Below are 57671 nucleotides of genomic sequence, written 5' to 3'. Positions count from 1 at the left end.
AGCGCATGCCGCACCAGCGCGATCCCCGCACCACCAGCGTCATCGCCGGTTCGCGGATCGACCTGCTGGAGGCACTCGACCAGCTGGAGAAGGACCGCCCCAACCTGGTGGCGCCCTTGGTCCTGCGCGACCTCTGCCAGATGGACTACAACGAGATCGCCTCCCAGCTGAATCTGGCCCTCGGCACCGTCAAATCCCGTATCCACCAGGGCCGCAAGCATGTCCGAAAGTCCCTGGCCGTAACGTAGTCCCTCACGGCGAACTACTCTGGACGGTATCCCCGTCGGCACCTCCTGGCACAGGAGTGTGCTGTCCATGATCCAGCTCTGAGAGGTTTCGCCCATGGGGCTTCGTGACCCCCTGTACTGGCTCTACGAGCGACGTCTGGAACGTCGGCTCCGGGGCCGGCAGATCCCCCGCCACGTCGGCGTCGCGATGGACGGCAACCGTCGGTGGGCGAAGAACAGCGGCCTGGCGGAGGCCGCGGAGGGCCACAGGGCCGGTGCCGACAAGATCTTCGAGCTGCTCCGGTGGTGCGACGAGGTCGGCGTGCAGGTGGTCACGCTGTGGATGCTGTCGACCGACAACATGTCCCGCGACGAGGCCGAACTCGACGCCCTCGTGCAGATCATCGAGGAGACCATCGCCCGGCTGCGCGAGGAGGGGTGGAACACCCGGCCCGTCGGAGCCCTCGACGTGCTGCCCGCGTCCACCGCGCGCGCCCTCAAGGAGGCCGAGGAGGCCACATCCGATAACCCGGGTCTGGTTGTCAACGTCGCCGTCGGGTATGGAGGTAGACGTGAGATCGCCGACGCGGTTCGGTCGCTCCTCCACGAGGAGGCGGCCAAGGGCACCGGTATCCAGGAACTCGCCGAGCGCCTGGACATCTCCGATATCGCCCGGCATCTCTACACGCGCGGCCAGCCCGACCCGGACCTGCTCATCCGCACGTCCGGGGAACAGCGTCTGTCCGGCTTCATGCTGTGGCAGAGCGTGCACTCGGAGTTCTACTTCTGTGAGGTCTTCTGGCCTGCCTTCCGCAGGGTGGACTTCTTGCGCGCATTGCGCTCCTACGGCGCGCGCAGTCGTCGCTACGGCTCCTGATTCCTCCTTCCCGTCACCGCACCACCCCTTAACGCGGTGTTCACCACGCCGCGGGAAAAGGCACTGGAAAACGGGGTCACGGGCGCGTAGCTTCGAAAGCAGCGGGTGGCGTTCGTCCACCCGTTCGGGAGGCCCCGGCTCATTGATCTTCTCCGTCACGACGGAACGTCAACGAGGAGGGCCGGACCCGGCCCTCTGGGGCCTGGTCCCGGTCCTCCATGATCCCGTGACAGTGGGGCGCCCTCGCGGCGCCCAAGGGGAGAACGAGTGGCTAGTTCCTCGACCGATCGCCCTGACACCCAGCCCCCCACCGCCCCCGCGGTGGAACCGGAGGCGGGACGGCGCGTCTACGTGCTCGACACCAGCGTCCTGCTCGCAGACCCGCTGGCCCTGACCCGGTTCGCCGAGCACGAGGTGGTCATCCCCGTGGTGGTGATCACCGAGCTGGAGAGCAAGCGACACCATCCGGAACTCGGGTACTTCGCTCGTAACGCGTTGCGTTTCCTCGACGACCTGCGGGTCGTCAACGGTCGGCTGGACGTCCCGCTTCCGGTGAACGACCTGGGCGGCACGTTGCGAGTGGAGCTCAACCACAGCGATCCGAAGATCCTGCCGGCGGGCTTCCGGCTCGGCGACAACGACACCCGGATCCTGACCGTCGCCCGCAACCTCCAAGAGGAGGGCGGCGATGTCGTGCTGGTGAGCAAGGATCTGCCGATGCGGATCAAGGCCTCCTCGATCGGCCTGGCGGCCGACGAGTACCGGGCCGAACTCGCCATCGAGCACGGGTGGACGGGCATGGCCGAACTGGACGTGGCCGCCCACCAGGTCGGTGAGCTGTTCGAGCACGGTGCCACCGACATCGAGCCGGCCCGCGAACTCCCCTGTCACACCGGTCTGGTCCTGGTCTCCGAGAAGGGCAAGGCGCTGGGCCGGGTCCGGCCGGACAAGTCGGTGCGCCTGGTGCGCGGCGACCGGGACGTGTTCGGACTGCACGGTCGCAGTGCCGAGCAGCGCATCGCCCTGGACCTGCTCACGGACCCCGAGGTGGGCATCGTCTCCCTCGGCGGCCGGGCGGGCACCGGTAAGTCGGCGCTGGCACTGTGCGCCGGCCTGGAGTCCGTCCTGGAACGCCGCCAGCACCGCAAGGTGATGGTGTTCCGCCCGCTGTACGCGGTCGGCGGTCAGGAACTCGGCTACCTGCCCGGTACCGAGAACGACAAGATGACCCCGTGGGGTCAGGCGGTGCACGACACCCTGTCCGCGGTCACCAGCGAGGACGTCATCGAGGAGATCGTCGACCGGGGGATGCTGGAGGTCCTGCCGCTCACCCACATCCGCGGCCGGTCACTGCACGACGCCTTCGTCATCGTGGACGAGGCCCAGTCCCTGGAGCGGAACGTCCTGCTCACCGTGCTGTCCCGGTTGGGAGAGAACTCGCGGGTGGTCCTCACCCACGACATCGCCCAGCGCGACAACCTGCGGGTCGGCCGCCACGACGGTGTCGTCGCGGTGATCGAGAAGCTCAAGGGACACCCGCTGTTCGCGCACATCACCCTGACCCGGTCGGAGCGTTCCCCGATCGCCGCCCTGGTCACGGAGATGCTGGAGAACTGACGACGGCGGGTCCCCGTCCCGGCCGTACGGCCGGGACGGGGACCCGACCTCGTGCGTCCCTCCTCAGCGCATGCCGCCGATGAAGTGCCCCAACCGGCGTACCCGCTCCAGGTTGGCCTCGTACCTGGCGCCGATCAGCAGCAGCAGCGCGCCGATCACGGCGAACGGTACCCAGTTGGGCAGCAGCCGGGTCAGGTCCCACAGCGGCGGACCGAACGCCCGCAGCGAGGCCGCCACCAGCGTCACGCCACCGATGACCAGGGCCGCCTGGCTCCGGTCGCGCAACCCCCAGAGGGCCGTGAACAGGGCGGCGACCAACAGCGCGGGCACCCGCCACGGCGTCTCCTCACCCGCGAGCACCATGCCCAGGCCGGGGAGGAGCAGCAGGCACAGACCACCGGAGAGCGACACCCAGCTCGACGGCGCCCGTTCCGCCTTGCGCCCCCACTCCCAACCGATGACCAGCGCCGCGAGGGCGGGGAGCACGGTGTAGGCCTCCGGGACCGTGACGTTCCACGCGGCCAGGGCCGTCCACAGGGCGCTCAGCATCGACAGGACGCCCACCGCCGCGGCCCAACGACGTCCCGGCCGGATCGCGGTGGCCAGGGCGATCACCCCGACGATCGCCAGCGCCAGGGCCACGATCCCCCCGTGCGCGCCGTACAGGACGGCGACGGTCACGGACACGACCGCCCACAGCGCCGCCGGGATCTCCGCGGCCTCCACCAGCGGGGCGCGCATGCGCGGCGCGACCGCCGCCACCCCCGCCACCACGGCGATCGGCACCAGCGCCGCGTACTCCACCGGTGCGCCCGACACCAGGGTGAGCGTGAACGCGAACCCGCCGGTGGCGGCCGTGGCCACCGCCGTCGCCGCGGTCGCCGGGACCGGGGTGCGGGCCAGGGCCGCCACGACCGAGCCCACCATCGCGACGACCAACAGAACGCCGACGGTCGCGTGCCGTTCGGCCAGGACCCAACCCAGTACCTGGGCCAGGGTGAGCAGACCGGTCAGTCCCGGCAGCCAGGCGAGGGACCGGTCGCGGATCCATGCCGACCACAGCACCAGGGCGGTGCCGACCAGGAGCGACACCACCGCGGCCATCAGGAACGAGGCGCCGGTGAGGATCGCCAGGGGCACCAGGGCGGGCGGTGCGACCAGCGCGGCCGTGTGCCCGGTCCACCGGCGGGCGGTCATCGCCGTCGCCGCCACGGCCAACAGCCCGGCCGCCAGGACGCCCACGACCGACGCGGGCCCGGAGGGTTCCGACAGCCCCAGGAACACGAACGCGGGATCGACCAGGGCCCGGGCCGGGGCCTCTGCCACCGCGTACCGCCAGGAGATCGGTACCAGGGCGACCGCCCCGGATCCGCCGGCCACCAGTGGCGCCAGGGCGACCCAGAGCAGCCCGAGCACGGTCCACACCCGAGCCCCGGTCCACGTTCGTTCGCCCAGCACCAGCGCCGCGGCTCCGAGCGGCAGCGGGATCGCCGCGAGCATCCACCACACCGGCGGATCGCCGCCCAGCACGGAGGTCGCCACCAGGGAGAGCGACCACGCGAACACGGCGAGCGCGCCGGCGGCCAGGGTGGCGGCGAGGGCCGCCCCGAGCCCCGACGTGCCGGACGCCGCGGTCATCGGGGTCCGCTCGCCGGGCCGCGTTCGCGTCAGGAGCGCGCAGGCGAGGGCGGTGCCGGCCACCAGGAACACGACGATCAGCATGGTGTGGCGTTCGGGCAGCGACCACGCCAGCGCCGCCGCCAGGGTGATCGCGCCGATCACACCCGTGACCCACGCCGAGCGGTCACGGATGAGGGTGGTGGCCAGGAGCAGGAGCGTGCCCACCGCCGTCGCCCAGACCATCGCCACGACGAACGGCGCCCCCAGGATGATCGGCAGCGGCACCAGCGCGGGCGGGGCCACGAGGGCCGCCGCCGACAGCGTCCGACGCCGGTCGATCAGCCCGACCAGGCCCACGCCCACCGCCCCGGCCGCGAGCACACCCGCCGCGAGGCCCAGGGCCGTCCCCGGGCCGGCCGCGACGTACACCCCCATCACCTCGCCCGCCGGGACGAGCATGGCCGCGGCCGGAGCACCCCACGCCGGTGCCGCTCCGGAGAGGCCCAGGGCGCTTCCGTCCGGACCGATCAGCAGCGGGGCCACCGGCATGAGCAGGAGGCCGAACACGGTGAAGGCGCCCCTGGCCTCGTTCCCGCCCCCGGGCATCGAGCGCGGGGCCGAACGGCCCAGGAGCAGCGCCGTCACACCGCTCACCAGGACGGCCGCGGCCAGCCACCACCGCCCCGCCTCGGGTGTCCCCTGAACGGACATCGCGATCCACGACGACCCCCAGGTGACCAGTCCCACCGCCCACAGGGCCAGCCCGGCCCCGTACAGGGCGCGACCCGGGGGGACCGGCGTCCGACCTCCCGGGTCCGGGGGGACGAACGCCCCGAAGCCGGGCAGCCGGTGGCGCAGGAGCAGCAGGGCGGCCGTCCCGATCAGGCCCACGCACACCAGGGACGCCAGGAAGGTCCAGAACATCGCACAGGCCCACAGGAGCGCCGTGATCAGCGTCGCGACCCCGACCGTCGCGGGGACCCACGCGTGGGGACGGAAGAGCACGGCCGCCGTTCCCAGGACCAGGGCGGCGCCCAGGAGCAGCGCCCACCCGACCACGACCGGATGCGGCAGGGACAGCAGGATCGGCGGGGCCAGCAGGGTGGGCGGCGCCATGAGGAACAGCAGCGGCGGCAGCAGGTCGCGGCGCAGCAGCGCGGTGACGCCCGCGGCCTGCGCCGCGGCGACGAGGATCGCCGCGATGAAGGGCAGGCTCGTGGGCCACACCGTGTTCGCCTCGGTCAGGCCCAGCAGGAGGTTCGCCGGCTCCATCGCCCCCTCCTGACGCCAGAGCGCCGAGAAGGGTGGACGGGGCAGCGCCGGCAGGTGCGCGGGTCCGGCGGCCAGGGGGGCCAACGCCAGGGTCGCGACCCCGAGGATCGGGTACACGCGGGCGGAACCGTCGCCGCGCATGGGCGAGGCCACCCGGGACAGTGCCAGCCAACCGACCCCCGACACCAGCAGGGCCGCGGCCACGCCCCACCAGGCCGGCGGGCTCGACGAGGCCGGTACGAAGAACACCGCCAGAGCGGCCACCCCGGAGGAGAACACCGTCAGCGTCACGGACAGCACGTAGAGGGTCCGACGTGGCACCTCCCCGCCCACGGTCCCGGTCAGGCGCACCAGCAGCAGGTCGGCCAGGGCGACCAGGGCGAGCGTCGCCGTGATCCAGGGATAGGGGTCCTCCAACGGCAGCGCGAACAGCACCAGCAACGGCACCGGCTGCGCGGACAGGACGGCGACGATCCGGGGCGCGCGCAACGGCACCGTCAGCGGGTAGAGCGCCATCAGGGCCGCGATGATCGCCAACGCCCCCGCCGCGTACCCGGCCCCGTTGGGGATCCGCTCGGGTATGAGCAGCCACAGCGCCAACGCGTCGATGTACATCAGCGCCGCCGCCAGCACGCCGAAGGTCTCGGCGGTGGCACGCAGGCCGCGCCGGTGCAGGGGCAGGGCCACGACGGCGAAGCCGAGCGTGGTCAGCCCGAGCACCAGGGCCCGGGCGCCGGTGCCCATGTCGCTCCAGGTCCAGATCGCGAAGACCAGCGCCGAGATCCCGATGAGCAGGCCGCCCAGACCCAGGATGACGTTCTGCGCCGAACGGCGGCGCATCTCGCCGTCGACCCGCGGACGCGGGGCCGGCGCGGGGCCCATCGGAGCGGCCGACACGGGAACGGGCGACGCGGCCGGGGGGACGGCGACCGCGGCGGAGGAGGGGACGCGCGGCTCCGCCTCTCGGATCGAGGCCTCGCGCAGCGCGCGCACCAGCCCGGCGCGTTCGCCGCGGAGCCGCCCCAGGAGGGAGTCGACGCGGATGATCTCGGTGTCCACCTCCCACAGTCGCTGGGCGATGGAACCGACGAGCACCAGCCCGCAACGCCCACAGGAGCGCGCCCCCGGAACCAGCGGGGCCCGGCAGTCCGGGCAGAGCGCGTGTGGACCGGGGGAGGGCGGTGGGGGTGCTGGAACGTTCATGTTCGCCATCCTGTCCTCGGGCCCGCCCGCGCACATCCGTACACGTACTCAGGCGCGGACGCGTCGCGTCCGATCCAGGGGTGGGAGGCCGACCACTCCTCGGGGTCGCTTGGGTCACCCTTTGACATTCCGTGTCCCCGCGCAGGTCGAGGCCCGGTGATACGGACACGTTAGGTGATGTGAGTCAAGACACAGTATCTATGGCGTTACGTGGTCGTAATGATGATGCAGGCTGAATCCGCTGCACAGAGCACCCCCACACGTGCGGACCCGCCGTGCGGACGGACGCGACCCGATCGAAGGTCCACCGTCCCCTCCGGCCTCACGGCCGGCGGCGGCCGACCCACAACACGCGCGAGGACCCCCGTCAACGGAAGGTCCCGTGCCACGCGTGTGTCCGTCTACGCGAAAGGGCGATCTTGCCACTCCCACGGATTCCACCGCGTCACGCGAGCCTCGTCGGCGCGGCCGTCGTCCTGGTCGCCGGCGGCGCCTTCGGCGTCGCGGCCTTCGCCGACACCGAGGCCCCCGACCCACGCGACGCGGCCTCGGCCGCGCAGCCCGCGCCATCCGCGACCGCGCAGCCCGGGGAGGAGAGCGACGACTTCTTCCGGACCCCGCCGGCGACCGGCCCCGAGGAGGACGAAGCCGCACTGGAACAGGCCCGCGAGGCCGCCGAGGAGGCGGGCCGCGACGCCGTGCGCACCGGCGGCGCCGAGGCCTCCGACATCCTCAAGGAACCCGAACCCGAACCCGAGCCCGAGTCGGAGGGCTCCGGGTCCTCCGGTGGATCCGCCCCGGTCCCCGCCGGGTCGGCCAAGGAGATCGCCCTGCAACTGGTCCTCGACCAGGGCTGGGCGGCGAGCGAGTTCTCCGACTGCCTCGAACCCCTGTGGGAGAAGGAGAGCAACTGGAACCACACCGCGCAGAACCCCGGCTCCGGGGCCTACGGCATCCCCCAGTCCCTGCCCGGGGACAAGATGGCCTCCCACGGAGACGACTGGCGCACCAATCCCGCGACGCAGATCTCCTGGGGCATCGACTACATCAAGGGCCGCTACGGCACCCCCTGCGGCGCCTGGTCCCACTCGCAGGCGAACAACTGGTATTAATAGGGCTTTCCCGCCCCATGACCCCCTCCTGGGAAAGGTAACCGTGTTACTCAACCGCATGTCGCTGCGCAGTACGGCGGCGGTCGGTGCGGCCACCCTCGTCGCAGGCGCGACGTTCGCCGTCTCCGCGTTCGCGGACGACGGCGTCGACCCGGAGATCGCGGCGAGCGCCGCCCTCCCGGTCGAGGGGGAGGCCCCCGCCGACGAAACTGTCGAGGACGACTTCTTCGCGTCCTCCGAGAAACCCACCGAGGAAGAACTCCAGGCCCTGCGCACACAGGCCGAGACCGAGCGCGACGCCGCCCTGGGCTCCCGGACGCAGACGTTCGCGACCGAGGGCAGCGATATCGAGGAAGAAGAGCCGGAGCCGCCGACACCGACCGTGCCCGCCGGGTCGGCCAAGGAGATCGCCCTGCAACTGGTCCTCGACCAGGGCTGGCCGGCCAGTGAGTTCTCCGACTGCCTCGAACCCCTGTGGGAGAAGGAGAGCAACTGGAACCACACCGCGCAGAACCCCAGCTCCGGGGCCTACGGCATCCCCCAGTCCCTGCCCGGGAACAAGATGGCCTCCCACGGCAGTGACTGGCAGACCAACCCCGCCACCCAGATCTCCTGGGGCATCGACTACATCAAGGGCCGCTACGGCACCCCCTGCGGCGCCTGGTCCCACTCCCAGTCCGTCGGCTGGTACTGACCCCGACGCGCACGACGGCCCCCGGCGAGAATCCGCCGGGGGCCGTCCCCGTTCCCGGGGACCCGTCACAGGTGCGGGTCGAAGGAGTCCATGACCTCGGCGGGCAGTTCCTCGTAGAACCCGGCGTCGCCGCGTGGCACGTTCACGGTGACCATGTAGAACACCCGCTGGCCCTCGTAGTCCGTGTTGATGGCGTAGGCCCAGAAACGGCGGTCGGTGCTGGTCCAGGTGTCGTTGGTGAAGTCGGCCCGCACCATGGCGACGTCCCAGTCGTCCCCGTACTCGTCCTCGTCGTACTCGTCCAGGCCGAGCTGGACGTAGCCGGTGGTCACGTCGCCCTCGACGTCGGTCCCGCCCTTGGTCTGGGCGAGGTAGTCGGCGCTGCTCCCCTCGAACTCCTCCTCCGTCCAGCCGGCCACCCACACCTGGTGGTCGTTGCCGGGGGCGATGAACGCGACCAGGCTCTCCTCGATCCGGCTGTCGTCGACCTGCCACCCCTCCGGGTAGTCCACGTCGAACCACTGGGACTCGTAGGTCTCCAGGTCGTCGTAGGGGGGCGGGCCGTCCTGGCCGTCGTCATCGTTCCCCTCGTCGGGGACGTCCGCGGGGGTGGGCGGGGTGTCCTGCTCGGAGGGGACGGTGGTGTCGGGCGCCCCGTCCGCCTCGGGCCCGGGGTCCTCGCCGCCCGAACGGGACATCAGCATGCCGCCGACCACGAGTACCGCGATGAGCAGCAGCGCCAAGGCACCGCAGCCGAGACCGGCCAGCGTTCGGCCGGGACCGGAGGAGGAGGGCGCGGGCGCGGAGGGGCGGTTCGGGGTGATCGTGCCGCCGTGCCCGCCGCTGTGCGCGGCGTAGACGGGGGGACGCCCCTGCGGACCGAACGGGGTGGCGGGGGTCGTCGGGCCAGGGGGAGGGAACGGCCGGGCGGGGGTGTGCGCACCGGTGTGCGGGCCTTGCGGGGGGTGCCCGACCGGGCCGGAGACGGGGCCGCTCGTCGGGCCGGGGCCGGCGAACCGTTCGCCGGTGATGGGGCCGGAGGGGCCGGCGGGTCCGAAGCCGACGTTCGCCGTCGCGTGCGGCGGCAGCGGACCGCTGTCGGAGGCCGGGCCGGGGCCGGGGACGAACGCCCGGTGAGGGCCGCTCGCGTCGCCCGCGGCGCCGCCACGCCCGTCGAGCAGGGCCAGCGCCCCCTCCACGTTCAGCCGCCGGTCGGGATCGCGCTCCAGCAGTCCGGAGATCACCGGGGTCAACCGGCCGGCCCGGCGCATCGGCGGCGGCGGCGCCGAGAGGACCGCCGCGATGGCCGCGGTGATGGAGTCGCGGCGGAAGGGGGAGAGCCCTTCCACGGCGGCGAACAGCGTCACGCCGATGCTCCACAGGTCGCCCCGGTGTTCGGCGGGTCCGCCCTCCAGCCGCTCCGGAGGCATGTACTCCGGTGAGCCGATCAGCGCACCGGTGCGGGTGATGCTCGGCCCACCCTCCATGGTGGCGATGCCGAAGTCGGTGAGGATGACCCGGCCGTCGGAGGACATCATGATGTTGCCGGGCTTGATGTCCCGGTGCAGGACCCCGGCCGCGTTGGCCGCCTGGACCGCCTTGAGCAGGGCCTTGGCGATCTCGGCCACGGTGTCGACGTCCAGGGTGCCGCGCTCGTCGAGGAGGTCCTGGAGCGAACCGCCCTCGACCAGCTCCATGACGACCCACGGGTCGTCCTCGAAGTCGAACACGTCGTGGATGGTGATCACGGAGGGGTGCGAGATCCGCGCGGCGGACCGTGCCTCACGGCGCACCCGGGCGTGGGCGTCGGACCGCTCGGAGTCGGTGAAGTGGTCGGGCAGGAGCACCTGTTTGATGGCGACCGCGCGATCCAGGGACGGGTCGAAGGCCTCCCACACCACACCCATGCCGCCCCGGCCGAGTTCTCGGCGCAGGACGTAACGGTTCGCGACGACGCGTTCATTGTCGCTGTTGCTCGACATGTACTGCCCTCTCGGACGCGGGCCCAGGATCGGGTGCTCTGTTCAAGAATGTCCGACGCCTTCCGGTAGGGGAAGGTTCCTGAACAGAGGGCATCGGAACCGAAGCGTCATCGAATACCCCCTCCTCCGCGGGGCGTACCGACACGCGACGGGGCGCCCCGCACGGCGGGGCGCCCCGTCGTCACCTTCGGTGATCGACCTACCGGGAGTTGGTCATCTTCAGGACGTCCAGGGCGGCGTCCAGCTGCTCCTCGGTGAGCTTGCCGTCCTCGACGTAGCCGCGCTCCAGGACCACCTGGCGGATGGTCTTCTTCTCCTTCAGCGACTGCTTGGCGACCTTGGCGGCCTCCTCGTAGCCGATGTAGCGGTTGAGCGGGGTGACGATCGAGGGAGAGGACTCGGCGTAGGTCCGGCACTGCTCCTCGTTGGCGGTGATGCCGGCGACGCAGCGGTCGGCGAACACGCGCGAGACGTTGGTGAGCAGACGGATCGACTCCAGCACGTTGCGGGCGATCAGCGGCAGCTGCACGTTGAGCTCGAAGTTACCGCTGGCACCGCCGAAGGCGACGGCGGCGTCGTTGCCGACGACCTGCGAGGAGACCTGGAGCACGGCCTCGCACAGCACCGGGTTGACCTTGCCCGGCATGATCGAGGAACCCGGCTGGAGGTCGGGCAGGTACAGCTCGCCCAGGCCGGTGGTCGGGCCCGAGCCCATCCAGCGGATGTCGTTGGCGATCTTGGCGAAGCCCACCGCGATGGTCCGCAGCTGGCCGGACAGTTCGACCAGACCGTCACGGGCGCCCTGCGCCTCGAAGTGGTCGCGGGCCTCCGTCAGCGGCAGACCGGTGTGGGCGGCGATCTCGGCGATCACCCGGGCGGAGAAGCCCTCCGGGGTGTTGATGCCGGTGCCCACCGCGGTGCCGCCCAGCGGCAGCTCGGCGACGCGCGGCAGGGACGCCTCCAGGCGCTCGACGCCGTAGCGCACCTGGGCGGCGTAACCGGCGAACTCCTGACCCAGGGTGACGGGGGTGGCGTCCATCAGGTGGGTACGGCCGCTCTTGACCACCGAGGCGAACTCGACGGACTTGCGGGTCAGCTCCTCCTCCAGGTGCCGCAGCGCCGGGACCAGGTCGTTGATCACGGCGGAGGTGGCGGCGATGTGGATGGAGGAGGGGAACACGTCGTTGGACGACTGCGAGGCGTTGACGTGGTCGTTGGGGTGGACGTCGAGGCCGGTGCGCTCCTTGGCGACCGTGGCGATGACCTCGTTGGTGTTCATGTTGCTGGAGGTGCCGGAACCGGTCTGGAAGACGTCGATCGGGAACTCGGTGTTCCACTTGCCGTCGGCGACCTCCAGAGCGGCCTCGCGGATCGCCTTGCCCAGGTCGTCGCCGATGACGCCCAGCTCGGCGTTGACCTTCGCGGCGGCGGCCTTGATCTGACCGAGGGCGGCGATGTGGGCGCCCTCCAGGCCCTGTCCCGAGATCGGGAAGTTCTCGACGGCGCGCTGGGTCTGGGCCCGCCACTTGGCGTCGACCGGGACCTTGACCTCACCCATCGAGTCGTGCTCGATACGGAACTCACTCATTGGCTACCACACTCTCCTGGGAAGACCTGTGAAACCCAGCCTGCCAGACGCACCGGAGCACACCGTCACCTCACCCCGCCAAGGCGATGTTGCGCGCGTCATGTTGACATCGAGGCAGGTCAGGAGTCGATGCCGGGACGCCTCTCCCGGCGTTTCAGCCTGGGGAACCGGGAACGCCTGGGCGCCCGGACGCGAACGGTGCCCAACAGCGAGAACCCGTCGATCTCCAGCACCGGAGGATTCGACAGATCCGACCTCCGCGCCGTGGTGCTGCGCCGCCCCAGCAGGGAACGGCCGTTGACGCGCACCTCGACCCCGTCGGGAACCTCGATCTCCACCCGGCCCACGACGGCGGTGACGACCATCCGGTGATGGCCGTGCAGCAACAGGGCCTCGCGCATGTCCACCCGGACCCGGCCGAACAGGGCCAGGACCAGGTCGCCGGGGTAGGCGACCCACCGGCCCCGGCGGACGGCGGTGCCGAACACCCCGAAGGCGGGTTGGTGGTCCAACCGGATGGGCTGCTCCTCGGCGGGCAGCAGATCCTCGGTGAGCGGCGGCAGATCGCCCAGGACCCTGGCCTCCTGGGCCCGGGAGGACCGTTCCTCGAACTCGTCGAGATCGATGCGGCCGTCGGTCGCGGCCTCGCGCAGCACCTTCAGTACCCGTTCGCGGTCGCTGTGGGAGGCGCGCAGGCGACCGGGGGACACTTCCTCACTCACACCACCACCCTAGATGTACCGACCATGGAGGTCGGTGACGCCCACCCGGACTCCTCCGTCGACCTTGCGATGAACGCCCCGGGACGCCGCTCACGACGGGCGGCACCCACGGGGGACGCCCTGGACGAGCGCCGACCCCCCCGTCCCGGCACGGGTTCGGCCGGTGTTCCCCGACCGGTCGCCCGCCGGGGAGTCCCCGGTTCATCGCGCACGCCTAGTTTCCGGACTGTGGTTTCCGGTACGGACGCGAAGGGCGGAGGCGACATGGGCGTGATCGGAACGTGGAGGAGACCGACGACCTGGGCGATGGCCCTGAGCACGGTGCTGACGGCGTTCGTCGCCCCGGCCCCCTCCCCGGCCGTCGCGGCCCCCACACCCGCCGGACCGGGCCTCGCGGAACTCCCGGTGTCCGTGCACGGCGGGGCCTGGCGCTCCGGACACGTCCAGGGCATCGCCTTGGACCGGGAACGCGGACACGTGTACTTCTCCTTCACCGACACCCTCGTCAAGACCGACCTGGCCGGCGAGGTCATCGGCACCGTCACCGGACTGACCGGGCACCTGGGCGACCTCGACGTCGACGCACGCGACGGCCGGATCTACGGCTCCCTGGAGTACAGGGCGGCCGAGGCGTTCTACATCGCGATCTTCGACCCCGACCGCATCACCCGCGTCGGCATGGACGCCGAGACCGACGGGGTGCTCACCACGGTCCACCTGGCGGAGGTCGTCGCCGACTACACCGCCGACATGGACGGGGACGGGGTCTTCGACGGCAACGTCGCCGCCACCGCCGATCACCGCTACGGGTGCAGCGGCATCGACGGGATCGCCTTCGGCCCCGAGTTCGGCCGCTCCGGCGGACGGACGATGCTGACCGTCGCCTATGGGATCTACGCCAACGCCGACCGCGAGGACAACGACCACCAGGTGCTGCTCCAGTACGACGTGTCCCGGTGGCGCCGACTGGGCCGGCCCCTCGACCAGGACGCGCCGCACACCAGCGGTCCGCGCCGTCCCGCGGGCAAGTACTTCGTCTACACCGGCAACACCACCCACGGGGTGCGGAACCTGGAGTACGACGCCGCCACCGGCGACTGGTTCATGGCGGTCTACACGGGTGTCAAACCGCACTTCCCCAACCACTCCCTGTACGTCGTCGACGGTTCCCGGCGTCCGGTGCTCGGCCCGATCCGGGGCCAGGCCGAAGAGGAGAGGGGCTGGCTGCTGTCGTTGCGCGAGGGCGGTGTACTCCACGACCCCACGGGTGTGGCGGGGTGGCCGGTGAGCGGTGGCCAGTACGGACTGGCCTCCCTCGGCGACGGCCGCTTCTACGTGGTCGAGCGCGGTCGCCGGCAGGAGAACGGCGTCCTCCTGGAGACCGGTGTGGCCCGCCTGCACCGGTGGACCGGAGCGGTCCCGGACCCGTTCGCGCCCGTCGAGGGCTGACCGGGGCCGGGACCGACGCCTCAGAGCCGGGCCAGGGCGCCGCGGGCCGCCGCGGCGAACCCCGACGGAGCCCCGGCCAGCGGCCGGACCGCCAGCCGGACCAGGGCGCGGGCGTTGTCATCCCCCGCGATCCGGTTGACGCTCAACTCACCGCAACGCGAACAGCGGTGGACCAGTCTCCACTCGCCGTCGGTCCGGCCCGCCAGGCTCAACGCGACCATCGGCCCGCGACAATCGGCGGCCCGGTCGCCCGGGATCCGCCGGTCCACGTGCAGGCTGGTCAGACAGTGCGGGCAGTGATTGCGGTGGGAGGTGCCGGGCGCGATCGCGGGCACCTCCAGCCGACAGCCCGCGCAACGGAACGACCCCGCCCCACCGACCTCGCCGTGGGCGTGCGGGACGGTCTTGGGCCGCTGGGGCCGTCGTTCGCGGCGATCCCGGTTACGACGTCCCATGTCACACCTCCCCGAGCAGGTCGAGCGGGAAGGGCGGGTCGGCCAGCGGCCGGACCGCGATGCGCATGAGCACCAAGGGGTTGTCGTCCGCGGCGACGGCGCTCTCGGCCAGTTCGTCGCAGCGGACGCACCGGTGGACGAGGACCCAGACGCCACCGCGCGGCACCGCGATGGAGAGGGGGACCATCCGCCCGTCGCACGCGGAGGCACCGTCACCGTCGTGGTCGACGACGTGGCGGGAGCTCAGGCAACCGGGGCAGTGATCGCGTTCGCGCCCGTCCGGATCGAGGGCGGAGACGGTGAGGCCGCAGCGCACACAGTCGAAGGTGAGGGCGCGCGGGGTGGGGCTCGGTTCGGTGGTGGACACCGGAGGGACTCCTCGCTGGAGGTGGAAAGGATCAGCGGGAGCAGGCCGAGCGCTTCTCGGTACGGGTCAGGGGCTCCGGAGGGAGCGGACGTCCCGGTGCGGGTGAGGCGCGCTCGGCGCGTTCGGGGTCATCGGCCACCTTCTCCTGCACCGGGGCGGGCCCTCGGTGTTCGTCGTTCACAGGTCGCCGTCGATGCTAGATCGCGGTCGGATCAGGGACAACGGATTTTCCGTCCGGCCGCCGGGCCCTCCCGGCGGCCGGACGGGGCGGGTCAGGCGCCCTGGCGGCGGCGGACCAGCCACAGGGTCCCCGCGCCGACCGCCATCAGGGTCAGCGCGGCGGCGAAGAGCCCGGTGAGGGCGCCGCCGGTCCGGGGCAGCTCCGGCCGGTCGGCGGCGTGGGCGTCGTGGGCGGCCGGCGGGTTCGCCTCGTCGGCCGCGGGGGCGGCCTCCGCGGTCTCCTCGGCGGCCTCCGCGGTCTCGGTCGGCTCCTCGGGGACGGTCGTCTCCTCCGCCGCGACGTCCTCGGTGTGGTCACCGTGGTCGATGGCGGCCAGATCGTCCTCGTCCACCTGGAAACCCTCGTCGTCGGAGACCGGCGTGGTGGCGACGCCGTCCCCGAAGGTCACGTCGGAACAGGTGTAGAAGGCCTCGGGGCTGTCGGTGCGCTGCCAGATCGAGTAGATCAGGTGCTCGCCGCTCTTCTCCGGGAGCGTCGTGGCGTAGGAGTAGATCCCGTTCTCGGCCACCGGCCGATCATGCACGGCGAACGGTTCGGGCTCCAGGTCGCCCCAGGCCAACGGCGTGTTCGGGTCCCAGCCGTCCCTGGTGACGTAGTACTCGATGTAGCCCTTGTGGGGCACGGCCGCGGTGTACTCGAACGTGAACTCCGAACCGCCGGCGGGCAGCGCGGTGGTCCGCCAGGAGCCGGGGTGGTCCAGGGCGGAGTACTTGTCGCGGCCGGCGCTGCACAGCTCGCCGTCGGGAATGATCTCCCGGTGGCGGCCGTCGGCGTTGGCCAGATTGACCTCGTGCCAGTCGTAGAGCGGCTGGGTGCCGTTCTCCTGGACGAGTCGCACGCACATGTCCGAGGACACCTGTTCGGGGCCCTCCTGATAACAGGCGGCGACGCGGCTGATCGGATTTCCGAGTGTGCCGTGGGCGTTCGCGGGGGCGGCGGCCAGGCCGGCGAACATGACGGGGGCGGCGGCCAGGGCCGCCGCGGATCGCAGGATGCGTCCGACGTTCATCAGGGGGTGTCTCCTCAAGTCGTGGACTTGCGGGGAGCCGTGCGGATCGCGAATCCGCGCGGCCGTCCGGGCTGGAGGACCACCTATCGGACAGGCCCGGTCGATAGGGGCCGGCCGGGCTTCCAGCCCGTCCGAAAGGTAGGGAAAGTGACTATACAGATATCGTCCGAAAAAAGAAGCCTTTCTTGGATAAAGGTCGCTGACCTGGATGTTTGACGGATCATCCGGGCAACAGTAAGGTTTGTTTTTGGTTCATGGTCGAATGGCTTTCGACCTGCTCTTTCACGGATCGAGGGGCGTGTCGTCGATCGACGCCCCTCGTGTCCCATTGTCGAAGGACCGGGCTTATCGTCGCCCGTGTTCGCTCCGTCCGACCTCCGGGTTTCCATGACCCCTTTTTCGGACACGGAGAACGTTCGCGCCGCGTAAAATCCGTGGATTTTCGTCGTACCCGGGCCCTACCGTGGCACTATGACCTCTTCCGACCCCGGTCTCCACGTCTCGGACCGCGCGCCGGCGACCCCGAGCGCGTCCCCGGACGTTCCCGCGTTGCACCTGCGCGGAGTCGTCAAACGCTTCGGATCGCTCACCGCCGTCGACGGCCTCGATCTGGAGGTCCCCCAGGGCGTCGTCCTGGGGCTCCTCGGCCCCAACGGCGCCGGCAAGTCGACGACGATGAAGATGCTCACCGCCCAGTCCCTCGCCGACGAGGGAGAGATCCGCATCCTCGGCCACGAGATCCCCGCCGAGTCCAAATGGGCCCGCGCCCGCATGGGCGTCGTGCCCCAGCACGACAACCTCGACGAGGAACTCACCGTCGAGCAGAACCTGCGGATGTTCTCGTTCCTGTACCGGGTGCCCCGCGCCCGCCGTCGAGAGGCCATCGCGCGGGCCATGCGCATCGCCCAGCTCGAAGATCGCGGCGACACGGTCGTCGAGGACCTGTCCGGCGGCATGCGCCGACGCCTCCTCATCGTCCGCGCCCTGTTGCACCGACCCGAACTGGTCCTCATGGACGAACCCACCGTCGGGCTGGACCCCCAGGTCCGCCAGGACCTGTGGGGCGTCATCGACGCGCTCCGCCAAGAGGGGGCGACGGTGCTCATGTCCACCCACTACATCGAGGAGGCCGAACGCCTCTCCGACGAGGTGGCCCTCATGGCGGCGGGCCGGATCATCGAACGCGGCACCCCCGCCGACCTGGTCGCCAAGTACGCCGGCACCACCGTCGAGGAGTACACCCCCGACGAGCACGGCATCGACGTCCTGGAGAACCTCATCCGCGACCACGGCTTCACCACCCGCCGTACCGGCACCGCGGTGTCGGTCCTGCGGGCCGAGGAACTGCCCCCGTCCCTCCGGGACCGGCTCACCGTGCCCCTGCGCCGGGCGAGCAACCTGGAGGACGTGTTCGTGACCCTGACAGGAGAGAGTGTCGATTGAGCATCGACCACACCGACGCGCGTCGGCTGCGAGACCGGGAGGACGCCCGGCCCGAGACCCACGCCCGACCCGGTCGGTTCGAGATGGACGCCGTCATGGGCATCGTCGCCCGCGAGTGGATCCTCTACGGCCGGTCGTGGCGGGCCACCACGTTCGCCGCCGTCGTCGAACCCACCCTGTACCTGCTCTGCTTCGGGTTCGGGATGGGCGCGCTCATCGGCACCCTGGCCGGCTTCAGCTACATCGACTTCCTCGGCACCGGCATCGTCGCGGTGTCGGTGATGTTCCAGTCGATGATGCCCGCCGTCATCAACACCTTCATCAAGCGCCGTTTCCTGCACACCTACGAGGGCATCCTCGCCACCCCCATCGACGTCCGCGAACTCGTCACCGGCGAGGCCCTGTGGCTGGCGATGCGCTCCGGCGTCTACGGGTGCGTACCGCTGCTGGTGGCCATGGGGTTCGGGCTGCGGCCCGGCCTCGGCGGCCTGCTGGTGCCGTTCATCGCGTTCCTCGCCGGGTTCGCCTTCGCGCTGTTCGGCATCTGGATCTCCGCGGTGATCACGTCGGTGCGGTCCATGGACTACGTGTTCAGCGGTCTGTTCACCCCGTTGTTCCTGGTGGCGGGCACGTTCTTCCCGCTCACCGAGCTGCCGGGCTGGGTCCAGGGCGTCGCCGTGATCAACCCGCTCTACCACGCGGTCGAACTCATCCGCGGGTCCGTCTTCGGCGGGCTCGACGCCGGGGCGCTGCTGCTGCACATCGGTGTCCTGGTGGCGTTCATCGTGCTCATGTGGTTCCTGGCCGGGTTCCAGATGCGCCGCCGTATGGTCGGCTGACGGGACACGTGTGAGAACGAGGGAGCGGCGGGGGTCCAGACCCCCCGCCGCTCCCTTTCGCCGTGTCGGACGTCAGCCCGCGCTGGGCGCCCAGCGCAGCTCGACGGTGCTGCGCGCACCCTCCTCGGTGACGCTCAGCGCCATGCCGAGCGCGCCCCACTCGTCGGGGTTCTCCACGTCGTTCGTGGTCAGCACCTGGCGCATGTCGAAGTACCCGGCCATCACCGCGCTGTCCATCTCCTGCATGGTCTGCTGGAAGACCGGGTCGTCGGCCAGGCGGCCGGTGCCGCTGCTGCCCTGCGACACGACCACGGTGTCGCCCTCGCCGGACACCCCCGGCGGGGTGGAGTACGGGTCGTCGTTCGCGAGGAACTCGGTGATGGCCGTCTCGTCACCGCCGACGGCGCGGTACTGGAACGAGATCTGCTCGCTCCCGTAGCCGCCGAAGAAGTCGTCCAGGCTGATCTGGGTGATGCCGAACGACGTCGACGAACCCAGCAGATCGCTGAAGCCCTCCGGCATGGAGATGCCCATGCCGTTCATGCCCCGCTCGAACTCCTGCTGCTCGCCGGAGCTGCTGAAGAACGGGATCTCCTCGCTGTCGTAGGCCTCGATCAGCGCCTGGTCCAGTCCGCTGGCGCCGACCGCGATCACCGTGTTGTCCGGCAGGTCGCCCAGGGCGTTCACGCTCTCGCCCGGCGCCTCCGACAGCCAGGACAGGTCGGCCTCGTTGACCTCGAAGGCGAAGGCGTCCATCCGCGCCTCCAGGTACTCGCCGTCGACCCGCACCGACGCGGTCGCCCGACCGGAGAAGTCGGCCGTCTCCGTCGAGAGCTCCGACTCGAACTCCCGGGCGAACGCCTCGATCTCCATGGCCGCGCCCAGGTCGGCCCAGGCCACGGCCAGACTGCCGGAGGCGACCCCGGAGACGTCCTCGGAGAAGACGTCGTTGTCGGCCAGCGAGCCGTGCTCGTCGATCTGCCGCTCCAGATCGGACAGGGCGGCGTCGGAGTGGGTGAAAACGAGGTAGTCGCCGTCCACCGAGTAGGCCAGGTCCTCCTCCTCCGCGGCGATCCCCGCGAAGTCCTCCTCGGCCTTGCGCGGGTCCTCGACGGCCAGCGCGACGGCCACCGCGACGCCGGCTCCCTCCTCCACCTCCGCGTCACCGGAGACGGGCCACACCGAGAAGCCCACGCGCTGGCCGATCCACTCCTCGACCCGGTCCTGGCTCGGGGAGCTCTCGGGGAACGCGTCGACGAACACCTCGGCGAAGAGCCCGGTCATGTCCCCGTCGGGGGTGTCCGTCTGCTCGGTGACCTCGGCCGGGAGCCGCTCGACGAACTCCAGCAGCTCGATCGCCTGGGATCCGTCGATGGCCAGGTCGACCTTGCCGAACGCCAGGGAACTGCCGGGGAGCACCTCCTCCGGCTGGGGGCCGCCGAAGCTCACCAGGGACACGGTGGCCCACACGGTGCCGGCCATCAGCACGACCGCGGTGCCCGCAGCCGCCGGGATGAGCCAGCGGTTGCGCCGGGCGCCACCGCCGCCGGGCGGTACCGGGCCGCCAGGATAGCCGGGGCCTCCCGGGCCGCCAGGATAGCCGGGGCCTCCCGGGCCACCGGGGTATCCGGGACCGGCGTAGTGCTGTCCGGGCATTCCGCCGGGGGGAACGGCGCCGGGGGGAACGACGCCCGGCGCCGGAGGGTGCCCCTGACCGGGCAGCCCTGGCTGGTGCGGCTGCCACTGGGGCTGCTGGTGGGGATCAGGGTAGGACATCGGACCTCCGACGGAATTCTCACAGGCGCGGTGTCCGCGCTACCGACGACATCTCTGATGCCGGTTCACCCGGATGTGGTTCTCTCGCGCGGACGTGAAGACAGGGGAGCGGGCGGTCGACGCGGGGTTCCGGGGCCCGCGGCCGACCACCCGTGTGAGGGAACGGAGGGTCAGAGCTGCGGGGCGGAGGTCAGGTCCACGCCGCTGTAGGCCGCCAGCTTGCCCAACCGGTGCTCGCTGAGCACCTGGCGGACGGTGCCGCTGCGGCCCCGCATCACCAGCGAGTCGGTGGTGACCCGAGAGGACTCGTAGCGCACGCCGCCGACCAGTTCGCCGTCGGTGATGCCGGTCGCCGCGAAGAACACGTCGTCGGAGGAGACCAGGTCGTCGGTGTGCAGCACCCGGCCCAGGTCGTGCCCGGCCTCGACGGCCCTGGCGCGCTCGGCGTCGTCCTTGGGCCACAACCGTCCCTGGATGACACCGCCCAGGCACTTCATCGCGCACGCGGTGATGATGCCCTCGGGGGTGCCGCCGATGCCCAGCAGCAGGTCGACGCCGGTGCCGGCGCGGGCCGCCATGATCGCGCCCGCCACGTCACCGTCGCTGATGAACTTGATGCGGGCGCCGGCGTCGCGCACCTCCTTGACGATCCGTTCGTGCCGCGGCCGGTTGAGGATGACGACCGTCACATCCTGCGGCGACTTCCCCTTGGCCCGGGCCACCGCCCGAATGTTGTCGGCGACGGGAGCGGCGATGTCCACCACGTCGGCCGCCTCGGGGCCGGCGGCCAGCTTCTCCATGTAGAACACGGCGGACGGGTCGAACATGGACCCGCGCGGGCTCAGCGCGATGACGGCGATCGCGTTGGGCATGCCCATCGCGGTCAGGGTGGTGCCGTCGATCGGGTCGACGGCCACGTCCCATTCCTGGCCGCCGCCGTCGCCGACGCTCTCACCGTTGTAGAGCATCGGGGCGTTGTCCTTCTCGCCCTCGCCGATGACCACGGTGCCGTTCATCGACACCGTGCTGATCATGTGACGCATCCCGCGCACGGCCGCACCGTCAGCGCCGTTCTTGTCGCCCTTGCCGACCCAACGGGCCGCCGCCAGCGCGGCGGTCTCGGTCACGCGGACCAGTTCGAGGGCGAGGTTGCGGTCGGGCGCGGTGGGACCGCCGGGCTGTGACATGGAGCGACACCTTCCGTCAGGGGAACAGGGTGGGATTCACGTCTTAGGGTAGTCACCCGACGTGATCCGCCCTCTCCATGGGTACGCTCCCGTGTCCGGTCGGACGCGTAAGGTCTACCCTGGCGTGATCGGGACGGGAGTGAGGGCGTGACAGTGGAAAAGACGGACAGGCCGACACGGGTCTCCCCACGAGGGGCGGCGACGCGCAGCGCCCTGCTCAAAGCCGCCGCCCAGGTCTTCCGCACCGTGGGGTTCGCCAAGGCCGGGGTCAGCGAGGTCGTCGCGGTGGCCGGCGCCAGCGTGGGCAGCCTCTACCACCACTTCACCGGCAAGGCCGACCTCTACCTCGCCCTGTACGAGGAGTTCCAGCAGCGCCAGCAGGAGCGCACCCACCAGGCGGTGATGGACGCCCGGGCCCGGGGTGAGAGCGATCCCACCCGGCTGATGAACCTCGCGGCCCGCGCCTATCTGCTCGGCTGCATCGAGGAGAGGGAGACCACACGGCTGTTCTTCAGCGGTGACGGCCCACCCGGCTTCGAGTACCAGTTGCGGGCCCGGCTCACCAAGTGGACCGACCGCAACGTCGCCCTGTACCGCAAGGCCGACGAACCGGTGGACGAGGCCCTGCTGATCGTGGTGGCCGGCGCGATGCTGCTGGCCGTCGCCGAGGTGGTCAACCGCGACGACGCCGACGCCCGCCGACTGGCCGACGACATCACCCGGCTGCTCGACCAGCTCCAGCCGCGCGGGCGCCGGGACGGGTAACCGCACCCCGGGTCGGTGTGCTCCACGACCTGCGGCAAGCTGGAGGCGTCATGAGTGAGCACAGCCGGTCCAGCGCGACCTTCAAGAACTACGCCATCTCCCTCGGCGTCATCATCGTCATCGTCCTGGCGTTGGCGTTCGTGGTCTCCACGCGCTCGGGCGAGAACATCCCCTCCGTGGACTACCGGCCCGAGGCCGACGTGGTGCGTGAGGCCGCCGACTACCCGGTGACGCTGCCCGCCGCGGACCTCGTCGAGCGGGGGTGGACGCCCACCAGTTCGACCCTGGACACCACCGGCCCGGTCGAGTGGAGCGTCGGTTTCGCGACCGCCGAGGACAGCCATGTGATGTTCACCCAGAGCGACGGCGACCCGGACGCGGTCGTCTCCGCCCGGGCCAGGGGCGCCGAGGAGACCGGCACGGTCTCGGTCGGCGGCCGTGAGTGGGAGCACCGCGAGTCCGAGGAGTGGTCGGCCCTGGTCCTGCGCGAGGACGGGTACACGCTGGTCGTGGCCGGCCCGGCCGACCTCGACGAACTGGCGGGGTTCGCCGGCGGCCTGGTGACGGACGACGACTCCGACGTGTCGTCGCCCGAGCCCACCGAGGAGGACTGACCCGGAACGCGCCACAGGAGGAGGGCCCCGGACGTTCGTCGCCCGGGGCCCTCCTCCCGTGTTCCGCGCTCGCGCGACTACTCGGCGCGCAGGTCGCGACGCAGCTCCTTGGGCAGGGAGAAGGTCAGCGTCTCGTCGGCGGTGGTCACCAGGGCCACGTCCTCGTAACCGTGCCCGGCCAGGCGCCGGAGCAGCTCCTGGACCAGGATGTCCGGTACGGAGGCGCCGCTGGTGACGCCCACGGTGGTGACGCCCTCCAGCCACGCGTCGTCCATGAGCGAGGCGTTGTCGATCAGGTGGGCGGCGTCGGCGCCGGCGGCCAGGGCGACCTCGACCAGCCGCACCGAGTTGGAGGAGTTGTCCGAGCCCACCACGATGACGAGTTCGCACTCGGGGGCCATCGTCTTGACGGCGACCTGGCGGTTGGTGGTGGCGTAGCAGATGTCGTCGCTGGGCGGGTCGAGCAGGTTCGGGAACTTGGTGCGCAGGGCGTCGACGGTCTCGTTGGTCTCGTCCACCGACAGGGTGGTCTGCGACAGCCAGGACACGTTGTCCGGGTCGCGGACCTCCAGCTTGTGGACCTCGTCCGGGCTCTCCACGATCTGGATGTGCTCGGGGGCCTCACCGCTGGTGCCCTCGACCTCCTCGTGGCCGATGTGGCCGATGAGAATGATGTCCCGGTCCTCGGAGGCGAAGCGCTTGGCCTCCTTGTGGACCTTGGTCACCAGGGGACAGGTGGCGTCGATGGTCTTGAGGCTGCGCTTGGAGGCCTCCTCGTGCACGGCCGGGGAGACGCCGTGGGCGGAGAAGACGACGATCGCGCCCTCGGGCACCTCCTCGGTCTCCTCGACGAAGACGGCGCCGCGCTCCTCCAGGCTTCGCACCACGTGGGTGTTGTGCACGATCTGCTTGCGGACGTAGACGGGGGCGCCGTACTGCTCCAGGGCCTTCTCGACGGTGATGACCGCGCGGTCCACACCGGCGCAGTAACCCCGGGGGTTGGCGAGAAGCACACGGCGTTGCTTGGTGTCGGTGGTCGTCGCTGTCATGTGTCACATCCTAGGTGGGCTCCGAAGGTGCGCTGTGCCGGAGTGGGAGAGCACACGTCCCGAAGGTCGGCGGGAGGCTTCGCGCCGCGGCGTGGGGCCCGTACCCGGGGCCAAGGTGACGGTATCGCAACGACGGGCCTCCGGTTCTGCTGCGAAGTGGCGAAATCGTTCACTTATCTCCTGCTCATGGTGTTCCTCCCTCCTCTATCCTGGTTCACCATCACCATGTGTTATAGGCGGTTCGCCCTCACTCGGCCCGGCTCGGACCGCGGAGCGTGACCCGCCCACGCCGAGAGCAATCAGGAGCCCCCGCCACATGTCGAACCCGACAATCGCCACGAAAGTCGTGACCCTGTTCAAGGGCCTCTTCGGGCGCAAGGAAACGGTCCCCACCCCCGCCGAGGAGAAGACCGCCCCCGCCGAGTCCGCTGCGACGGAGGCCACCGCGACCGTCGAGACCCCGGTCGCCGAGGCTCCGAAGACCGAGGAGCCGGCCGCGCAGGAGAAGGTCGCCGAGCCCGTCGAGGACAAGGCCGAGCCGGTCGAGGACAAGGCCGCAGAGAAGGCGGAGACCCCCGTCGTCGAGGTGCCCGTCGCTGAGGCCCCCGCGGCCGAGGAACCCGTCACCCCCGCCACCGCCGACCTCACCGAGCCCGGCGAGACCATCGCGGAGGAGATCGCGGCGGCCGAGGCCAAGACCGAGGTCGCCGACACCGAGGTGTTGGAGAAGGTCCGCAAGGAGAACGCCCCCGCCGTCGAGGACCTGGCCGTTCCCACCTACGACGCGCTGACCCTGCCCTCGGTCCGCGCCCGGCTGCGCAAGCTCACCATCGCCCAGGTCCGCGACCTGCGCGCCTACGAGGTCGCCCACCAGGGTCGCGCCGAGTTCATCAGGATGTACGACAACCGCATCGCCAAGCTGGAGACCGAGGCCTGAGGGTTCGCGATCCGCGAGGGGGACCGGCGACACGGACCGGACGGGCGTCGCCGAGCACGGCGGCGCCCGTCCGCGTACCGGGGAACCCGGTCGACGGTCGGGGCGTCTCACCCGTCGAGAGATCGACGCTCCCACCGAAAGGCCCCACCACCATGAGCGCTACCCCTGTCCGTCGCACCCCGGCCGTCTCGGCCGCCGCACTCCTGTCGGCCGCGGTCTTCGGGCTCACCGGTTGCTCCTTCAGCCTTCCCGGCGGCCAGGAGGTCGGTGTCGACCCCGACGGCGTGTCCGTCGGCGAGGGGGACAACGAGGTCTCCGTCGACGGGGAGGGCGGTGTGAACATCGGCCTCGGAGGCGACGACGTGCTCACCATCGCCTCGGGCCAGGGCGACGTCACCGAGGACTGCGAGGGCCGCGCGGTCAACGTCGTCGCCGAGCGGACCCGCGTCGTCCTCAACGGTTCCTGCACCACCGTCACCGTCACGGGCAGCGACCTCGACGTGCACATCGGCTCCGTGGAGTCCGTCCACATCGTCGGGACCGACAACACCGTCCACCACGCCTCCGGCGAGCCGACCGTGACCGACCTGGGCAGTGGCAACTCCGTCTCCCCCGGCGGTGACGCCGCCCCGTGACCCCGGTCCCGTGAACCTCCGCCGCGCTTCGGCCCGACCGTCACACCCCTGGCCTAGGCTCGGGTGTCATGGGCATGGAGAGTTCCCCCGAGGCGCCACAGCCGGTCCGCGTCGTCCTCAACGCCGTGGGCGGCTGGATCGGCCGGCTGGGCCGAATCTGGGTCGAAGGTCAGATCGCCGAGTTGAACCGGCGCGGTCGCATGGCCTATCTGACCCTGCGCGACCCGGTCGCCAACGTCTCGGTGCGGGTGGTCTGCCAGACCTCGGTCCTGGACGCGCAACAGCCTCCGCCGGAGGCGGGCGCGCGCGTGGTGGTGCACGCCAAGCCCGACTTCTACGAGGTGCGCGGCACCTTCTCGCTGCGTGCCCTGGAGATCCGCCACGTCGGCCTGGGTGAGCTGCTGGCCCGTCTGGAGCAGCTGCGCCGCACCCTTCAGGCGGAGGGCGTGTTCGCCCCCGAGCGCAAGCGGCCGCTGCCGTTCCTGCCCGGTACGGTCGGCCTCATCTGTGGACGCGACTCGGCGGCCGAGCGCGACGTGCTGGAGAACAGCCGTCGCCGTTGGCCCGCCGTGCGCTTCGAGGTGCGCCAGGTCGCCGTTCAGGGCGATCGCGCCGTGCGCGAGGTGATGGAGGCGCTCAAGGACCTCGACTCCCGTCCGGAGGTCGACGTCATCGTCATCGCCCGCGGCGGCGGCTCCCTGGAGGATCTGCTGCCGTTCTCCGACGAGGCCCTGGTCCGCGCCGTCGCCGCCGCCCGCACGCCGGTGGTCAGCGCCATCGGCCACGAACAGGACGCCCCGCTGCTGGACCACGTCGCCGACGTGCGCGCCTCCACGCCCACCGACGCGGCCAAGCGGACCGTTCCCGACGTGGGGGAGCAGCTGGAGATCATCCGCCAGCTCCGTGACCGGGGCCGTCGGGTACTGAGCGGCGCCGTGGAACGGGAGAACGCCTGGTTGGCCTCGATCCGCTCCCGCCCGGCCCTGGCCGACCCGGTCCGGGAGATCGACCGCCTCACCGAACAGATCCTGGATCTGCGCGAACGCTCTCGGCGCAACCTCGCGGTCTCCCTGGACCGGGCCGCCGAGAACCTGGTCCACACCCGGGCCCGCCTGCACGCGCTGTCCCCGGCGACCACCCTGGCCCGGGGGTACGCGATCGTGCAGCGCGCCGACGGTTCGGTGGTGCGCTCGGCGGTCGAACCCGACGTGGGGGAGTCCCTGCGGGTGCGTTTCGCCGAGGACGGACTCACCGTCACCGTGGACGCCGTCGACGAGGGCCCCGGCACCGAGGGCGCCGAGCCCGACAACACCGGAGGAGAACGATAGACATGGCAGACAAGGGTGCCGCGAAGGCCGAGAAGCCCACGAAGACCGAGAAGCCCGACGAGCCGGAACTCGGCTACGAGGAGAGCCGCGAAGAGCTCAACACCGTGGTGCGCCGGTTGGAGGCGGGCGGACTGAGCCTCAAGGACTCCCTGGCGCTGTGGGAACGGGGGGAGGAGTTGGCCCGTATCTGCGAGCGTTGGCTGGAGGGGGCTCGCGCCACCATGGCCGCCGCCATGGACGAGCGCGAGAAGGGCGACGCCCCGGGGAACGGGGACACGCCCTTCTAGGGTCTTCGCTGGGAGGCCGTCCGCCGCGAGCGGAGGGCGGCTGCGCCGTAGGCGTCCGCCGAGGACCGTCCCGGGGTGGTCGGGCGGTGGGGCGGGTACTCGCGGAACACGGGCCGGGGGCGTCAGTCTCTTCCGGCCCGGGGACCGGTCTCGCGCGGGCCGTGGGGAGAGGGCGACGCGGCCCGGGGCCGTCGGGGGACGGTCCCGGTCACCTGCGGCCGTTCACCTGGTCGCCCAGTTCCCGGACGTTGCCGGGCAGCCCCCGGAACACCCCGATGACCAGGACCAGCGCGGTGCCCAGGAACAACCAGGGGGCGACCTGTGCCAGACGTGAGGCCAGGGCGAGCAGGAGCACCCGGGCGAAACCCTCGTTGCCCAGGGCGAGCACGCTCTCGGCGGCGACCACCGCGGCGAAGAACGCGATGGGCGGGCTGACCGACAGGGACAGCAGGTCGCCCGTCCGGACCAGTGACACGGTCAGCAGACAGGCGAGCGTGAAGGCGACACCGGGAGCCGTGGGCAGTTCGGCCACGTGCGCGAGCACCGTTCCGGTGACGCTGAAGAGGGCGATGACCAGGACACCGCCCCGGCCGGTGAGCCGCGGGCCGTTCTGACGGGCGCGGGGTGCGGCGGGACGCGGACCGCTCTTCGAGAGGGTCCCCGTCGGCCGTGCGGGACCGGGCTTCCTGTTCTTCTGCGCGGTGCGGCCATGGCGGTCGGGCCGCACGAAGTACGGTGCCCGCCCGGGTTCCGGGCCTTCCGTCTTCCGCGTGGGCATGGCCGTTCGCCTCCCAAGTGTGTTACTCACAGTGTTTAGTGTGTCACTTCTCGTGAGTGTTCGGTCTCTTTTCCGGGGAACGTGTCGTCATTTCGTCCACTTGCCCCTTCCGTGCCGAACACGCCTTCCTCCCGTTGGACACCGGGATGGACCACCGTGGTTCCGGATGTTCGCGGAGGAAGTGTCCGCATTCGTCCCGAGAGTCGACGAGGGCGCCGGAGGGTCGACCTTTTCGGCCGGGGAAGAGCATTCCCCTGTTCCCGGGCTCGCATCTTTCTTTTTAGGTCGCTCCGTTGTGTCCGTTGTTTGTCAGCCGAATACTCGCATCCTCGGTGAGTTCCGGGGAGGTGACCGTCCGGGGCAACCCCTCCACCCCCGGGGGGCGCTCCAGCTCCTCGTCCACCAGACCCAGCTCCTCGAATTTGCGCGCCGTCACCAGCACCCGGTTCTCCAACGAGCCCACCGTCCGGTTGTAGGCCGAGACCGTCTTGGAGAGCGACCGCCCCAGATCCTCCACGTGCCCGCCCAGTGTGGCCAGCCGCGAGTGCAACTGCTTGCCCAGGTCGAACACCGCCCGCGCGTTCGCGCTCAACGCCTCCTGCTGCCAGGCGTACTGCGCGGTGCGCAACAGGGAGATCAGCGTCGTCGGCGTCGCGATGTGCACCCGACGTCCCATCGCGTACTCCAGCAGGGCGGGATCGTGCTCCAGCGCCGGCGCGAGGAACGCCTCGCCCGGGATGAAGAGCACCACGAACTCCGGTGAGGGGCTCAACCCCGACCAGTACGCCTTGCCGGCCAGCTGGTCCACGTGCGTTCGCAGGTGCCGGGAGTGCGCCCGCAGCCGCTCCCGCATCCCCTCCTCGTCGCCGGTCTCCACCGCGTCCAGATAGGCCGACAGCGGCACCTTGGAGTCCACGACGATGTTCTTGCCGCCGGCCAGGCGCACCACCATGTCGGGTCGGCGGGCCCCGTTGTCGACGGCCACCTGCTCCTCGAAGTCGCAGCGCGCGCTCATCCCCGCCAGTTCCGCGACCCGGCGCAACTGCACCTCGCCCCACCTGCCGCGCGCCTCCGGCCGACGCAGCGCCGTCACCAGGGCCCGGGTCTGATCGCGCAGCCGCTCGGACCCCTCGCGCACGTACTCGACCTGCTTGGCCAGCTCCGCGTGGGCGGCGGCCCGGCCGGCGTCGGCCTCGCGCAACTGGCGTTCGACCCGGTCGAGCATCTCGGTCAGCGGCTCGACCATGCGTTCCACGGCCCGGCGCCGCTCGTCCATATCGTGCCCGGCCTGGACGCCGACCGCTCGCAACCGTCCCTCGGCCAGATCCAGGAAGTTCCGGTTGGTCTGCTCCAGGGCCTGGGCGGACAACGCCCGGAACCGTTCGGCGAGCCGCTCCTCCATGAACTCGGCCCGTTCCCGCGCCGCCGCGGCCTCGGCCCGTGCCCGTTCGCCCTGTCCCCGGGCCAGGAGCCACCCGAGCGCGACGCCCACGGCGATGCCGATGAGGAGTATCGCCACCAGTGAGAGGAGATCCATGGCGCCCCATGGTGTCAGTCCGCGCGGTCCCCGGTCTCCCCGCCACGCAGGACATCGGTGAGCACTCCCATCAAGTCCGGCATGTCCACCGCCCCGGGGGCGTAGGACCACTGGAGCTGGAGACCGTCCATCGCGGCGATGAGCAGGGTCGCCGCCTGCTCGGGGGTGGCCCCGCCGGCCAGCCGGTCGCCGTGGGCGGCGCGCAGGGCGTCGGCGAGGCGGACGCGCAGCGCCGCGAAGCGTTCGGTGAAGTAGTCGCCCGCGGGGTGGTCCTCGGCCAGGCCCTCGGCGGACAGCAGGGTGTAGAGCCGTACCACGCCCGGTCGTCCGGTGTTGCGCTCGACCACGTCGCGCAGCCGGTCCAGGTCGCTCAGCTCGCCGAACTCGGCGTCGTCGATCTCGTCGCGCCGGCTCAGCACGGAGATCAGCAGCGACTCCTTGGTGGGGAAGTGGTGCAGGAGCCCCTGCTGGCTGAGGCCGACCCGCTCGGCGACGGCGGCCAGGGAACTGTTGTGGAACCCGTGTTCGGCGAACTCCTCCAGGGCGGCGTCGACGATCTGCTCGCGTCGCGCCGTGGCCGGCGGGCGCCCGCGGGCGCGCCGGGGGCCCGTGGCGGGGACGGTTCTCTCGTTGCTCATGTCGGGTCTCAGGCTAGCCGCCCCCGTCGATCTCGGGGTGGGGCTTCCCAACCTCAGGTTAAGCGTTTAACCTGAGGTTCATCATTTCCCGAGTGATCGGTAGGTAAATTCCGTGCGCGACCCCCGGAGGTTTCCCATGCGCGCATCCGACGACGCCCGCGAACGCCGTGTCGAAGAGGCCCTGGCCGCCCTCGACCTGGAGGGCGTGGTGTCCCTGCTCTCCGGCGATTCCCTGTGGGCGCTCCCCGCGAACCCCGCCATCGGTCTCGGCCGCCTGGTCATGTCCGACGGCCCCGTCGGGGTGCGGGGTGAACACTGGACCCCCGACGACCCCTCGATCCAACTGCCGAGCCCCACCGCCATCGCCGCCACCTGGGACCGTGGCCTCGTCCGCACCGCCGGGCACCTGCTCGCCCAGGAGGCCAGGCGCAAGGGCGTGCACGTCCTGCTCGCCCCCGCCGTCAACATGCACCGCTCCCCGCTGGGCGGACGCCACTTCGAGACCTACTCCGAGGATCCCCACCTCACCGCCGAGATCGGCGCCGCCTACGTCCTCGGCGTTCAGGAAGGGGGCGTGGCCACCACCGTCAAGCACTTCGTCGCCAACGACTCCGAGACCGACCGCTTCACCGTCGACGTGCGCGTCGACGAGCGCACCCTGCGCGAGATCTATCTGGCCCCGTTCGAGCGCATCGTCGCCAAGGCCCGGCCCTGGGGCGTGATGGCCTCCTACAACAAGGTCAACGGCACCACCATGACCGAGCACGCCGAACTCAACGCGGTGCTGCGCGAGGAATGGGGCTTCGACGGCTTCATCGTCTCGGACTGGACCGCCGCCCGCGACACCGTCGCCGACGCGCTCGCCGGCCTGGACGTGGCCATGCCCGGACCCAACACCGTCTACGGCCGACACCTCGTCGACGCCGTTCGCGACGGCCGTGTCCCGAAGGAGGTCGTGAACGGTCTCGCCCGCCGGGTGCTGCGTCTGGCGGCCCGGGTGGGCGTGCTCGACGGTGCCGATCCCGTCGTGGCCCCGGCGGACCGGCCCGCCGACCTCGACGGTCGCGCCGTCGCCCGTGAACTCGCCGCCCGCTCCTTCGTCCTGCTGCGCAACGAGAACGCCTCCCTGCCCCTCGCCCCCGCCCGGGTCCGCCGCGTCGCGCTCATCGGACTGCCCGCCGCGGAGGCCCGCACCAGTGGCGGTGGCAGCGCCGGCGTCTTCGCCGAACGCATCGTGTCCCCGCTCGAAGGACTGCGCGCCGCACTGCCCGACGACGTCGAACTCGTGCACGCCGTCGGCACCGACCCCCGCACGAGCCCGCCCCCCGTGCGGACACCGCTCACCGCCGTGTTCCGGGCCGCCGACGGGCGGGCCCTGACCACCGAATCCCTGCCCGACGGCACCGCCCGCTGGATCGGGGAACTCCCCTCGGGGGTCTCCAACACCGACCTCGACCGCGTCGAGGTCGGCGGAGAGTTCACCCCGAAGGAGAGCGGCGATCACCTGATCGGCATCTCCGGCGCGGGTCGCTACGTGCTCACCGTCGACGGCGCCACCGTGTTCGACGGGGAACTGCTCGCCGAGGGCGACGACCCGGCCGCCGCCATGTTCGCCCCGCCCACCACCACGGTGCCGGTCGCGTTGACCGCGGGGAGGCCGGTCCGGATCACCGTCACGAAGGCCCACGAGGACCTGGGGATGGGCGACTTCGCCTTCATCGGGTTCACCCTCACCCACAGCGCCCCGCTGGCCGACGAGGCCGATCTGCTGGCCGAGGCGGTCGCGACGGCCCGCGGCGCCGACATCGCGATCGTCGTGGTGGGGACCACAGAGGAGGTCGAGTCGGAGGGCTTCGACCGGGACTCCCTCGCCCTGCCGGGCCGCCAGGACGACCTCGTCGCCCGTGTCGCCGAGGTCAACGATCGCACCGTCGTCGTGGTCTCGGCCGGCGCGCCGGTGGAGATGCCCTGGCGGGAGGACGTGTCGGCGATCCTGCTCGCCTGGTTCGGCGGCCAGGAGGTCGGCGGCGCGCTCGCCGACGTGCTGCTCGGTGAGGCCGACCCGTCCGGACGGCTGCCCACCACGTGGCCGGCCGCTCTGGCCGACGCCCCGGTCTCCGCCGTGGTGCCCGAGGACGGGGTGCTGGAGTACGGAGAGGGCGCGTTCATCGGCTACCGGGGCTGGGAGCGCGACGGTGCCGCCCCCGCCTACTGGTTCGGTCACGGGTTGTCGTACACCGAATGGCGCTACGACACCTTGGAGGTCGCCCCGGTCGAGAACGCCGAGGCGGGGGAGGAACCCCTCGCGGCCCGGGTGCGCGTGCGCCTGACCAACGTCGGCGAGCGGGCCGGTCGCGAGGTCGTGCAGGTGTACCTGGCCCCGCACGAGCCGGGCGACCGCCCGGCCAAGGTCCTGGCCGGGTTCGCGCCCGTGGCGGCCGGCGCGGGGGAGACGGTCGAGGTCGAGGTCGCCGTTCCGCGCGACGCCATCCGCACCTGGGCCGAGGACGCCGGCGAGTGGGAGTACGTCGCCGGAGGATACGACCTGCTGGTGGGCCGCTCCTACGCCGACACGCGCCTCACCGCCCGCGTCGAGCTGAGGTAGCCCGTCGCCCAAGGGGAGGGGAGCGGTCGGAGCGCGGGCGTGCCGCCCGCGCTCCGCCCCCGGCGAGGGGACCCCGTGCCCCTCCCCTCGGGCCGCGCGGGGTCAGGTCTGACGGCGGACGGGCACCGGGGACCACGGTGAGAGGTGGACCTCGGTGCCCTCCGTGATCGACGCGACGACGCGGCGGGCGATCTCCTCCGGGCTCTCGCTCTCCACGCGCACGCTGGACAGTGTGGGCCGCAGCATGCGGCACAGCATCACGTCATCGGCGCCCATCAACCCCACCCGGCCCGGGACGTCCACCCCCGCGTCGAGCAGGGCGCCCAGCAGCAGCCCGGCGAACTCGTCGTTGTAGCCGAACACCCCCTCGGGCAGACCTTCCTCCCCCCACGCGGCGACGATCCCGGCGGCGGACCCGGGGGAGTACTCCATCTCGTGGACGCGCACCGACGCGCCGACCTCGGCCGCCGCCTCGCGCACCCCCTCCAACCGACCCTCGCCCATGACGCGCAGCGGCGGGTCGACCGGCACCACCACCGCCAGGTCGCGGTATCCGCGTTCGAGCAGGTCCCGGCCGGCCGCCAAGCCGATCGCCCGGTGGTCCATGATCAGGGTCGACAGCCCCGTGCCCTTCGCGGCGGCCGGGTCCGACCCCATGCCGAACACCCGGATCCCCGCCTTGAGCAGCAGCGCCACACCGGCCGGGGTGAGCCGGTCGTCGCCGGCGATGACGGCGGCCGGTCGCAGCGCGGCCCAGGACCGCGCCGCCTTCACCCCCCTGTGGCGTTCGGCCCCGTACTGCATGAGCGTGTAGCCCAGGTCGCGCAGGGCGCGGGTGAACCCGTACAGGAACCCCGTCGCCAGGGGCCCGTGCACCACGTCGAAGTGGACGTACAGCACGAGGTCCCGGCTCCCGGTGCGCAGCGACCGGGCGTTGGCGTGCGGGACGTACCCCAGTTCGTCGGCGATCGCGCGGACCCGCGCCCGGGTCTCCTCGGGGATGCGTGCGCCGGCCGGAGCGTCGTTGAGCACGTACGACACGGTCGCGGTGGACACGCCCGCCTGTCGGGCGATGTCGGTGATGGTCGCGGGCCGGGGGCGGATCGAAGTCATGCGGCTATCTTGCCCTGCCTGTTCGGGGCCGGGAGGGGGGAGCCCGGCCTGGATGTGCGCTCGTGTGAAGTTCTGATGACGAGGCCGTTGACAATGGTTAAACGTATAACCTAGCTTAATCGCATAACCAACGCCTGAACAGGTGTTTCTCACTCCGGCTCACGCCAAGGATGATGCGACATGTCCGAACACGTATCCCCCCTCTCGGACCAGGGACCGCCTTCCGCGACCACGCCCGCGACCGGCCGCCGGAGCATGCGGCGCCTGATCCCGATGCTCGGTGTCGGCAACCTCGCCGTCTACGCCTTCTACCTCGGCATCGGCGCGGTCCTGCTGCCCCTCCAGGTCCAGGGCCTCACCCCCGGGGACGAGGAGGCCGCGGTCGCCAACCTCGGCCTGGTCTCGGGCATCGCCGCCGTCTTCGGCACGGTGTTCAACCCCATCGGCGGCGCCCTCTCCGACCGCACCCGCTCCCGGTGGGGCCGGCGCAACCCGTGGATCCTCGGGGGCGCGCTGGCCGGATTCCTGTTGGTCCTCGTGCTCGGCTTCGCCGACTCCCTGCTCATGGTCGTCGTCGGCTGGTGCCTGGCCCAGGGCGCCATGAACCTCCACCAGGCGGCCGTCACCGCGATCATCCCCGACCGCGTCCCCTACGGGCGTCGGGGCACGGCCGCCGCGGCCATGGGCATCGCCATCGCCCTCGCCGGTGTGGTCGGCACCGGCGTGGCCACGCTGTTCACCGACTCCCTCCCGCTCGGCCACATCCTCCTCGGCGGTCTCGTCGTGGCGGTCGCCGTGCTGCTCACCACCGCGACCCACGACCCCCGCGGCGACGAACTCCCCCCACGGGCCGCCGCCGACCGGATCGGCCCCCTCGCCGCCCTGGGCCGTTTCCTGTCCGCCCTGTCCCACCGCGACTTCGCGCTGGTGTTCGTCGGCCGCGCTCTGCTCTTCCTCGGCTACTTCCTCATCTTCGGGTTCCAGCTCTACATCCTCGACTACTTCATCGAGCTGCCCGAGGGCCTGGCCCCCGCCGCCGCCGTGACGATCCTCAGCCTCATCACCGCCGTGGCCACCATCGTCACCACGGCGATCGGGGGACCGCTCTCGGACCGCTTCGACCGCCGCCGTCTCTTCGCCCTGGTCTGCGGTGTCGTCTCGGCCGGTGCGATGCTCATCCCCTTCTTCGTGCCGACCTGGACGGGGATGCTCGTCTTCGCCCTCGTCAACGGCAGCGCCTTCGGCTGCTTCATGGCCGTCGACACGGCGCTGGCCACCCTGGTCCTGCCCAGCGACGCCGACGCCGCCCGCGACATGGGCGTGCTCAATATCGCCGCCGCGGGACCGCAGGTCATCGCCCCGTTCGTCGCCTCGGCGATCATCCTCCACCTCGGCGGCTACGGCTCCCTGTTCCTGGTCGGCTCCACCGTCGGCCTGCTCGGGGCGCTCGCCATCGTCTTCGTCCGCGGTGTCCGCTGACCCCGCCCGTCACCCCGCACGACCACCGAAGGGACTCCCCATGGAACTGGCCACCCACGACAGCGGTACCGGCGACCGCACCGCCCTGCTGATCCACGGCGCCATGTCCGACCACGGCACCTGGCACGCCGTCGAGGCCCATCTGATCGGCCTGGGCTACCGGGTGATCGGTGTCGACATGCGCGGGCACGGGCGCAGCCCGCGCGGCGATTACAGCGTGGCGGCGCTGGGCGACGACCTGGTCGACTCGCTGCCCGTCGGCGCGGACCTGGCCATCGGTCACTCGATGGGCGGTCTGGCGCTGTCCCTGGCCGTGGAGCGCCTGGCCCCGGCCCACGCCGTCTACTCCGACCCCGCCTTCGGGTTCGCCCAGGTCACCCCCGGCGCGAGCGAGGCCATGCGGCGGATGGTGGCCGAGGCCACGGCCGAGAGCGTGCGCGCCATGAACCCGCGCTGGAGCGACGCCGACATCGCCGCCGAACTCGCCGGGTTCGCCGCCTTCGACCCGGCGTTCTTCGACGTCATCGCCGACGCCGCCGACCGTGACCCGATGCCCGCCGAGGCCGTGGTGCCCTCCCTGGTGCAGCTGGCCGACCCCAGCTTCACCGTCGACGCCGAAGGCGCCCGCCGGCTGGCCGAACGCGGCTTCGAGGTCCGCACCGTCATCGGTGCCGGGCACTGCGTCCACCGCGACGACCTGCCCGGTTTCCTGGCCTCCCTCGACGGCTGGCTCTGACCCGACCGGACCGCGCGGTGCCCTTCCCTCCACGGGCACCGCGTCCCACCCCACCCCACCCCGCCCCCCGACCGAAGGACCCGTCATGACACCCACACCGATGCGGCGCGCGCTCGCCTCGACCGCCCTCCTCCTGATCGCCGCCACGGCCTGCGCCGCCCCCGACGACCCGTCGGCCCCCGAAGGGCGCGTTCTCGCCGACTTCCCGCCCGCGTCGCTGGAGGGTGTGCGGGTCCTCATCGGCAACGACGACTCCATGCGCGGCGAAGAGCCCGACGGCGGCGACGGCCTGGGCCTGTACGCCCTGCGCGCGGCCCTGTGCGACGCCGGTGCCGACGTGGTCGCCTTCGCGCCCTGGGCGCAGCAGTCGAGCATGAGCGCCGCCCTGTCCCACGAGGGCGCCTTCGGACTGGGAGCCCCGCCGGCCCCACCCGAGGAGTACGCCGACGCCTGCTCCGACGCACCCTCCGGCGGCGCGGTCCACGGGGTGTGCGTCGAGGAGGGGCCCTGCCGCCCGGACTCGCCCAGCGCCACCCCGGTGGACGCCCTCGGCTTCGCCCTCGCCCACGGCCTGCCCGAGGTCGTCGGCTGGGACGGTCCGCCGGACCTGGTCGTCTCCGGCGTCAACTCCGGCCCCAACGTCGCCTCGCAGATCCCCCACTCGGGAACGATCGGCGTCGCCTCGGCCGCCGTCGCGGCCGGGGTGCCCGCGCTCGCCCTGAGCGCGAGCGTGAACGAGGACCTCGTGGTCACCCCCGAGACCCTCACCGCCACCGCCGCCTTCGGCACCGACCTCATCGCCCGGATGCACGGTGCCGGCCTGCTCGACGGCGGGTCCGACGGGTACGTGGTCAACGTCAACCACCCGGCCTCGCCCGACGGAGCACCGGGCACCGACGTCCGCTGGACCCGGGCGGGCGCCGGGACGGTCCTGGTCGTCGACTACGAGGGTGAGGACGCCTTCACCCCGGCCGTGCGACCGTGCGGACCCGAGGCGCCCGGCTGCCTCCCCGAGACCCGGGACGACGCCGACGCCATCGCCCTGTTGGCGGAGGGGGCCGTGTCGGTGAGCGCGCTCACCGTCGATCGCGCGTACGCCTCCGGTGAGGACCCGACGACGGTCGAAGGGCTGTCCGAGCTCGTCACCGCCCTCGGGAACGGCTGAGGGCCGGGGCTCCGGGCCGCCGTCGGAGAGTGGGACCGAGGAAGGAAAAGTGCGCGGGCGCGTCCGATTCCGGTCATTTCCCTTCTCGTCCTTCGGATCGTCCGAGAAGCTGAGGTGACCGACCCGGTCGACCGGCCTCTCCCGCCCCGGTCCCGGACGGCTCTCGCCCCTTCGCAAGGAGTCCCATGAACCTGGAGACCTACACCAACGGCAACGGAGAGAGAACGGCGATCCTCGTCCACGGGGCGGCGGCGGACCACGGAACCTGGCACGCCGTCGAATCCGCCCTCATCGAGCGCGGCCACCGCGTCGTGAGCGTCGACATGCGCGGGCACGGGCGCAGCCCGCGCGGCGATTACAGCGTGGCGGCGCTGGGCGACGACCTGGTCGACTCGCTGCCCGTCGGCGCGGACCTGGCCATCGGTCACTCGATGGGCGGTCTGGCGCTGTCCCTGGCCGTGGAGCGCCTGGCCCCGGCCCACGCCGTCTACGTCGACCCCGCCTTCCGGCTGCCGCCCATGCCCGCCGACGCCGGCGAGCGCATGCGCCGGGTGTTCGCCACCGCCGACGCCGCGCACGTGCGGGCGATGAACCCGCGCTGGAACGATCTCGACGTCGCCCGGGAACTGGCCGGCTTCGCCGCCTGCGACCCCGAGTTCTACACCTTCGTCGCCGACGAGGTCGCCGGTCGCGACCTCCTGCCGGACGAACCGCACGTGCCCTCCCTGGTCCTGCACGCCGAGAACACCATCACGATCGACGCCCGGACCGCCGACGAACTCGCCGACCGCGGATTCGACGTGCGCATGGTGCCGAACGCCGCCCACTGCATCCACCGCGACGACCTCCCCGGGCTCCTCGCCGAACTCGACTCCTGGGTCCGAGTGGCCGCGACCTGACCCGACCGGAGCGGGGCGCGGACCGGTCGCGCCCCGGCCCCTCCGGACGGCGAACTCCCCCCGGAGCGGTGACGGCACCCCGTGACCGGCGAACCCCCCGGCCGCTCCGCGCCATCGGCGGGGGCCGGTCAGGCGCAGACCTGCAACGCCTTGCGCCAGGCCTCCACCGACGTCCAGAAGGCCGACCCGGCGGGCTCCGGTGTGAAAAGCCAGGTCCTCTCCCACGCCGGGGACGCCCGACCCGCGATCTCCCGGCTCGGCGGGTACGGCGGCCGTCCGTTGACCGGGTACCACGTGTACTCCAACGGCTCCAGCAGGGCCATCAGGCGTTCCTCCAGGCCCCGCCCCGGGCGCACCTTCACCAACATCCACGGCCGGAACCGACGCAGCACCTCCAGGCCGCCCGCGATCACGTCCGGTTCGGTGCCCGCCGTGTCGATCTTCAGCACGCTGGGGGAGCAGCCCACCGACTCGTTCCACCGGGCCAGGGTCGCGGCCCGCACCGTGATCCCCGACAGGTCGTGGCGACCGGACCGCTCGATCGTGTTGCACATGTCGTTGTGCCGGGCCCGTCGCAGGTACGCGGTGCCGTTGTGGTTGCTCAACGCCACCTCCGCCACCGTGAACCCCAGTTCGGCACCCTCGGACACGGAACGGGCCGCCGCGGCGATCTCCGGGGTCGGCTCGAACGCGAACACGGGCCGTCCGGAACGCGCCGCGGCCAACATCGCGTACACCCCCACCCCCGCGCCCACGTCGAGCACCGCGCCCGGCCGTGTGTGCCCGAGCATCGCGAGGAAACAGGACAGGCTGTCGGGTTCGTGCCCGGCCAGGCCGTGGGCGGCCAGTCGACGGGGCACCGTCAGGTAACCGGGCAGGTGCAGGGTCACCGAGTCGGGGCCGAGTCGGCGGGCGTCGGTGTCCGGGCGGGGCAGGTCCAGGGTGAAAACGCGGCTCCACGGGGGCACCCTGGCGGGGTTCAGACCTCCCATGCTCCGCGGTAGCCGGACACGTATCCGCCGGGTGGCGAATCGCACCAGCGGGTAGCGGCGCACGAGTTCGCGAAGTTGATCGGTGACCATGCTCTCTCCCCAGGGAACAGGACCTCGGGACCGGGGCGCGCACCCGAGTCGACCCCGGGACGCGCCGGTTCCCGGCCCCGTGGCCGTGGCACGTCGGCCGGAGGGGACGGAGGGGAAAGGGGCCGACGGTTCGGACATCTCCCGCACCGGTCCCCGGCGGCATGAACCGAACCTACTGTGAGTAGTCACGCCTGCGCACTGTGTTTCGGTGAATGGCCCCGCTTTCCTCCCCGACGGACCGCCCGCCCCGTCGGGCCGCATAGACTCTCACCTTGTGAGTCTGTCTATCGGGATCGTGGGACTGCCCAACGTCGGCAAGTCCACCCTCTTCAACGCGCTGACCAAGAACGACGCTCTGGCCGCGAACTACCCGTTCGCGACCATCGAGCCCAACGTCGGAGTCGTCGGTGTGCCCGATGGCCGACTCGGCAGGCTCGCCGAGATCTTCGGCTCCGCCAAGATCCTCCCGGCGACCGTCGACTTCGTCGACATCGCCGGCATCGTGCGCGGTGCCTCCACCGGCGAGGGCCTGGGCAACAAGTTCCTCGCCAACATCCGCGAGAGCGACGCGATCTGCCAGGTCATCCGGGTCTTCGACGACCCCGACGTCACGCACGTCGACGGTGAGGTCGAACCCTCCCGCGACATCGAGACGATCAACACCGAGCTGATCCTCGCCGACCTCCAGACCCTGGAGAAGGCCTTGCCGCGCCTGGAGAAGGACGCCAAGCGCAACGCCAAGGACAAGGACTCCCAGGAACTGCTGGCCGCCGCCCGCGCCGCCCAGGACATCCTCGACGGCGGCACCTCGCTGTACGCGGCGAAGGACGTCGACCTGGCCCGCCTGCGCGAGCTGAGCCTGCTCACGGTCAAGCCGTTCATCTACGTGTTCAACCTCGACAGCGGCGAACTCGCCGACGAGGCCCTGCGCGCCAAGCTCCAGGAGCTGGTCTCCCCGGCCGAGGCGATCTTCCTGGACGCCAAGATCGAGGCCGAGCTGGCCGAGCTGGACGACGACGAGGCCCAGGAGCTGCTGGAGTCCATGGGACAGACCGAGTCGGGTCTGGCCCAGCTGGCCCGGGTCGGGTTCGACACCCTGGGATTGCAGACCTACCTCACCGCCGGGCCCAAGGAGGCCCGCGCCTGGACCATCAAGAAGGGCGCCACCGCCCCGGAGGCGGCGGGGGTCATCCACACCGACTTCCAGCGCGGCTTCATCAAGGCCGAGGTGGTCTCCTACGACGACCTGATCGCGGCCGGCGACATGCAGGCCGCCCGCGCCGCGGGCAAGGTCCGTATGGAGGGCAAGGACTACGTGATGGCCGACGGCGACGTGGTGGAGTTCCGCTTCAACGTGTAGGCGGGGAGCGCGACCGCCGGTCGGGCGATGACACCCGAGGCAGGGGCCGGATCTTCGGATCCGGCCCCTGCCCGTCGTTCCCTGCGACCGGATCGGTCTCGGCGACGGCCCGGCGTCGGAACGCTCGGCCCGAACGGCGGGACGCCCAGCGGGACAGGGGCCGACGGGACGTTCGGGGTGCCGGGCACGGCCCGGACCCACACGAGGACGAGGAGGCCGGACGCGTCCCGGAGAGGCGGGGCGGGCCGCCGCCCGGTTTTCGCGCCGGGGCGTTCCGGGGCCCTCGTGAGCCGTACGGGTCAGCCGGAGTGCATGGGCTCGTAGTGGCCCTCGTGCCCCGTCGGGCGGGGCAGGAAGTCGGGCACGGTGCGCCGGGCCGCGTTCCGCAGTCGCTCCCGGGCCTCCTCGGGGGTGAGCGCGGACAGGCCCAGGGCCGTGCGGACCCGCTCCCGGACGACATCGAGGTCGGGATGGTCCGCCCGGACCTCCTCCTCCAGTTCGTCGAGCGGGTGGCCGTCGAGGGCGTCCCGCCACGACGCCAGCGCCGTGAAGAGGGTCAGGGCCTCCGCCAGGTCGGCGGCGGCCAGCGTGGCCCGCCCCTCGGAGTCGGCGTACAGCACCGGCCGTCGCGTCCCGGCCGGACCGCACAGGAAATACGTGCCGCCCGAGGCGCACCCCGCGATCGGGACGGGGCGTTCGCCGTCGGGCAGCTCCAGTTCCTCGATCGGGTCCACCCGTTCGACGTCGAAGTCCCCGACCAGGTCCAGCGCCGCCCGCAGCGCCCCGTCCTCCCGGATCCGCGCCAACACGTCCTCATCGTCCATGCCCGCGAACCTAGCCCCGCCCTCGGACGTTCAGGCGGGCGTCCCCTCGGTGAGCGGGGGCTCCTCGGGGACGCGGGCCAGACCGCCCAGCACGATGAACGCCTGCTCCCGGCGCACGGTCTGACGCATTGACGTAATGTTCGCGTCAGCCTAGGGTGGGGAAATGCTCTTTCCCACACCCGCACTCGGTACCGAGGACCGGCGCGTCCTCGGCGAAGTCGAGGAGCTTCGCCGCGGGCTGCGTTTCCGGGTCCAAGAGTCCCCGACGAAATGGACCGAAGGGCTGCGCAAGTTCCTCACCGCGGACGCGGTGGCGGCTTCGAACTCGATCGAGGGCTTCAAGGTGTCCACGGTCGACGTCGAGGACCTCATCGAGGGTGAGCAGGATGTCGACGTCTCCGAGGAGAACCGTGAGGAGACGCTCGCCTATCAGCGGATGATGACGTACATCCAGACACTGCACGATGTCCAGGACTTCCATTACGGCAAGGGATTCCTCAACGCACTGCACTGGATGTTGCAAGGACACCGGCACACACCGAACAAGCCGGCCGGGCAGTGGCGGCGGGGAGCGGTGTACGTGACGGACGCCCGCGATCCCACCATCGCGGCGTACACGGCGCCGGAAGCGGCCGAGGTGCCCGATCTGATGGCCGAATTGGTCGAATGGCTGAACACGGACGACGGCACCCACCCGCTGGTAAGGGCCGCCATGGCCCACCTGCACCTGGTCTCCATCCATCCCTGGGCCGACGGGAACGGCCGTATGTCCCGCTCGCTCCAGACTCTTCTGATCGCCCGGGAGGGGGAGCTCGCCCCCGAGTTCTCCTCGATCGAGGCCTGGCTCGGCCGCCCGGGCAACACGTGGGAGTACTACCGAGAACTCCGACTCCGCGGCGCCACCTACCGTCCCGGCCAGGACGTCTCCGGCTGGGTGCGTTTCAATCTCACCGCATACCACCAGCAGGCACAGACCGTGAGCAATCGGCTGGGGCGTTCGAACCGCGTGTGGAGCCTGCTCGGCTCGTTCGCGGAGGCCCGAGGGCTGGACGAAAGACTGGTCTCCGCCCTGCACGACGTGGCGATGTCCGGGCGGGTACGTCGCACACGTTACGAACGGGCGGAGGGCATCAGCCTCCAGCGTGCCCAGCGCGACCTGCGGGACCTGGCCGCGAGCGACGTACTGACACCGGTCGGTCGCACCCGTGCGCGCTTCTACACCGCGGGCCCCGCGTTCCCACGGGAAGCCCTGGAATCGGCCCGGACCCCGTTGCCGCTCACCGACCCGTACGCGGACTGATCCGGGTTCGAGAGGAGGAGACGATCGTCCCCGCGGCGCGCTCACCGACCCCCGGTCGGGCGCGGGCGGCCTTCGGGGTCGAAGTACATCGGCGAAGGGTCGTACGCCGGTGCGGGTGTCCGTTCGGATCGGCCGCGTACACCCGGCCCCGCCCTCGGACGTTCAGGCGGGGGTCCCCTCGGTGAGCGGGGTCTCCTCGGGGACGCGGGCCAGGCAGCCCAGCACGATGAACGCCTGCGCCGCCGTGTAGGTCGCCATCACCCAGAACCCGCTCGCGGGCAGGTCGAAGTCCGGCGTGAACGCGCGCAGTGCGATCAGACCGTCCGACAGCAGGAACAGCGCCCCGCCGATCGCCGTCCACCGGTGCACCCCCACGGCCAGGACCGCCATCGCCCCCAGCGGCAGCCCGTAGACCAGCACCGGCACCAGCAGCGCCCCCGCACCCGGCGCGCACAGCACCACCAGCCCGGCCACCACCACCCCGTAGGGCACCAGCAGGGTCCGGTTCCGGTACAGCGGGCTCTTCGCCCGCCACGGCCAGAAAGCGACGATGTAGACCACCTGCGCCACCAGGAAGAAACCCACCATCACCAGGAACGCCGCGTCACCGGACGCCAGGGCCGGGGCGGTGTCGCCCAGCCAGGAGAAGAAGAGGGCGATCAGCACCAGCCCCGTGAAGCGCCCGCGCGGGCGCTTCACGGCGGCCAGGACGAACGCCGCCAAGGCGGGCATGAGCAGCGCCTGGGTGGGGCGGGACCAGGATTCGGGGCCGGTGAGCTGCACGATGAGGTGCGCCGCCGTGATCAGGACGAACAGGGTGAGCAACGCGCGAGGGAGGGGGCTGCGGGGGATCATCGCGCCATCATAGGCATCCTCGTCGCGCATCCCTGGGGGAGACCCCGGTCACAGTCCGGCCGCCGCGGCCTGTCGCTCAGGACACATGTTGCTCTCCGCCCGGTGACTAATCCATTTTCGGGCGGACCATAAAGCGGGGAAGGTGTACAACCAACAGATGGGTTCGTCTGCTTATTGCCGTATTGTTCCTCTTTTGAGAACTTCGACTGTTGCGCGCAATGCGCGGTTGGCGGGGAAATCGCGGGGCGCCCATGTCCGCGCCCAACCCGCACAATGCCTCACTATAGGGATGGGGTAGACAAGGGCATGGCGGGTACGCCGTCCGACCGGACGGCCTGGAACTGTGTGCAGGAGGTCGGGGATGGCGAACGCACCACGGCGCGGTGCCGCCGTGCGCGAGCGTGAGGACGACGTGGAGTACGACGCCCCCCGCCCCCGCCGGTCGCGCGCCGGGGCCGGCGGCCGTTGGTGGGTCGGTGTGGGCCGTGCCGTCCTGTGGGCGTTCCTCATCGTCGTCATCTTCAACGGCATCTGGTTCCCCCTGCGCGGTGGGCTCGCCCTCCCCGCTTCCGACCCCGAACCGGAGGTGACCGAGACCTCCGCCTTCCCCGAGACCTCGGCCGCCGCCTTCGCCCTCCGCTTCGCCGACGCCTACCTCGACACCGAGGACGTCGAGTCCCGACGCTCGGCCCTGGCCGCCTTCGTCCCCGAGGGCGAGGCCACCGCGCTCGACGCCCCCGCCGGCTCCCTCGCCGGTGAGAACCTCGCCGTCACCGCCGTCGACGTCAAGGACGACAACAACGCCCTCGTCGTCATCCGCGCCGACGTCAACGGCGAACCCATGAGCCTGGAGGTCCCCGTCTACGCCGACGGCGACTCCCTGGTGATCTCCGGCAGTCCCGCCCTGCTGGCCGCCCCCGACCGCGCGTCGCTGCCCGAGCGGGCGGCCTTCGACACCGATCCCGCCGCCGCCGACCAGTTGCGGGAGGTGCTCGTCGGCTTCTTCGGCGCCTACGCGCAGCAGCCGGACCACCTCGACCGCTACCTCGAACCCGGTGCCACGATCGTCCCGCTTCCGGCGAACAGCCTGGAATTCTCCGAACTGTCCGATCCCGTGGTGCCATCCCGTACCTCGACCGGGGATGATGACGTACGAGAGGTGGCCGTCACCGTGGACTGGGTACTGCCCGCCCCCGAAGGCGAGCGGACCGGCACGTTGACACAGGGCTATCTGGTCACCGTCGTGAACTCGGGAAACGAGTGGCACGTACGTGACATCCAGGGCGCCCCGCACTCGTTCGGCGGATGACGGGGCACGTAGGCAAGGAGACGAGAAGGACCATGCGCACAGCAGCAACGACACCGGGAGGCGGCGCCTGACATGCTCCCCCTGCTGTCATCCGCCGCGGACACCGTGACCGTGTTCGGCGGAGTCGATCCCATCGTCCTGGCCGACGCCAACGCCCCCGACACCGGTGGACTCGCGGACTTCCTGCGCGGTTTCTTCGGACCGCTCTTCCTCGTCATCGTGTCCATCGTCGCGATCTTCTTCCTGTTCACCAGGGAGATCACGCGATTCGCTCAGTTCATCATCCTGGCGATCTTCATCGGGATCGTCTTCTACGTCCCCGGCATCATCGAGGTCATCGCGGTGGCGCTCGCGCGAGCGATGGGCGTATCGACGGAATAGGCGAGGGAGGCCGGGAACGTGGATCTGCCCACGTACACCAACATCTGGCGTATCGAGAAGCGGCTGTACAAGCTCTACGATTTCCGGCTGCCCATGCCGCTCCCGGTGGGGACCTTCGGTGTCGCCCTGGGCGTGTTCGCGCTGTGGGTGATCCTGCTCGGCATTCTCAACGCCCCGTTCGTGTTCGGCAACGGGTGGCACCTGGTCCTGTGGGTGGTGCCGCCCGGTGTCATCACGGTGTTGGTCACCCGGCCCGTCATCGAGGGCAAACGCCTCACCGAACTGCTGCTGTCCCAGGCGCGCTTCCTCGCCGAGGCGCGGGTGTACACCCGGTTGACCCCCGAGTACGAACCCGCCGAGATCCGTGTCGCGGTGCGCGTCTGGCACCGCGACCCGGCTTCGGGGCCGCTGCCGTCGCCGCGACGGCGCTCCGAGCGCGAGATCGCCGTGCCCGAGACCGTCCGGGCGGAGGCCGCCGAGGCCGTCGAGGCCGTCGAGGAACACCGACCGGCGCCGGAGCAGGCACCTCCGTTGCGTCGCGTCGCGGCCCGAACCCCACCCGCGCCCCAGCAGGCCGTCCCGCCGGAACCTGCTCGCCCGGGGCCGGTGCGCGCTCACGCCGCCGAGCACCCCGCACCGGCGCGCGAGACCGAGGAGCACCTCGAACCGGTCCGCGTGATCGCCGAGCACCCCGCACCGGCGCGCGAGACCGCTCCGGAGCCCGAACGGTCCTCCGTGGCCACGGTGACCGCCGTGGAGCGGAGCGTGGAAGAGGGCACGGGGGGCGACGAGGAGACCCCGGAGGGCGCTCCCGGGGACGGACGCCCGGGAGTGGGCGTCCGGATGCTCAACTACTTCGGATTCGCCCTGGACCGGACCCCGACCGAACCGGCGCGTCCCCACGCGGACGACTTCGAGGAGGGGTTCGCCGAACCCGTCTACGACACGGAGGGGGAGGCGGAGCGCGACAGCGACGAGTGGTTCTCCCGCCTGCGCGCCTCCTCGGGGCAGACGCCGGTCGGCCTCACCTCCAAGAGCGCCTACGCGGACTCGGACACCTCGGCCTTCAGTCGGGAGGAGATCACCGAGGCCATCGCCCGCGAGGCCGACGAGTCGACGGCGGCCCGCCGGCTGCGCGGTCGCACCCAGGGCATCCGGGTGACCCGCGAACTGGAGGAGCGCAGGGCCGAGGACCCCGGCCCCGCCGAGGAGCAGGCCCCGGCCCGGCCCCGCCGCACGGGTCGACCGCACGCCGCCCCGTGGGACCTGGAGGAGACGGCGGAGGAGAGCGGACCGGGGTACGACGTCTCCGACTACGCGCAGCGCTACGCGGCCGCCACGGGCCGCCCCGCGGCCAAACCCACCTCCGCGCCCTGGCTCCCCCCCCAGGACCCCGAGGACGCGGAGGGCGAACCGGTCCGCGCCGCCGAGGGCTCCCTCGACCCGGGCCCGGAGGCCCGCACCGCCGTCCCCGACGCTCCGAGGTCCGTCCCGGCACCGGAGGAGCACACCGCCGCTCCGGACTCCGACGACGACGCGCCCGTCCCACGTACCCCGGCCGCCCCCGCGGCTTCGAGGCCCGGCCCCGTCACGGCACCGGAGGCCCGTGCCACCGCTCCCGCGCGCACTCCGAACGAGCCCGGTTCGCGCACCGACACCCCGGCCCCGAAGCCCGGACCGGCCGGTGCGCGGACCTCAGAGGTCCGTTCCGCCCCGGCGGCGGACGCACGTACGGCGTCCCCCGGGCGCACCCCGGAGGGCGGCGACGACTCGACCGCGCCCGTGGGCGCGAAGACCGGACCGGTCAAGGACCCGGAGGCCGGTGCCGCCGCTCCCGCGCGCACTCCCGAGAAGGACGTCCCGGCCGTCGAGGACGACCCGGCGCGGGTCTCGGGGGCCGCGGAGGACCGCGCGGACGCTCCGGAGGGGATACGGGCCCCGGAGGGCGAGGCCGCTCAGGCCAAGCCGCCGCTGGAACTCGACCACGGCACCGGCGAGCACGAGGCCATGCCCGCCCAGCCCGGCGACGACGAGGACCACGGCCCCGAGTGGAACGAGCACATGACCGTGCTCGACCGCCACCTCAGCACCGCCGACACCCCGGCCCCGCCGCGACCCACGTTCGCCGACGTCGTGCCCACCGGGGAACGCGACGTCAAGGACCCCTCCGAGTGGTTCGACGACGGCAAGAAGCGCCACCCCGACCAGCCCAGGGTCGGCGACAGGGACAACCCGGTCATCCCGGCCGAGGAGCTTCGCGAGGGCGCCGTCGCCGAGGAGAGGCCCGTCGCGAAGCCGCCCACCCAGCTCGACCACGGCACCGGCGAACTCGCCGGCTTCGCCGAGGTCCGGGAAGGACCCGAACACCGCCGCACCGCCGCCGAGCTCGAACAGGCCGAGGCGGCGGCCCTGGCCCGCCGCCGTTCGGCGCGGCCCGCCCCCGACGAGGCCCCCACCGAGGAGCCGTCCTCGGTCAAGTGGAGCATGCGCGCCTCCGGTGGCGCCGCGCCGATCGTCCACGACGCCGAGTCCGAGCCCGAACCCTCCACGGCCCCGGGGTACGACCCCCACGACGGCGTGTTCCACCGGGTCGCCCAGAACGCCCGCCGCATCGGCCGGCTCTTCGGTCAGCCCGCCCCGGGTGAAGAACCCGAGCCGCCCCGGCGCGGACCCCGGTCCGACCTCGAACTCGACCACGGCACCGGCGAGCAGGAGAGCCTGGGCGACACCCCCGCCGGCGTCCCCGCGCTCCGGATCGAGGAACCCGCCCCCGAACCCGCCGCCGACTCCGGCGGCACCCGCGGCTGGCGCCGGTTGGCCAAGGTCGTCACCGGCGGCGCCGCCCCGGTCCGTTCCGAACTGTCCTCGGAGGACATCGAGCGTCTGCGCACCCCGCTGGACCGCCCCCGGGGCCTCGTCGTCCTGGGGTGCACCGGTGGCGCCGGGCAGACCGTCACCACGCTGATGATCGGCCACACCCTGGCCGAGTACCGGGACGAGCGCATCGTCGCCGTCGACGTCAACCCGGGCCCCAACGGCCTGTCCCGACGCATCGGTGCCCAGGCTCCCGAGACCCTGACCGCGCTGCTCGCCAACGCCGACGCCATCGGCGACCAGGAGCGGATGAGCGCCTACACCAGTCGTACCCAGACCGGCCTGGAGGTCGTCCAGACCCTCGACGACCCCTACGTCCAGACCCTCGACGACCGCGACTACGCACAGCTCACCGAGCTTCTCGGCGGGTTCTACGCGGTCACCGTCCTGGACCCGGCGGCCACCGGCGTCGCCCGCGCCCTGCCCGCCGCCGACGGGCTGGTCCTGGTCGCCCCGGCCAACGCCGACGCCGAGCGCGCGGTCTCGATGACCTTCGACTGGCTCGACGGCAACGGTCACGGCGCGCTGCGCGCCAACTCGGTGCTGGTGGTCAACGGGGTCAGCAAGCGCAGCCTCCCCGACGTCGACGCCGCCGAGCGGGTGGCCCGGGGCCGATGCCGGGCGATCGTCCGCATCCCGTGGGACGACCACCTCGGTTCCTCCTACACGCGCATCGACGTCGGCGCCCTGCGGGCCAACACCAAACGCGCCCACGGCGCCCTCGCCGGCGTCATCGTCGACAAGCTCCTCACCTGACGTCCCACGGCGCCCACCTCGTCCACCGGCCTCGGAAACCGTGCCCCGAGTGCTTCGGGACCGTCTGAAGACGACACGGTGGCCGCGACGTCCTGAGAGTTCAGGGTGTCGCGACCACCGCCGGAACCCGGGAACCGGGTGGGGCGTCCGTGCGTGAGCGGGTCAGCCCCCGGCGGGGGTGAAGTCGCGGGAGGCCAGGAACCCCGGCCGGGGCTCGGCCGCCGAGAACGGCTTCTCGCAGACGTTCTCCACGCTGTTGTAGACGACGAACAGGTTGGAGCGCGCGAACGGCGTGATGTTCGCCCCGGCCCCGTACATGCAGTTGGAGTCGAACACCGTCACGTCGCCGGCCTCCGCGCTCAGCACGTCGATCCCGTGCCGTCCGGCCAGGATCGTCAGCGCGCCCCGATCGGGCGTGCCCGCCCGTTCGTGCCCGTCCTCCTCGGCGGGTTCCAGGCACGACACGTAGGTGCGGTGCGAGCCCGGCATCACCATGAGCGCGCCGTTGTGCGAGTGCTCGTCGGTCAGGGCCACGGAGAAGCCGACGGCACGCATGCGCGGCATGCCGTCCTCGGCGTGCCAGGTCTCGAAGTCCGAGCGCCAGTACAGGGGGCCGCCACCGAACCCGGGCCGGTGGTCGACCCGGCTCTGGTGCACGTACACCTCCGAACCGAGGATCTGCCGGGCGCGTTCGACCAGACGCGGGTCGTTGACCAGCGCCTCGAACGCCTCGCTGACCCGGTGCACCTCGAACACGGAGCGGATCCCGCCGTCCGCGGGATCGACGAGGGCGCGCTCGTCCTCGCGCAGGCCCGGGTCGCGGACCAGTCGGTCCAGTTCGTCGCGGTGGTCGAGCACCTCGGCGTCGCCGACGAGCGATTCGAGCCGGGTGTAGCCGCGCCGGTCGTGGTCTTGGAGTTCGGAGTCGGTGAAGGGGCCCTCCTCGGCGGTACCCCAGACGGTGGGGTCCCGGCGGTACAGCAGGGCCGCTTCGGTGCTCTTGCGGGTGGGGTAGTCGTCCAGGGTGGGGAGATCCATCTGCAGCGTCATGGCCGAGCCCCTGTGCGGGGTGATCCTTTCGGTGTCGCTTCACAGTCGTGGACGGTCCGTACGACATCCGAACGTAACAAACGCACCCGTGGCCGTTCCCCGACGATTCCCTTCATCGGGTTTGCCCGCTTCTTCCCAGGGTAGGGTCGGTCTACTCTGCGGTGCCGGTCGACAAGGCGAACGGCGCCTTTCCCGTTCCCACCCGTTCCCGGGTCGCCGTTCTCCCCTGCGCACCGGGTCTTTTCCTCCTCGGCGGGTGGCACGGCGTGTCCGATCCGGCGACCGGGCGCTCATCGCCGCGGATCCCCCGGTGGCCCTCCAACCGGTCAAACCCCGGCTTCATCGCCCCCGCTTTTTTTCGTGATCCAGTTCACAAGGATCCGGTGCGGGCCTTGGTGCAAAAAGGTCGGACACGACCCGTGGACGTAACGCCGGCTTCTTCTGGAATTCCCACACGGGGGCTGGTGTGAAGCCCCGCATCCCTTCACAGTGGTGTGGTCATCGTCCCCTTCTACCCTCACCCCCGCTCAAGAGGAGAGATAACACGTGACCCCCCACCCCCGTGGGCTCCGCCGTGCCCTGACCGCGGCGCTCGCCCTGGCCCTCGCCGTCGTCATCGGCTGGGCCGCCCCCGCCTCCGCACACCACGTCCTGCCCCCCGGCATCCCCTCCACCTCCGCCGCCCAGACCCAGCTGAACTCCCTCAGAGTCGCCGCCAAGGGTCCCCAGACCGGCTACGACCGCAGCCTCTTCCCGCACTGGGTCGTGGTCTCCAGCCCCTGCACGGCCCGCCAGCACGTCCTGGTCCGCGACGGCCACAACGTCGTCACCAACTCCAACTGCCAGCCCACCTCCGGCAGTTGGTACAGCACCTACGACAACGTCAATTGGAGCGGCGACGTCTCCCAGATCAGCGTCGACCACATGGTCCCGCTCAGCGAGGCCTGGAAGACCGGTGCGGCCTCCTGGTCCACCACCCAGCGGCGGACCTTCGCCAACGACGTGAACTCCCCGCAGCTGTGGGCGGTCACCGCCTCGGTCAACAGCTCCAAGGGCGACAAGGACCCGTCCCAGTGGATGCCGCCCAACACAGCGATCCACTGCAACTACGTCAAGGCGTGGGTCAACGTGAAGCACCGCTACAGCCTCACGGTGACCTCCGCCGAGAAGTCCTCGATCCAGAGCACCATCAACAACCGCTGCTGACGCCTCGCGTCCCTCCCGGTTCGCGGCCCTCCCCGGCTTTCGGGGTGGGCCGTCGCTCATTCTGGCGCGCCGTAACCCGTTCCACTTCTACGGGCGGGGGTCCGTACAGCACTATGGGGAGGGCACACGCGCGGTCGCGCCCGCCCGCCGGGCGCACCCACCGAGCGACGCGAACAGGAGGGGCGGCAGAAGATGACCGGCACATGGGGGACCCGCGGCTCGACCCGCCTCGCGGTCCGCTACTTCGACGACCGGGTGCTGTTCAGCGACAGCGAGGCCTGGGCCTACTTCCGGCTGCCGACGGTCTCCTACGAGTTCACCACCCCCGAGGAACGCCAGGCCCTCGCCACCAACATCACCATCGCGCTCGCCGCCATCCGCATGAACGACGCCGAGGTCCACCTGCGCATCGCCCACCGCACCTACCCCGCCGCCGAGTGGGCCACCCGCCTGGACGAGACCTCCGACTCCGGTCCAGGCTGGTACGAGTACCTCGACGAGACCTACCGGCACGTGTGGGCCAAGGACTTCTGGACCAAGGAGGCCTACCTCGGCGTCCGTCTCGGGCTGCGCAACACCGGCGCCGGTCTGGGCCTGTTCTCCCAACTCCTGGGCGCCTACCAGCGCACCGAACAGGTTCTGGGCATCACCGACGACGCCGTCGATGACAAGGAGCTCGCCCGCTGGACCGACCAGTCCGAGCGCCTGGGCCGCGCCCTGGCCGCCAGCTCGCTGCACGCCCGCCACGCCACCGCCGACGAGCTCGCCTGGCTCATCCGCCACTCCGTCACCGGAAGCGCCGAGGAACCACGCCCCTCCGCCGCCGGCCGCCGCACCTGGGGCCGCGGCGAGATCGAGGCCCTGGTCGACGGCACCCTCCACAACGGCCGCTCCACGCTCCGCCTCGAACAACCCTCCGGCTCCACCTGGGTCGCCTTCCTGTCCTTCGCCCGGTTCCCCGACCTCATGCCCTTCCCCGACGGAGAACCCTGGCTGCACCACTCCGACTCCCTGCCGTTCCCGGTCGAGGTGTCGCTGCGGATGAAGCTCATCCCGCCCGCCAAGGCCTCCAAGGACGTCGGCCGCAAACTCGCGCACGCCCGCGACATGGACGCCCACATCCGCGAGGCCGGCGTGGAGGCCCCCATCGCCCTCGCCGAGCAGATCGACGCCGCCCGCATGCTCGAACACGGCATCACCAAGGAACGCCTGCCGTTCGTCTACGGCTGGCACCGTCTCATGGTGTCGGCGCCCACCGAACGCCTCCTCGGCCAGCACGTCGAAGCCGTCATCGAGCACTACCGTGACATCGGCATCGACGTCATCAACTCCACCGGCGACCAGTTCTCCCTGTTCAACGAGTCCCTGCCGGGCGACCGGATCCGGTTGAGCGCCTACGCCCAGCGCCAACCCCTGCGCACCATCGCCGGCGGCATGCCCACCGCCACCGTCGACGTCGGCGACCGCGTCGACCGCTCCGGCGACGGCTGGGTGGGCCCCTACATCGGCGAGACCATCGGCCGGGCCCGCTCCATCGTCCACTTCGACCCGCTGGTCGCCGCCGCCCGCAACCGCCCCACCGCCATCGCGATCACCGGCGAGCCCGGCGGCGGCAAGACCACCCTGGCGCTGCTGCTCATCCACCAGCTCGCCCTGCGCGGGGTCACGGTCGCCGCCATCGACCCCAAGGGCGACGCCGAGTCCCTCGTGAGACTCCTCCAGAACCGCGGCCGCAAGGCCCGCATCATGTCCCTGGGGTCGGCCCAACCCGGTCTCCTCGACCCGTTCGCGTTCGGCGACGACCTGGCGGCCAAGAAGACCATGGCCACCGAGACCCTGCGTCTGCTGCTGCCCCGTATGAGCGAGGAACGCGAATCGGCGATGATCCAGGCCGTGGCGGCCGTCGCCAACCAGCCCCGGCCCTCCCTCGCCAAGGTCGTCGACCATCTGGCGCACTCCTCCGACGCCGCGTCCCGCAACCTGGGCGCCGTCCTGGGGTCGATGTCGGAGATGCGCCTGGCGTCGCTGTGCTTCGACCCCCAGGGCGACGCGCAGATCGACACCGAGGGGTGGACGACCGTGTTCACCCTGGGCGGGCTCACACTGCCCGACTCCGGGTTGCGCCGCGACGACTACTCCTACGAGCAGCGCCTGTCCGTCGCCCTCCTGTACCTGGTCTCCCAGTTCGCCCGCCGACTCATGAACGGCCTGGACCGGCACCTGCCCAAGGCGATCTTCCTGGACGAGGCGTGGGCGGTCACCTCCACCCCCGAGGGCGCCAAGCTGGTCCCCGAGGTCTCCCGTATGGGCCGCTCCCGCAACACCGCGCTCATCCTGGTCTCCCAGAACGCCGGTGACCTCCTCAACGAACAGGTCACCAACTGCCTGTCCTCGGTGTTCGCGTTCCGCTCCAGCGAACGCCACGAGGTGGAGAGCGTCATGGCCCTGCTGGGAGTGGAACCCACCGAGGAGCACCTGGCGGTGCTGCGCAACCTCGGCAACGGCGAATGCCTGTTCCGCGACCTGGACGGCCGGGCCGCCCGCATCGCCGTGGACCTGGTCTCCGAGGACCTGCGGCGTTGGCTGGACACCAACCCCACCCGGCGGCGCCCCGCCACCGAGGACGAGGGACTGGTCACCACCATCCGGGAGGGCTGACCGGCGGCGGTGGCCGGAGCGGGCCACCGGAATCCCGTGACCTGTGCGGGCGGTCCCGGCGGGGGCCGCCCGGCAAGGGCCGGACACGGTCATGTTCGGTGGGCCCGTCGGGTGGGCATCTCCTATCCTGTCGGGTTCCTCCCACGACGCCCGATCCCCACCGCCCAGCCCCGAACGGCACACTCACGAGGGACCGCCCATGAGTGAGGACGTCATACGCCGGCCCAGACCCGTGATCGATCCCGCCCTCCCCGCACGGGAACGCGGTGATCTCCTGCGCCGGGTCGAGAACCCCCGACCGCTCGTACAGTGGCCCAACGGCGAGGTCGTCACCCGCCGTGCCCGACTTCGCGAAGGCGGGGTCCAGCTGTGCGTCATCGGCATCACCCTCGCCCTGTCCCTGCTCACCGTGGGCTGGTACCTGGGCATGATCGTGGTCTGCGTCGGCCTCATCGCCTACGTCGGCGCCCTGGCCCTCCGCGACGACGCCCACCCGGTCACCCGGGTCCTCGGGGTGATCGGCGGCGCGGGCGCCGCCGTGGCCATCCCGGTCCTGCTGTTGGACGCCCTGCCCGCGGACCCCTCCACGGGGCTCCCCTGGGCGGTGTTCGGGGTCCTGGTCGCCCTGGTCACCGCCGACACCCTCACCGCCCGGGTCCAGGAGGACGCCCCGGTCCACCGCGCCCCCGCCGAGGACCCCGTGGTGCGCCCCGAAGACCTCAGCGCCTCCGATCACCCCTTCCTCGTCGCGGTCCAGAACACCGTCGACCTGGTCGAACGCGCTCGCGAGGAGATCGGCGGCGACTTCCTGGACACCGACCGGGCCCTGACGGTGCTCCGCGAGGAGGAGTGGCGCATCGCCGTCCTGCTCTCCCGTCAACGCGAACTGCGCCGCGCCCACCTGCGTCGCTGGCAGCGCGCCGCGTCACCGCGCGTCCGGGACGCACTGCGCCCCCAACGCGAGCACCTGTGCGCGGTCGAGGACGCCGTGCGCACCCGCGTGGAACAGATCGTCGAGTACGGCCGACTGGTGGAACGGGCGGTGACCGCCCACCGCGAGTGGGAACAGTGCCAGGAGGCCGTCGACACCACCGCCGTCTACGCCGACCACCGGGCCTCGGCGGTGTTCCCGGGCGCCGGCTCCCCGGAGATGGACGAACTCGCCGCCACCGCGGAGGCCGCCCGCCGGGTCCGCGACGAGCACATCGACCGGCTGACGGGTCACTCCCCGCTGTTCTGAACCCCGTCGCTCCGAACCCCGTCGCTCCGAACGCGGGCCCGGGAGACGGCGGCGGCCACCAGCGCCGCCGCCGTGACGGCCGCCGTCGCGAGCAGGGCCAGGGGGACGGGGGACCCGTAGACCAGCCACAGGGCATCGTTCTCGACGTGGGCGAGGGTCACCCCGGCCAGGACGAGGACCGCCACGAGGACGGCCGCCGACGGGACCACCACGCTCCGGGGCGCGCCGCCGGTCCACGCCGCGACGCCGATCGCGGCGACGGTGACCGCGGTCGCGCAGACCCCCAGCACGGCCATCCACATCAGCCGCTGCTGATGGTCGAGGACGTGGATGTCCGCCACCTCGTCCCGGTGGAACACGAACGCCGTGCCCAGCACGAGCGCGTAGAGCCCGATGAGCACCGGGCGGGCGGTCCTCCACCCCGGTCCGCGCAGCGGTGAGCCGACCGGCGCCGGATCCAGGAGCAGGAGCAGCGGGAGCCCCAAGGCCAAGGGCAGAGAGCGGTGGGAACGTTCGTCGAACGCCCACTGCGCCTCTCCGTCGCCGTTGGCGAACGCGACCAGGGCGAACAGCGGCAGGGGAAGGGCGAGGAGGAAGGCCGCCACCCGCGCCACCGACGAACCCGGGGGTGTCGGCTCCCCCGGGGACCGGCCGGTCCGCAACCCCTGCTGGAGCACCAACAGCGGCGGGACGAGCACACAGGGGATCAGCGCCGCGGTGTACCAGAGCGGTGGGTACAGACCGAGCACCGCCGCCGCGATCACGTACCCGGCCGCCCCGAGGTACCACCCCACCGCCACCGGAGGTCGCGATCGCCGCCATCGGGGCGCCGACGCGGAACCCGACCCCGCCCCGGGCGCCGCCGGTCCGGGAACACCGTCGCCCCGCGCGGCCGTGCCGGGCGCGCCGACCGATGGCGGGGGCAGCGCGTCGTAGGTGGGAACGGCCGGGTCCTCGACCGACAGGGCACGTGCCGATTCCTCCCCGGCGACGGGCGAGGTCGATGAGACCGGCGGTGGTGCGTCGACGGATCCGCCCGCCCCCGGTGGAGGGGCCGACCCCGAAGCCACCGGTGCGGAAGGCGCCGATCCCGAAGGCGCCGGCCCCGCCGTGTCGGAGCCGGTCCGAGCGCCGAACACCCCGGGGGGCGGCCACCCGCTCGCGTCCAGGTCGATGTCCCCGATACGCTCCAGGATCCCCTCCGGGCCGGGACGTCCCTCGGGCTCTTTCACCAGGCACGACGCGATCAGCTCCCGCCACCTCTCGGGCACCCGTTCGAGGTCCGGTTCGGTGTTGAGGACACGGAAGAACAGCGCCTGATCCGCCGCACCGAACGGCGACGTGCCCGTCGCCGCGAAGTACAGCACCCCGCCCAACGAGAACACGTCGCCCGCCGGGACCGCCGCCCGCCCCAGGATCTGCTCCGGTGCCATGTACGTGGGCGTCCCCAGCACGTGGCCCACCGCCGTGATCGGCGTCAACGTGTTCTCCACGACGGCCTTGGCGATGCCGAAGTCGATCACCCGCGGCGCGTCGGCGGCCAGCAGGACGTTCCCGGGTTTGAGATCGCGGTGCACGATCCCCACCCGGTGGATGTCCACCAGCGCCTCCGCCAGACCGGCGGCCAACAGCGCCAGACTCGACTCCGGCAACGGCCCGCCCGCCCGGGTCACGGCCGTCTGCAGGGACGGCCCCTCGATGTACTCGGTGGCCAGCCACGGTTCGGAGGCATGGGGATCGGCGTCGATGACCGCCGCCGTGTACGGACCGGCCACCTTGCGCGCCAACTCCACCTCGCGGGCGAACCGGGCGTGGAACGTGGGATCGCCGGCGATCTCGGAGCGGATGGTCTTCACCACGATCCTTCGGGTCGCGGTCCGGGCCAGGTACACCCGGCCCATACCGCCCGCGCCGAGCCGGGCCAAGAGCCGGTAGCGGCCGATGAGGGGAGGGTCTTCTGAGGTCAGCGGTTCCACGCGCGCTCCTCGTCGGGGGATGATCCCCGGAACGGGGACACCTCGATTATGGCGCGCGTTCGCCTGGTCCGCCGCGTATCGCGCCGACCAGGGCCGATAGTGGCCGGCCGGACGGGAGCCCCGACCGTCGCGGGTCCCCTGCCCGGGGCGCCGGGCGCCTGCCCGGAGGGGCAGGCGCCCCCGGTCCGTCGGGAGCCCGGTGCGGACACCGCGGAAAGGGACCCCCGTCCTGTGACCGTCGTCGCACTTCCCGAATTCCGAGGAGACCGCGGAGGGGTTCCCATGGGCGGGTCCCGCCTTCTCCCGAGACCCCTTTCGCCGCCGTACCAAGCGAAATTCACGCGCATATTTCCCAGAGTCGTCATTCGAACACCCGCGGTCACTTCCGTTTTCCGTATCCGGCCGCCCGCGGACGGCGATATCTCGGACAACCGCATCCGAACACTCCCGACTTCTGACACATTGGGCCAATGAGCGAACACTGGGACGGCGACGAGCTCCTCGCCATGGTTCGGAGGGATGTCGCGGCCCGGATCGCGGCCGGTCGGGACGGTT

Annotated in this window: 48 protein-coding genes (2 of these 48 only partly in view); 28 read left to right on the top strand and 20 right to left on the bottom strand. The window is 71.7% G+C overall.

The window, feature by feature from the left end:
• From RM479_RS05870 to RM479_RS05860, 3 genes are all read left to right on the top strand, one after another.
• A protein-coding gene (locus RM479_RS05870) for an RNA polymerase sigma factor (protein ID WP_311510681.1) crosses the window boundary here: on the top strand, positions 1-248 show its final stretch. The gene continues 364 nt to the left of window position 1, outside the view; only the last 248 of its 612 coding nucleotides appear in the window; its start codon lies beyond the left edge, outside the window; its stop codon occupies positions 246-248.
• Between the two features lie 94 nt (positions 249-342).
• Positions 343-1104 (top strand): isoprenyl transferase, encoded by a 762-nt coding sequence (locus RM479_RS05865; RefSeq protein WP_311510680.1) that lies wholly within the window; start codon positions 343-345, stop codon positions 1102-1104.
• 267 nt (positions 1105-1371) lie between these two features.
• On the top strand, positions 1372-2721 hold the full coding sequence (locus RM479_RS05860; RefSeq protein WP_397221427.1) for a PhoH family protein: 1350 nt from the start codon (positions 1372-1374) through the stop codon (positions 2719-2721).
• Between the two features lie 63 nt (positions 2722-2784).
• Here the strand turns inward: RM479_RS05860 and RM479_RS05855 are convergent, their stop codons facing one another.
• Complete coding sequence (locus RM479_RS05855; protein ID WP_311510679.1) at positions 2785-6816, bottom strand: SCO7613 C-terminal domain-containing membrane protein; 4032 nt, start codon at positions 6814-6816, stop codon at positions 2785-2787.
• Positions 6817-7235: 419 nt separating this feature from the next.
• On the opposite strand from RM479_RS05855, the gene RM479_RS05850 reads away from it, so the two are divergent.
• Entirely contained in the window at positions 7236-7928 is a 693-nt protein-coding gene (locus tag RM479_RS05850) for an aggregation-promoting factor C-terminal-like domain-containing protein (protein ID WP_311510678.1), read from the top strand.
• A gap of 43 nt (positions 7929-7971) precedes the next feature.
• The gene (locus RM479_RS05845; RefSeq protein ID WP_311510677.1) at positions 7972-8622 is read left to right on the top strand and encodes an aggregation-promoting factor C-terminal-like domain-containing protein; all 651 of its coding nucleotides are present in this window, start codon (positions 7972-7974) and stop codon (positions 8620-8622) included.
• A gap of 65 nt (positions 8623-8687) precedes the next feature.
• Here the strand turns inward: RM479_RS05845 and RM479_RS05840 are convergent, their stop codons facing one another.
• The 3 genes from RM479_RS05840 to RM479_RS05830 all read right to left on the bottom strand — a co-directional run bounded on the left by RM479_RS05840 (position 8688) and on the right by RM479_RS05830 (position 12902).
• Entirely contained in the window at positions 8688-10604 is a 1917-nt protein-coding gene (locus tag RM479_RS05840; protein WP_311510676.1) for a serine/threonine-protein kinase, read from the bottom strand.
• Between the two features lie 199 nt (positions 10605-10803).
• On the bottom strand, positions 10804-12192 hold the full coding sequence (locus RM479_RS05835; protein WP_311510675.1) for a class II fumarate hydratase: 1389 nt from the start codon (positions 12190-12192) through the stop codon (positions 10804-10806).
• Positions 12193-12311: 119 nt separating this feature from the next.
• Entirely contained in the window at positions 12312-12902 is a 591-nt protein-coding gene (locus RM479_RS05830; protein ID WP_311510733.1) for a DUF1707 SHOCT-like domain-containing protein, read from the bottom strand.
• 276 nt (positions 12903-13178) lie between these two features.
• Between RM479_RS05830 and RM479_RS05825 the strand changes: the two genes are divergently transcribed.
• On the top strand, positions 13179-14363 hold the full coding sequence (locus tag RM479_RS05825) for a hypothetical protein (protein WP_311510674.1): 1185 nt from the start codon (positions 13179-13181) through the stop codon (positions 14361-14363).
• 20 nt (positions 14364-14383) lie between these two features.
• Here the strand turns inward: RM479_RS05825 and RM479_RS05820 are convergent, their stop codons facing one another.
• From RM479_RS05820 to RM479_RS05805, 4 genes are all read right to left on the bottom strand, one after another.
• Positions 14384-14818, bottom strand: coding sequence for an RNHCP domain-containing protein (locus RM479_RS05820; RefSeq protein WP_311510673.1), 435 nt, complete (start codon positions 14816-14818; stop codon positions 14384-14386).
• A 1-nt stretch (position 14819) separates the two neighbouring features.
• Positions 14820-15185 (bottom strand): RNHCP domain-containing protein, encoded by a 366-nt coding sequence (locus tag RM479_RS05815; RefSeq protein WP_311510672.1) that lies wholly within the window; start codon positions 15183-15185, stop codon positions 14820-14822.
• Positions 15186-15216: 31 nt separating this feature from the next.
• Entirely contained in the window at positions 15217-15366 is a 150-nt protein-coding gene (locus tag RM479_RS05810) for a hypothetical protein (protein WP_311510671.1), read from the bottom strand.
• Positions 15367-15457: 91 nt separating this feature from the next.
• On the bottom strand, positions 15458-16435 hold the full coding sequence (locus RM479_RS05805; protein ID WP_311510670.1) for a lytic polysaccharide monooxygenase auxiliary activity family 9 protein: 978 nt from the start codon (positions 16433-16435) through the stop codon (positions 15458-15460).
• Between the two features lie 471 nt (positions 16436-16906).
• On the opposite strand from RM479_RS05805, the gene RM479_RS05800 reads away from it, so the two are divergent.
• Together RM479_RS05800 and RM479_RS05795 are read left to right on the top strand one after the other, a co-directional pair.
• A complete protein-coding gene (locus RM479_RS05800; protein ID WP_311510669.1) occupies positions 16907-17878 on the top strand; it encodes an ABC transporter ATP-binding protein in 972 nt (323 codons plus the stop codon).
• Positions 17875-18717 (top strand): ABC transporter permease, encoded by an 843-nt coding sequence (locus tag RM479_RS05795; protein WP_311510668.1) that lies wholly within the window; start codon positions 17875-17877, stop codon positions 18715-18717. The genes RM479_RS05800 and RM479_RS05795 overlap by 4 nt, the downstream gene beginning before the upstream one ends.
• Positions 18718-18789: 72 nt before the next feature.
• Here the strand turns inward: RM479_RS05795 and RM479_RS05790 are convergent, their stop codons facing one another.
• Both RM479_RS05790 and glpX read right to left on the bottom strand, forming a co-directional pair.
• The gene (locus RM479_RS05790; RefSeq protein WP_311510667.1) at positions 18790-20493 is read right to left on the bottom strand and encodes a hypothetical protein; all 1704 of its coding nucleotides are present in this window, start codon (positions 20491-20493) and stop codon (positions 18790-18792) included.
• A 170-nt stretch (positions 20494-20663) separates the two neighbouring features.
• Positions 20664-21680, bottom strand: a complete 1017-nt coding sequence (glpX, locus tag RM479_RS05785; protein ID WP_311510666.1) for a class II fructose-bisphosphatase — start codon at positions 21678-21680, stop codon at positions 20664-20666.
• 153 nt (positions 21681-21833) lie between these two features.
• Here glpX and RM479_RS05780 point away from each other — a divergent pair, with 153 nt between their 5' ends.
• Positions 21834-22445 carry a TetR/AcrR family transcriptional regulator gene (locus RM479_RS05780; RefSeq protein WP_274809385.1) on the top strand — a complete coding sequence of 204 codons (612 nt, stop codon included), beginning with the start codon at positions 21834-21836 and terminating at the stop codon, positions 22443-22445.
• A gap of 50 nt (positions 22446-22495) precedes the next feature.
• Entirely contained in the window at positions 22496-23059 is a 564-nt protein-coding gene (locus RM479_RS05775; protein ID WP_311510665.1) for a DUF4245 domain-containing protein, read from the top strand.
• 77 nt (positions 23060-23136) lie between these two features.
• On the opposite strand, the gene RM479_RS05770 is transcribed toward RM479_RS05775, so the two are convergent.
• Positions 23137-24108, bottom strand: coding sequence for a 4-hydroxy-3-methylbut-2-enyl diphosphate reductase (locus tag RM479_RS05770; RefSeq protein WP_311510664.1), 972 nt, complete (start codon positions 24106-24108; stop codon positions 23137-23139).
• 316 nt (positions 24109-24424) lie between these two features.
• On the opposite strand from RM479_RS05770, the gene RM479_RS05765 reads away from it, so the two are divergent.
• The 4 genes from RM479_RS05765 (at position 24425) to RM479_RS05750 (ending at position 27295) form a co-directional block, all read left to right on the top strand.
• Positions 24425-25045, top strand: a complete 621-nt coding sequence (locus RM479_RS05765) for a hypothetical protein (RefSeq protein ID WP_311510663.1) — start codon at positions 24425-24427, stop codon at positions 25043-25045.
• A 152-nt stretch (positions 25046-25197) separates the two neighbouring features.
• Positions 25198-25680 (top strand): DUF3060 domain-containing protein, encoded by a 483-nt coding sequence (locus tag RM479_RS05760; protein ID WP_311510662.1) that lies wholly within the window; start codon positions 25198-25200, stop codon positions 25678-25680.
• Between the two features lie 68 nt (positions 25681-25748).
• Positions 25749-27008 carry an exodeoxyribonuclease VII large subunit gene (gene xseA / locus RM479_RS05755; RefSeq protein ID WP_311510661.1) on the top strand — a complete coding sequence of 420 codons (1260 nt, stop codon included), beginning with the start codon at positions 25749-25751 and terminating at the stop codon, positions 27006-27008.
• A gap of 2 nt (positions 27009-27010) precedes the next feature.
• Positions 27011-27295: an exodeoxyribonuclease VII small subunit gene (locus tag RM479_RS05750; RefSeq protein ID WP_311510660.1), complete on the top strand. Its 285-nt coding sequence runs from the start codon at positions 27011-27013 to the stop codon at positions 27293-27295.
• 208 nt (positions 27296-27503) lie between these two features.
• Here RM479_RS05750 and RM479_RS05745 read toward each other — a convergent pair whose 3' ends face one another.
• The 3 genes from RM479_RS05745 to RM479_RS05735 form a co-directional block, all read right to left on the bottom strand.
• Positions 27504-28073 carry a DUF6542 domain-containing protein gene (locus tag RM479_RS05745; protein ID WP_311510659.1) on the bottom strand — a complete coding sequence of 190 codons (570 nt, stop codon included), beginning with the start codon at positions 28071-28073 and terminating at the stop codon, positions 27504-27506.
• 280 nt (positions 28074-28353) lie between these two features.
• Positions 28354-29610, bottom strand: coding sequence for a DNA recombination protein RmuC (locus tag RM479_RS05740; RefSeq protein WP_311510658.1), 1257 nt, complete (start codon positions 29608-29610; stop codon positions 28354-28356).
• Between the two features lie 14 nt (positions 29611-29624).
• Entirely contained in the window at positions 29625-30248 is a 624-nt protein-coding gene (locus RM479_RS05735; protein ID WP_311510657.1) for a TetR/AcrR family transcriptional regulator, read from the bottom strand.
• Positions 30249-30384: 136 nt separating this feature from the next.
• On the opposite strand from RM479_RS05735, the gene RM479_RS05730 reads away from it, so the two are divergent.
• Positions 30385-32853 carry a glycoside hydrolase family 3 protein gene (locus RM479_RS05730; protein ID WP_311510656.1) on the top strand — a complete coding sequence of 823 codons (2469 nt, stop codon included), beginning with the start codon at positions 30385-30387 and terminating at the stop codon, positions 32851-32853.
• 102 nt (positions 32854-32955) lie between these two features.
• Here RM479_RS05730 and RM479_RS05725 read toward each other — a convergent pair whose 3' ends face one another.
• On the bottom strand, positions 32956-33966 hold the full coding sequence (locus RM479_RS05725; protein WP_311510655.1) for a LacI family DNA-binding transcriptional regulator: 1011 nt from the start codon (positions 33964-33966) through the stop codon (positions 32956-32958).
• A 180-nt stretch (positions 33967-34146) separates the two neighbouring features.
• Between RM479_RS05725 and RM479_RS05720 the strand changes: the two genes are divergently transcribed.
• From RM479_RS05720 to RM479_RS05705, 4 genes are all read left to right on the top strand, one after another.
• Positions 34147-35445, top strand: a complete 1299-nt coding sequence (locus tag RM479_RS05720; RefSeq protein ID WP_311510654.1) for an MFS transporter — start codon at positions 34147-34149, stop codon at positions 35443-35445.
• Between the two features lie 40 nt (positions 35446-35485).
• Entirely contained in the window at positions 35486-36181 is a 696-nt protein-coding gene (locus tag RM479_RS05715; RefSeq protein WP_311510653.1) for an alpha/beta fold hydrolase, read from the top strand.
• An 85-nt stretch (positions 36182-36266) separates the two neighbouring features.
• Positions 36267-37346, top strand: coding sequence for a 5'/3'-nucleotidase SurE (locus RM479_RS05710; RefSeq protein WP_311510652.1), 1080 nt, complete (start codon positions 36267-36269; stop codon positions 37344-37346).
• Positions 37347-37531: 185 nt separating this feature from the next.
• A complete protein-coding gene (locus RM479_RS05705; protein ID WP_311510651.1) occupies positions 37532-38245 on the top strand; it encodes an alpha/beta fold hydrolase in 714 nt (237 codons plus the stop codon).
• 128 nt (positions 38246-38373) lie between these two features.
• Here RM479_RS05705 and RM479_RS05700 read toward each other — a convergent pair whose 3' ends face one another.
• A complete protein-coding gene (locus RM479_RS05700) occupies positions 38374-39327 on the bottom strand; it encodes an FkbM family methyltransferase (protein WP_311510650.1) in 954 nt (317 codons plus the stop codon).
• Positions 39328-39601: 274 nt separating this feature from the next.
• On the opposite strand from RM479_RS05700, the gene ychF reads away from it, so the two are divergent.
• Entirely contained in the window at positions 39602-40687 is a 1086-nt protein-coding gene (gene ychF, locus RM479_RS05695) for a redox-regulated ATPase YchF (RefSeq protein WP_274809291.1), read from the top strand.
• A 299-nt stretch (positions 40688-40986) separates the two neighbouring features.
• On the opposite strand, the gene RM479_RS05690 is transcribed toward ychF, so the two are convergent.
• A complete protein-coding gene (locus tag RM479_RS05690) occupies positions 40987-41511 on the bottom strand; it encodes a hypothetical protein (RefSeq protein ID WP_311510649.1) in 525 nt (174 codons plus the stop codon).
• A gap of 163 nt (positions 41512-41674) precedes the next feature.
• Between RM479_RS05690 and RM479_RS05685 the strand changes: the two genes are divergently transcribed.
• Positions 41675-42811, top strand: coding sequence for a Fic family protein (locus tag RM479_RS05685; RefSeq protein ID WP_311510648.1), 1137 nt, complete (start codon positions 41675-41677; stop codon positions 42809-42811).
• A gap of 162 nt (positions 42812-42973) precedes the next feature.
• Here RM479_RS05685 and RM479_RS05680 read toward each other — a convergent pair whose 3' ends face one another.
• Positions 42974-43666 (bottom strand): lysoplasmalogenase, encoded by a 693-nt coding sequence (locus RM479_RS05680; protein ID WP_311510647.1) that lies wholly within the window; start codon positions 43664-43666, stop codon positions 42974-42976.
• Positions 43667-44027: 361 nt separating this feature from the next.
• Between RM479_RS05680 and RM479_RS05675 the strand changes: the two genes are divergently transcribed.
• The 3 genes from RM479_RS05675 to RM479_RS05665 all read left to right on the top strand — a co-directional run bounded on the left by RM479_RS05675 (position 44028) and on the right by RM479_RS05665 (position 48986).
• The gene (locus RM479_RS05675) at positions 44028-44975 is read left to right on the top strand and encodes a conjugal transfer protein (RefSeq protein WP_311510646.1); all 948 of its coding nucleotides are present in this window, start codon (positions 44028-44030) and stop codon (positions 44973-44975) included.
• Between the two features lie 72 nt (positions 44976-45047).
• Positions 45048-45356 (top strand): hypothetical protein, encoded by a 309-nt coding sequence (locus RM479_RS05670; RefSeq protein ID WP_311510645.1) that lies wholly within the window; start codon positions 45048-45050, stop codon positions 45354-45356.
• A gap of 18 nt (positions 45357-45374) precedes the next feature.
• On the top strand, positions 45375-48986 hold the full coding sequence (locus RM479_RS05665) for a TcpE family conjugal transfer membrane protein (protein ID WP_311510644.1): 3612 nt from the start codon (positions 45375-45377) through the stop codon (positions 48984-48986).
• Positions 48987-49148: 162 nt separating this feature from the next.
• Here RM479_RS05665 and thpD read toward each other — a convergent pair whose 3' ends face one another.
• On the bottom strand, positions 49149-50036 hold the full coding sequence (gene thpD, locus RM479_RS05660) for an ectoine hydroxylase (protein ID WP_311510643.1): 888 nt from the start codon (positions 50034-50036) through the stop codon (positions 49149-49151).
• Between the two features lie 546 nt (positions 50037-50582).
• On the opposite strand from thpD, the gene RM479_RS05655 reads away from it, so the two are divergent.
• The 3 genes from RM479_RS05655 to RM479_RS05645 all read left to right on the top strand — a co-directional run bounded on the left by RM479_RS05655 (position 50583) and on the right by RM479_RS05645 (position 55140).
• Positions 50583-51242: an HNH endonuclease family protein gene (locus tag RM479_RS05655; protein WP_274809284.1), complete on the top strand. Its 660-nt coding sequence runs from the start codon at positions 50583-50585 to the stop codon at positions 51240-51242.
• 192 nt (positions 51243-51434) lie between these two features.
• On the top strand, positions 51435-53900 hold the full coding sequence (locus RM479_RS05650) for an ATP-binding protein (protein WP_311510642.1): 2466 nt from the start codon (positions 51435-51437) through the stop codon (positions 53898-53900).
• Positions 53901-54099: 199 nt separating this feature from the next.
• Positions 54100-55140 (top strand): hypothetical protein, encoded by a 1041-nt coding sequence (locus RM479_RS05645; protein ID WP_311510641.1) that lies wholly within the window; start codon positions 54100-54102, stop codon positions 55138-55140.
• On the opposite strand, the gene RM479_RS05640 is transcribed toward RM479_RS05645, so the two are convergent.
• Entirely contained in the window at positions 55122-57116 is a 1995-nt protein-coding gene (locus tag RM479_RS05640; protein WP_311510640.1) for a serine/threonine-protein kinase, read from the bottom strand. The genes RM479_RS05645 and RM479_RS05640 overlap by 19 nt on opposite strands.
• Positions 57117-57586: 470 nt before the next feature.
• On the opposite strand from RM479_RS05640, the gene RM479_RS05635 reads away from it, so the two are divergent.
• Positions 57587-57671 carry the 5' portion of a DUF6891 domain-containing protein gene (locus tag RM479_RS05635; RefSeq protein WP_311510639.1) on the top strand. 1190 nt of this gene lie beyond the right edge of the window, so the window shows 85 of its 1275 coding nt (coding positions 1-85); its start codon is at positions 57587-57589; its stop codon lies beyond the right edge, outside the window.

Origin of the sequence: Nocardiopsis lambiniae (assembly GCF_031845465.1) — a bacterium.
Lineage (GTDB): Bacteria > Actinomycetota > Actinomycetes > Streptosporangiales > Streptosporangiaceae > Nocardiopsis > Nocardiopsis lambiniae.
The sequence above is the reverse complement of the archived record's forward strand: the minus strand, read 5'-3'. Positions and strand labels throughout refer to the sequence as shown.

Excerpts from the sequence above, each read along its gene's own strand:
- RM479_RS05720 (WP_311510654.1), top strand. The coding sequence starts at position 34,147 with ATGTCCGAACACGTATCCCCCCTCTCGGACCAGGGACCGCCTTCCGCG.
- xseA (WP_311510661.1), top strand. The coding sequence starts at position 25,749 with ATGGGCATGGAGAGTTCCCCCGAGGCGCCACAGCCGGTCCGCGTCGTC.
- RM479_RS05750 (WP_311510660.1), top strand. The coding sequence starts at position 27,011 with ATGGCAGACAAGGGTGCCGCGAAGGCCGAGAAGCCCACGAAGACCGAG.
- RM479_RS05650 (WP_311510642.1), top strand. The coding sequence starts at position 51,435 with ATGACCGGCACATGGGGGACCCGCGGCTCGACCCGCCTCGCGGTCCGC.
- glpX (WP_311510666.1), bottom strand. The coding sequence starts at position 21,680 with ATGTCACAGCCCGGCGGTCCCACCGCGCCCGACCGCAACCTCGCCCTC.
- RM479_RS05735 (WP_311510657.1), bottom strand. The coding sequence starts at position 30,248 with ATGAGCAACGAGAGAACCGTCCCCGCCACGGGCCCCCGGCGCGCCCGC.
- RM479_RS05760 (WP_311510662.1), top strand. The coding sequence starts at position 25,198 with ATGAGCGCTACCCCTGTCCGTCGCACCCCGGCCGTCTCGGCCGCCGCA.
- RM479_RS05745 (WP_311510659.1), bottom strand. The coding sequence starts at position 28,073 with ATGCCCACGCGGAAGACGGAAGGCCCGGAACCCGGGCGGGCACCGTAC.
- thpD (WP_311510643.1), bottom strand. The coding sequence starts at position 50,036 with ATGACGCTGCAGATGGATCTCCCCACCCTGGACGACTACCCCACCCGC.
- RM479_RS05855 (WP_311510679.1), bottom strand. The coding sequence starts at position 6,816 with ATGAACGTTCCAGCACCCCCACCGCCCTCCCCCGGTCCACACGCGCTC.
- RM479_RS05840 (WP_311510676.1), bottom strand. The coding sequence starts at position 10,604 with ATGTCGAGCAACAGCGACAATGAACGCGTCGTCGCGAACCGTTACGTC.
- RM479_RS05775 (WP_311510665.1), top strand. The coding sequence starts at position 22,496 with ATGAGTGAGCACAGCCGGTCCAGCGCGACCTTCAAGAACTACGCCATC.
- RM479_RS05765 (WP_311510663.1), top strand. The coding sequence starts at position 24,425 with ATGTCGAACCCGACAATCGCCACGAAAGTCGTGACCCTGTTCAAGGGC.
- RM479_RS05730 (WP_311510656.1), top strand. The coding sequence starts at position 30,385 with ATGCGCGCATCCGACGACGCCCGCGAACGCCGTGTCGAAGAGGCCCTG.
- RM479_RS05700 (WP_311510650.1), bottom strand. The coding sequence starts at position 39,327 with ATGGTCACCGATCAACTTCGCGAACTCGTGCGCCGCTACCCGCTGGTG.
- RM479_RS05820 (WP_311510673.1), bottom strand. The coding sequence starts at position 14,818 with ATGGGACGTCGTAACCGGGATCGCCGCGAACGACGGCCCCAGCGGCCC.
- RM479_RS05800 (WP_311510669.1), top strand. The coding sequence starts at position 16,907 with ATGACCTCTTCCGACCCCGGTCTCCACGTCTCGGACCGCGCGCCGGCG.
- RM479_RS05670 (WP_311510645.1), top strand. The coding sequence starts at position 45,048 with ATGCTCCCCCTGCTGTCATCCGCCGCGGACACCGTGACCGTGTTCGGC.
- RM479_RS05790 (WP_311510667.1), bottom strand. The coding sequence starts at position 20,493 with ATGTCCTACCCTGATCCCCACCAGCAGCCCCAGTGGCAGCCGCACCAG.
- RM479_RS05825 (WP_311510674.1), top strand. The coding sequence starts at position 13,179 with ATGGGCGTGATCGGAACGTGGAGGAGACCGACGACCTGGGCGATGGCC.
- RM479_RS05680 (WP_311510647.1), bottom strand. The coding sequence starts at position 43,666 with ATGATCCCCCGCAGCCCCCTCCCTCGCGCGTTGCTCACCCTGTTCGTC.
- RM479_RS05705 (WP_311510651.1), top strand. The coding sequence starts at position 37,532 with ATGAACCTGGAGACCTACACCAACGGCAACGGAGAGAGAACGGCGATC.
- RM479_RS05645 (WP_311510641.1), top strand. The coding sequence starts at position 54,100 with ATGAGTGAGGACGTCATACGCCGGCCCAGACCCGTGATCGATCCCGCC.
- RM479_RS05710 (WP_311510652.1), top strand. The coding sequence starts at position 36,267 with ATGACACCCACACCGATGCGGCGCGCGCTCGCCTCGACCGCCCTCCTC.
- RM479_RS05865 (WP_311510680.1), top strand. The coding sequence starts at position 343 with ATGGGGCTTCGTGACCCCCTGTACTGGCTCTACGAGCGACGTCTGGAA.
- RM479_RS05770 (WP_311510664.1), bottom strand. The coding sequence starts at position 24,108 with ATGACAGCGACGACCACCGACACCAAGCAACGCCGTGTGCTTCTCGCC.
- RM479_RS05805 (WP_311510670.1), bottom strand. The coding sequence starts at position 16,435 with ATGAACGTCGGACGCATCCTGCGATCCGCGGCGGCCCTGGCCGCCGCC.
- RM479_RS05835 (WP_311510675.1), bottom strand. The coding sequence starts at position 12,192 with ATGAGTGAGTTCCGTATCGAGCACGACTCGATGGGTGAGGTCAAGGTC.
- RM479_RS05685 (WP_311510648.1), top strand. The coding sequence starts at position 41,675 with ATGCTCTTTCCCACACCCGCACTCGGTACCGAGGACCGGCGCGTCCTC.
- RM479_RS05675 (WP_311510646.1), top strand. The coding sequence starts at position 44,028 with ATGGCGAACGCACCACGGCGCGGTGCCGCCGTGCGCGAGCGTGAGGAC.
- RM479_RS05725 (WP_311510655.1), bottom strand. The coding sequence starts at position 33,966 with ATGACTTCGATCCGCCCCCGGCCCGCGACCATCACCGACATCGCCCGA.
- RM479_RS05715 (WP_311510653.1), top strand. The coding sequence starts at position 35,486 with ATGGAACTGGCCACCCACGACAGCGGTACCGGCGACCGCACCGCCCTG.
- RM479_RS05740 (WP_311510658.1), bottom strand. The coding sequence starts at position 29,610 with ATGGATCTCCTCTCACTGGTGGCGATACTCCTCATCGGCATCGCCGTG.
- RM479_RS05690 (WP_311510649.1), bottom strand. The coding sequence starts at position 41,511 with ATGGACGATGAGGACGTGTTGGCGCGGATCCGGGAGGACGGGGCGCTG.